The sequence below is a fragment of the Mycobacterium sp. genome (genome assembly GCF_019247635.1).
Classification (GTDB): Bacteria; Actinomycetota; Actinomycetes; order Mycobacteriales; family Mycobacteriaceae; genus Mycobacterium.
Genome location: NZ_JAFBAR010000104.1, coordinates 114,193 through 171,863, shown reverse-complemented (window position 1 = coordinate 171,863; position 57,671 = coordinate 114,193). Strand labels below are relative to the sequence as shown.

General features: G+C 66.5%; 49 protein-coding genes (1 of these 49 running past the window's edge). 13 read left to right on the top strand and 36 right to left on the bottom strand.

Features of this window, described 5'->3' with window-relative positions; genetic code table 11:
* Window positions 1-2,574: the 3' portion of an ATP-binding protein gene (locus JO236_RS17650; RefSeq protein WP_293333162.1), read on the top strand. It extends 27 nt beyond the left edge of the window; the window shows 2,574 of its 2,601 coding nt (coding positions 28-2,601); its start codon lies off the left edge, out of view; its stop codon occupies window positions 2,572-2,574.
* 70 nt (window positions 2,575-2,644) lie between these two features.
* Here the strand turns inward: JO236_RS17650 and JO236_RS17645 are convergent, their stop codons facing one another.
* Window positions 2,645-5,149, bottom strand: coding sequence for a DNA translocase FtsK (locus tag JO236_RS17645; protein WP_293333159.1), 2,505 nt, complete (start codon window positions 5,147-5,149; stop codon window positions 2,645-2,647).
* A gap of 176 nt (window positions 5,150-5,325) precedes the next feature.
* Between JO236_RS17645 and JO236_RS17640 the strand changes: the two genes are divergently transcribed.
* The 3 genes from JO236_RS17640 to JO236_RS17630 are packed head-to-tail and all read left to right on the top strand — an operon-like array spanning window position 5,326 to window position 7,336.
* Window positions 5,326-5,640 (top strand): putative quinol monooxygenase, encoded by a 315-nt coding sequence (locus JO236_RS17640; RefSeq protein ID WP_293333227.1) that lies wholly within the window; start codon window positions 5,326-5,328, stop codon window positions 5,638-5,640.
* Window positions 5,637-6,458 carry a mycofactocin-coupled SDR family oxidoreductase gene (locus tag JO236_RS17635; protein WP_293333224.1) on the top strand — a complete coding sequence of 274 codons (822 nt, stop codon included), beginning with the start codon at window positions 5,637-5,639 and terminating at the stop codon, window positions 6,456-6,458. The genes JO236_RS17640 and JO236_RS17635 overlap by 4 nt, the downstream gene beginning before the upstream one ends.
* A 5-nt stretch (window positions 6,459-6,463) precedes the next feature.
* Window positions 6,464-7,336 carry an SAM-dependent methyltransferase gene (locus JO236_RS17630; RefSeq protein ID WP_293333156.1) on the top strand — a complete coding sequence of 291 codons (873 nt, stop codon included), beginning with the start codon at window positions 6,464-6,466 and terminating at the stop codon, window positions 7,334-7,336.
* A 35-nt stretch (window positions 7,337-7,371) separates the two neighbouring features.
* Here JO236_RS17630 and JO236_RS17625 read toward each other — a convergent pair whose 3' ends face one another.
* From JO236_RS17625 to JO236_RS17590, 8 genes are all read right to left on the bottom strand, one after another.
* Window positions 7,372-9,048, bottom strand: coding sequence for a ribonuclease J (locus JO236_RS17625; RefSeq protein WP_293333153.1), 1,677 nt, complete (start codon window positions 9,046-9,048; stop codon window positions 7,372-7,374).
* Between the two features lie 7 nt (window positions 9,049-9,055).
* Window positions 9,056-9,958, bottom strand: a complete 903-nt coding sequence (dapA, locus tag JO236_RS17620; protein WP_293333149.1) for a 4-hydroxy-tetrahydrodipicolinate synthase — start codon at window positions 9,956-9,958, stop codon at window positions 9,056-9,058.
* A gap of 107 nt (window positions 9,959-10,065) precedes the next feature.
* Window positions 10,066-10,818, bottom strand: a complete 753-nt coding sequence (gene thyX / locus JO236_RS17615; protein WP_293333146.1) for an FAD-dependent thymidylate synthase — start codon at window positions 10,816-10,818, stop codon at window positions 10,066-10,068.
* A gap of 10 nt (window positions 10,819-10,828) precedes the next feature.
* Window positions 10,829-11,974, bottom strand: a complete 1,146-nt coding sequence (locus JO236_RS17610) for a restriction endonuclease subunit S (RefSeq protein ID WP_293333143.1) — start codon at window positions 11,972-11,974, stop codon at window positions 10,829-10,831.
* On the bottom strand, window positions 11,971-13,380 hold the full coding sequence (locus JO236_RS17605) for a type I restriction-modification system subunit M (protein ID WP_293333140.1): 1,410 nt from the start codon (window positions 13,378-13,380) through the stop codon (window positions 11,971-11,973). Before JO236_RS17605 ends, JO236_RS17610 begins: the two co-directional genes overlap by 4 nt.
* A gap of 167 nt (window positions 13,381-13,547) precedes the next feature.
* Entirely contained in the window at window positions 13,548-14,762 is a 1,215-nt protein-coding gene (locus JO236_RS17600; protein WP_293333137.1) for a winged helix-turn-helix domain-containing protein, read from the bottom strand.
* Window positions 14,763-14,766: 4 nt separating this feature from the next.
* Window positions 14,767-15,261, bottom strand: a complete 495-nt coding sequence (locus JO236_RS17595; RefSeq protein WP_293333134.1) for a dihydrofolate reductase — start codon at window positions 15,259-15,261, stop codon at window positions 14,767-14,769.
* Entirely contained in the window at window positions 15,258-16,058 is an 801-nt protein-coding gene (locus JO236_RS17590) for a thymidylate synthase (protein WP_293333221.1), read from the bottom strand. The genes JO236_RS17595 and JO236_RS17590 overlap by 4 nt, the downstream gene beginning before the upstream one ends.
* Window positions 16,059-16,327: 269 nt before the next feature.
* Here JO236_RS17590 and JO236_RS17585 point away from each other — a divergent pair, with 269 nt between their 5' ends.
* On the top strand, window positions 16,328-17,068 hold the full coding sequence (locus tag JO236_RS17585) for an alpha/beta fold hydrolase (protein WP_293333131.1): 741 nt from the start codon (window positions 16,328-16,330) through the stop codon (window positions 17,066-17,068).
* On the opposite strand, the gene JO236_RS17580 is transcribed toward JO236_RS17585, so the two are convergent.
* Window positions 17,057-18,310 (bottom strand): glycosyltransferase, encoded by a 1,254-nt coding sequence (locus JO236_RS17580; protein WP_293333128.1) that lies wholly within the window; start codon window positions 18,308-18,310, stop codon window positions 17,057-17,059. The two genes, JO236_RS17585 and JO236_RS17580, sit on opposite strands and share 12 nt — an antisense overlap.
* A gap of 750 nt (window positions 18,311-19,060) precedes the next feature.
* Here JO236_RS17580 and JO236_RS17575 point away from each other — a divergent pair.
* A complete protein-coding gene (locus JO236_RS17575; RefSeq protein WP_293333125.1) occupies window positions 19,061-19,426 on the top strand; it encodes a PAS domain-containing protein in 366 nt (121 codons plus the stop codon).
* Window positions 19,427-19,441: 15 nt separating this feature from the next.
* Here JO236_RS17575 and JO236_RS17570 read toward each other — a convergent pair whose 3' ends face one another.
* The 5 genes from JO236_RS17570 to JO236_RS17550 all read right to left on the bottom strand — a co-directional run bounded on the left by JO236_RS17570 (window position 19,442) and on the right by JO236_RS17550 (window position 27,376).
* A complete protein-coding gene (locus JO236_RS17570) occupies window positions 19,442-20,539 on the bottom strand; it encodes an acyl-CoA dehydrogenase family protein (protein ID WP_293333122.1) in 1,098 nt (365 codons plus the stop codon).
* Window positions 20,536-21,723, bottom strand: a complete 1,188-nt coding sequence (locus tag JO236_RS17565; RefSeq protein ID WP_293333119.1) for an acyl-CoA dehydrogenase family protein — start codon at window positions 21,721-21,723, stop codon at window positions 20,536-20,538. Before JO236_RS17565 ends, JO236_RS17570 begins: the two co-directional genes overlap by 4 nt.
* Complete coding sequence (locus tag JO236_RS17560) at window positions 21,713-22,483, bottom strand: SDR family oxidoreductase (protein ID WP_293333116.1); 771 nt, start codon at window positions 22,481-22,483, stop codon at window positions 21,713-21,715. The genes JO236_RS17565 and JO236_RS17560 overlap by 11 nt, the downstream gene beginning before the upstream one ends.
* 160 nt (window positions 22,484-22,643) lie before the next feature.
* Window positions 22,644-25,850 (bottom strand): acetyl-CoA carboxylase family protein, encoded by a 3,207-nt coding sequence (locus JO236_RS17555; protein WP_293333113.1) that lies wholly within the window; start codon window positions 25,848-25,850, stop codon window positions 22,644-22,646.
* On the bottom strand, window positions 25,847-27,376 hold the full coding sequence (locus tag JO236_RS17550; RefSeq protein WP_293333110.1) for a class I adenylate-forming enzyme family protein: 1,530 nt from the start codon (window positions 27,374-27,376) through the stop codon (window positions 25,847-25,849). Before JO236_RS17550 ends, JO236_RS17555 begins: the two co-directional genes overlap by 4 nt.
* 39 nt (window positions 27,377-27,415) lie before the next feature.
* Here JO236_RS17550 and JO236_RS17545 point away from each other — a divergent pair, with 39 nt between their 5' ends.
* Complete coding sequence (locus JO236_RS17545) at window positions 27,416-28,267, top strand: thioesterase family protein (RefSeq protein WP_293333107.1); 852 nt, start codon at window positions 27,416-27,418, stop codon at window positions 28,265-28,267.
* Here the strand turns inward: JO236_RS17545 and JO236_RS17540 are convergent.
* From JO236_RS17540 to dapB, 3 genes are read right to left on the bottom strand one after another with little or no spacing between them, the layout of a single operon-like run.
* Window positions 28,252-28,707: a flavodoxin family protein gene (locus tag JO236_RS17540; protein WP_293333104.1), complete on the bottom strand. Its 456-nt coding sequence runs from the start codon at window positions 28,705-28,707 to the stop codon at window positions 28,252-28,254. The genes JO236_RS17545 and JO236_RS17540 overlap by 16 nt on opposite strands.
* The gene (locus tag JO236_RS17535; protein ID WP_293333101.1) at window positions 28,700-29,170 is read right to left on the bottom strand and encodes a hypothetical protein; all 471 of its coding nucleotides are present in this window, start codon (window positions 29,168-29,170) and stop codon (window positions 28,700-28,702) included. The genes JO236_RS17540 and JO236_RS17535 overlap by 8 nt, the downstream gene beginning before the upstream one ends.
* On the bottom strand, window positions 29,167-29,901 hold the full coding sequence (gene dapB, locus JO236_RS17530; protein ID WP_293333098.1) for a 4-hydroxy-tetrahydrodipicolinate reductase: 735 nt from the start codon (window positions 29,899-29,901) through the stop codon (window positions 29,167-29,169). Before dapB ends, JO236_RS17535 begins: the two co-directional genes overlap by 4 nt.
* 321 nt (window positions 29,902-30,222) lie before the next feature.
* Between dapB and JO236_RS17525 the strand changes: the two genes are divergently transcribed.
* Both JO236_RS17525 and JO236_RS17520 read left to right on the top strand, forming a co-directional pair.
* Window positions 30,223-31,512 (top strand): magnesium transporter MgtE N-terminal domain-containing protein, encoded by a 1,290-nt coding sequence (locus JO236_RS17525; RefSeq protein WP_416362276.1) that lies wholly within the window; start codon window positions 30,223-30,225, stop codon window positions 31,510-31,512.
* A complete protein-coding gene (locus tag JO236_RS17520) occupies window positions 31,509-33,179 on the top strand; it encodes an Nramp family divalent metal transporter (RefSeq protein ID WP_416362275.1) in 1,671 nt (556 codons plus the stop codon). Before JO236_RS17525 ends, JO236_RS17520 begins: the two co-directional genes overlap by 4 nt.
* Before the next feature lie 234 nt (window positions 33,180-33,413).
* Here the strand turns inward: JO236_RS17520 and JO236_RS17515 are convergent, their stop codons facing one another.
* Together JO236_RS17515 and JO236_RS17510 are read right to left on the bottom strand one after the other, a co-directional pair.
* Window positions 33,414-34,493: a dihydrodipicolinate reductase gene (locus tag JO236_RS17515; RefSeq protein ID WP_293333092.1), complete on the bottom strand. Its 1,080-nt coding sequence runs from the start codon at window positions 34,491-34,493 to the stop codon at window positions 33,414-33,416.
* A 6-nt stretch (window positions 34,494-34,499) separates the two neighbouring features.
* A complete protein-coding gene (locus tag JO236_RS17510; protein ID WP_293333089.1) occupies window positions 34,500-35,525 on the bottom strand; it encodes a Rieske 2Fe-2S domain-containing protein in 1,026 nt (341 codons plus the stop codon).
* An 84-nt stretch (window positions 35,526-35,609) separates the two neighbouring features.
* Here JO236_RS17510 and JO236_RS17505 point away from each other — a divergent pair, with 84 nt between their 5' ends.
* Together JO236_RS17505 and JO236_RS17500 are read left to right on the top strand one after the other, a co-directional pair.
* A complete protein-coding gene (locus JO236_RS17505; protein WP_293333086.1) occupies window positions 35,610-36,278 on the top strand; it encodes a TetR/AcrR family transcriptional regulator in 669 nt (222 codons plus the stop codon).
* Window positions 36,275-37,417: an epoxide hydrolase family protein gene (locus JO236_RS17500; RefSeq protein WP_293333083.1), complete on the top strand. Its 1,143-nt coding sequence runs from the start codon at window positions 36,275-36,277 to the stop codon at window positions 37,415-37,417. Before JO236_RS17505 ends, JO236_RS17500 begins: the two co-directional genes overlap by 4 nt.
* Here JO236_RS17500 and JO236_RS17495 read toward each other — a convergent pair whose 3' ends face one another.
* From JO236_RS17495 to JO236_RS17470, 6 genes are read right to left on the bottom strand one after another with little or no spacing between them, the layout of a single operon-like run.
* Window positions 37,418-38,494, bottom strand: a complete 1,077-nt coding sequence (locus tag JO236_RS17495) for a PDR/VanB family oxidoreductase (RefSeq protein WP_293333080.1) — start codon at window positions 38,492-38,494, stop codon at window positions 37,418-37,420. It lies immediately after the preceding gene.
* A 10-nt stretch (window positions 38,495-38,504) separates the two neighbouring features.
* Complete coding sequence (locus JO236_RS17490) at window positions 38,505-40,259, bottom strand: SDR family oxidoreductase (protein WP_293333077.1); 1,755 nt, start codon at window positions 40,257-40,259, stop codon at window positions 38,505-38,507.
* Window positions 40,260-40,262: 3 nt separating this feature from the next.
* Window positions 40,263-41,180, bottom strand: a complete 918-nt coding sequence (locus tag JO236_RS17485) for a metal-dependent hydrolase (RefSeq protein ID WP_416362274.1) — start codon at window positions 41,178-41,180, stop codon at window positions 40,263-40,265.
* 46 nt (window positions 41,181-41,226) lie between these two features.
* Complete coding sequence (locus tag JO236_RS17480; protein WP_293333074.1) at window positions 41,227-42,687, bottom strand: flavin-containing monooxygenase; 1,461 nt, start codon at window positions 42,685-42,687, stop codon at window positions 41,227-41,229.
* Window positions 42,688-42,691: 4 nt separating this feature from the next.
* Window positions 42,692-43,165 carry an SRPBCC family protein gene (locus JO236_RS17475; protein ID WP_293333071.1) on the bottom strand — a complete coding sequence of 158 codons (474 nt, stop codon included), beginning with the start codon at window positions 43,163-43,165 and terminating at the stop codon, window positions 42,692-42,694.
* Between the two features lie 15 nt (window positions 43,166-43,180).
* Window positions 43,181-43,696: an Lrp/AsnC family transcriptional regulator gene (locus tag JO236_RS17470; protein ID WP_293333068.1), complete on the bottom strand. Its 516-nt coding sequence runs from the start codon at window positions 43,694-43,696 to the stop codon at window positions 43,181-43,183.
* A 68-nt stretch (window positions 43,697-43,764) separates the two neighbouring features.
* Between JO236_RS17470 and ald the strand changes: the two genes are divergently transcribed.
* The gene (gene ald, locus JO236_RS17465) at window positions 43,765-44,880 is read left to right on the top strand and encodes an alanine dehydrogenase (RefSeq protein WP_293333065.1); all 1,116 of its coding nucleotides are present in this window, start codon (window positions 43,765-43,767) and stop codon (window positions 44,878-44,880) included.
* 3 nt (window positions 44,881-44,883) lie between these two features.
* Here the strand turns inward: ald and JO236_RS17460 are convergent, their stop codons facing one another.
* The 5 genes from JO236_RS17460 to JO236_RS17440 form a co-directional block, all read right to left on the bottom strand.
* Window positions 44,884-45,918, bottom strand: a complete 1,035-nt coding sequence (locus JO236_RS17460; protein WP_293333062.1) for a nitronate monooxygenase — start codon at window positions 45,916-45,918, stop codon at window positions 44,884-44,886.
* A 61-nt stretch (window positions 45,919-45,979) separates the two neighbouring features.
* Window positions 45,980-47,305 (bottom strand): M16 family metallopeptidase, encoded by a 1,326-nt coding sequence (locus tag JO236_RS17455; RefSeq protein WP_293333059.1) that lies wholly within the window; start codon window positions 47,303-47,305, stop codon window positions 45,980-45,982.
* Window positions 47,292-49,553, bottom strand: coding sequence for a polyribonucleotide nucleotidyltransferase (locus tag JO236_RS17450; RefSeq protein ID WP_293333056.1), 2,262 nt, complete (start codon window positions 49,551-49,553; stop codon window positions 47,292-47,294). Before JO236_RS17450 ends, JO236_RS17455 begins: the two co-directional genes overlap by 14 nt.
* Before the next feature lie 347 nt (window positions 49,554-49,900).
* Entirely contained in the window at window positions 49,901-50,170 is a 270-nt protein-coding gene (gene rpsO / locus JO236_RS17445) for a 30S ribosomal protein S15 (protein ID WP_293333054.1), read from the bottom strand.
* A gap of 234 nt (window positions 50,171-50,404) precedes the next feature.
* Window positions 50,405-51,373 (bottom strand): bifunctional riboflavin kinase/FAD synthetase, encoded by a 969-nt coding sequence (locus JO236_RS17440; RefSeq protein ID WP_293333051.1) that lies wholly within the window; start codon window positions 51,371-51,373, stop codon window positions 50,405-50,407.
* A 106-nt stretch (window positions 51,374-51,479) separates the two neighbouring features.
* Here JO236_RS17440 and mntR point away from each other — a divergent pair, with 106 nt between their 5' ends.
* Window positions 51,480-52,172 carry a manganese-binding transcriptional regulator MntR gene (gene mntR / locus JO236_RS17435; RefSeq protein ID WP_293333048.1) on the top strand — a complete coding sequence of 231 codons (693 nt, stop codon included), beginning with the start codon at window positions 51,480-51,482 and terminating at the stop codon, window positions 52,170-52,172.
* A 70-nt stretch (window positions 52,173-52,242) separates the two neighbouring features.
* Here mntR and JO236_RS17430 read toward each other — a convergent pair whose 3' ends face one another.
* From JO236_RS17430 to JO236_RS17410, 5 genes are all read right to left on the bottom strand, one after another.
* The gene (locus tag JO236_RS17430; protein ID WP_293333045.1) at window positions 52,243-53,520 is read right to left on the bottom strand and encodes an acyl-CoA dehydrogenase family protein; all 1,278 of its coding nucleotides are present in this window, start codon (window positions 53,518-53,520) and stop codon (window positions 52,243-52,245) included.
* A 28-nt stretch (window positions 53,521-53,548) separates the two neighbouring features.
* Window positions 53,549-54,751, bottom strand: a complete 1,203-nt coding sequence (locus JO236_RS17425) for a lipid-transfer protein (protein WP_293333042.1) — start codon at window positions 54,749-54,751, stop codon at window positions 53,549-53,551.
* 249 nt (window positions 54,752-55,000) lie between these two features.
* Window positions 55,001-55,912, bottom strand: a complete 912-nt coding sequence (gene truB, locus JO236_RS17420) for a tRNA pseudouridine(55) synthase TruB (protein ID WP_293333039.1) — start codon at window positions 55,910-55,912, stop codon at window positions 55,001-55,003.
* Window positions 55,909-56,592, bottom strand: a complete 684-nt coding sequence (locus JO236_RS17415) for a 4'-phosphopantetheinyl transferase family protein (protein ID WP_293333036.1) — start codon at window positions 56,590-56,592, stop codon at window positions 55,909-55,911. The genes truB and JO236_RS17415 overlap by 4 nt, the downstream gene beginning before the upstream one ends.
* Window positions 56,589-57,548, bottom strand: coding sequence for a metallophosphoesterase family protein (locus tag JO236_RS17410; RefSeq protein WP_293333033.1), 960 nt, complete (start codon window positions 57,546-57,548; stop codon window positions 56,589-56,591). Before JO236_RS17410 ends, JO236_RS17415 begins: the two co-directional genes overlap by 4 nt.
* Window positions 57,549-57,671: the final 123 nt, after the last annotated feature.

Sequence of the window (57,671 nt, the reverse complement as noted above, 5' to 3'; positions counted from 1 at the left end):
CCGCTGTCCGAGCTGACCCGACTGGCGCAGGCGTTGCGCCGGGGGTCGGGCCAGGTGATGTTGCTGCGCGGGGAGGCCGGTGTCGGCAAGACCGCACTGATCAACCGCTTCACGGCCACATTGGACGGCTCGATCCGGGTGTTGGTGGGCTGGTGTGATCCACTGGCCGCACCGCGGCCGTTAGGCCCGGTGATCGATGCGCTCGGCGGGTTGAGCTCCGCGGTCGCCGCGGGTCTCGCTGCGGCGATCGAATCCGGTGACGCCGGTGCATTGTATCGGCAGCTCCTGGAGATGTTGCGCAACGGGCGGTGCTGGGTGTGGGTGATCGAGGATGCGCATTGGGCCGATGGGGCCACCCTGGATTTAATCCGCTTTCTGGCCCGCCGCATCAATGCACTGCCCCTGCTGTTGGTGGTGTCTTACCGCGATGACGAGCTCGATCAGCAGCACCCGCTTGCAGTGGCGCTGGGCGATGTGGCGGGCTGCGCCGGGGTTGGCCGGATCAAGTTGGAGCCGCTGAGCCGCGAGGCGGTGGCGGTGCTGGCTTCCGGCAGCGGGGTCAACGCCGAGCAGGTGCATCAACTGACTGGCGGCAACCCGTTTTATGTGACTGAGGTGCTGGCCGCCGGCGCGGATGCGCTGCGCGAAAAGGCGTTGCCGCGCAGCGCGGCGGAGGCGGTGTGGGGCCGGTTGGCTCGGTTGTCGGCCGACGGGCGCGCAATCACCGAGGCCGTGGCCACCTGTGGCCCGCGCGCGGCCCTGAGCCTGCTGAACAAGGTGTGCCCGGAGGCTGGTGGGGCGCTGGCCGAATGCGCATCCGCCGGGGTGCTGGTGGTCGATGAGGAGGTGGTCGGTTTCCGCCATGAGTTGGCCCGGCAAGCCGCCTTGGAGCAAATCCCCGATTTGCGCCGGCGCATGCTGCACAAAAAGGCGCTGACCGCGCTGGCCGAACCACCCATAGACCCCAACGCATTGGCGGCGTTGACGTTTCACGCCGATCAAGCCCGCGACGCGGACGCGGTGATCCGCCACGGCGTGGCCGCGGCCGAGCGGGCCGTCGCCCTGGGCGCCAACCGGGAAGCTACCCAGCTGTACGCGCTGGTGCTGCGCCACGCCGACACTATCCCCACCGAACAAAAGGTCCGCTGGATTGAGCAGCACGCGCTCACCAGCTACCTGTACGGGCAGGCTGAAGAGGCGGTGGCGTCTTGGCGTGAGGCGAGCAAGTGTCGTCGCGCGCTGGGTGATTCGCTCGGGGAAAGCGAGAACCTGCGCTGGCTTTCGCACGAGCTGTGGGGCATGGGCCGAGTCCGCGAGGCCTTCGATGCCGCGCGAGCCGCGCTGGAGCTGGCACAAGGCTTCGAAGCATCCCCGCAGCTAGGGTGGTCGCTGGTCAACTTGGCCGAGTTCGGCAGCTGGGGTTTTGACCCAGCAGCGGTTGACTACGCCGCCCAGGCCATCACTTTGGGAACGCACCTCGGTGACGACGCCTTGGTCATTCGTGCCCGCGCCGCCGCGGCGGCAACCCAGGTCCTGACCACCAACGCCGGGTGGCAGCAGCTGGAAGCGGCATGGCGTGACGCGATGGCTACCCAGACCCGCAGCGAACATGCCGGACTGCTGGCAACGATCGTCTGTTGGCTGGCGGCGTCGCACTACGACGTCGAACGCGCGGATCGCTACATCACCGACTCGCTCGCGTACTGCCGCGAACATAATGTGTTCACCTTCGAGGCGTTGATCGTCGGAGTGGATGCGTTGTTGCGGCTTCGTCGCGGCGACTGGGACTGGGCCGGCGCTGCGGCCGAGGATCTTCTGACCCGGCCCGGGCTGGCCGCGGTGAATCGGATTTTGCCGCGACTCATCCTTGCCCTGGTTCATGCCCGGCGCGGCCAGCAGCCCGTTGCCGCGCTGCTTGACGACGCCGTGGCCAGCGCCGAACCCGACCACCTCCGGTTTTTTTCGGTGTGGGCCGCGCGTGCCGAGGCAGCCTGGTTGGCCGGAGACGACGACAGCTGCCGCAGCGAGGCCCAGGCTGGGCTGGCAGCGACGCCTGCGCACGCCGACCCCTGGCTGATTGGGGCGCTGCAACGCTGGCTGTGTTTGGCCGGCGGTGAACCCACGGTTGGCATCGATGACCCGCGCACACCGTTCGAGCTGGAGGTCCGCGGCGACTGGCAGGCCGCCGCCGAGGAATGGATGCGCCGCGGTTGCCCCTACGACGCCGCGGTCGCCCAACTCGGCGGCGACATCACCGCGGTGGAATCTGCGCTGTCCACGTTTCGCCGCCTGGGCGCGCGGGCCGCAGCCCGCCGCGCCCAGCAGCGCCTGATGGCGTTGCGCGGCCCCACCCGCCGCGGCCGCAGCGCCGAAACCCGTGCCGACTCCCACGGATTGACCCGCCGCGAACGCGAAGTCCTCGAGCTGCTCGCCGCCGGGCACAGCGACACCCAGATCGCCACCGCGCTGCACATCAGCCGGAAAACCGCCAGCTGGCACGTCAGTTCGATCCTGCTCAAACTCGGCGTGGCCAACCGCACCCAAGCCGCCGCACACGCCCACCGCGGCTCTTAGCGCTACGTGGCCCCCGATCCGAGGGTGGCACGCCACATGCGCGCGCAGTGCGGTGCTGCGTCTGCTCGCGCTAGTCGGCCTCGTCATCGGACACGCCGCCGAGGCCGCGGATCGCCGCCAACGTCGCGGCCAGCTCGTCGGGTTTGACCAGCACCTCGCGCGCCTTCGAGCCCTCGCTGGGCCCCACGATGCCGCGGGTCTCCATCAGGTCCATCAGCCGGCCGGCTTTGGCGAAGCCGACGCGCAGCTTGCGCTGCAGCATCGAGGTCGAGCCGAACTGGCTGGACACCACCAACTCCACGGCCTGTAGGAACACGTCCATATCGTCGCCGATGTCCGGGTCGACGTCCGCGCGCTCACCGGTGGGTTTGGCGGTCGTGACGCCCTCGGTGTACTCGGGTTCAGCCTGGTCCTTGCAGGCAGTGACGACAGCCTGGATTTCCTCGTCGGTGATGTAGGCGCCCTGCAGCCGGACCGGCTTGCTCGCGCCCATCGGCAGGAACAGGCCGTCGCCCATGCCGACCAGCTTCTCCGCCCCCGGCTGGTCCAGGATCACCCGGCTGTCGATCAGCGATGAGGTCGCGAACGCCAGCCGAGACGGCACGTTGGTCTTGATCAGCCCGGTGACGACGTCCACCGACGGGCGCTGGGTGGCCAGCACGAGGTGGATGCCCGCGGCGCGCGCCTTCTGTGTGATCCGCACAATGGCGTCCTCGACGTCGCGTGGCGCGGTCATCATCAGGTCGGCCAGCTCGTCGACGATCGCCACGACGTACGGGTACGGCCGGTACTCACGCTGGCTGCCCAGCGGCGCCGTGATCGCACCGGATCGCACCTTGTCATTGAAGTCGTCGATGTGGCGCACGCGCGAGGCCTGCATGTCCTGGTAGCGCTGTTCCATCTCGTCGACCAGCCACGCCAGCGCGGCCGCCGCCTTCTTCGGCTGGGTGATGATCGGCGTGATCAGATGCGGAATGCCTTCATACGGCGTTAGTTCCACCATCTTGGGATCGATCAGGATCATCCTGACCTCTTCGGGGGTGGCCCGTGTCAGCAGCGAGATCAGCATGGAGTTGACGAAGCTGGACTTGCCGGATCCGGTCGAGCCGGCCACCAACAGGTGCGGCATCTTGGCCAGATTGGCCGAGATGAAGTCGCCCTCGATGTCCTTGCCCAGCCCGATCACCAGCGGATGGTGGTCACGGCGCGTCGACGGCGCGGTCAGCACGTCGGCCAACCGCACCATTTCGCGGTCGGTGTTGGGTACCTCGATGCCGACGGCGGACTTGCCGGGGATCGGGGCCAGCATGCGCACGCTCTCGGTGGCCACCGCGTAGGCGATGTTGCGCTGCAGAGCGGTGATTTTCTCCACCTTGACGCCGGGCCCGAGCTCGACCTCATACCTGGTTACGGTCGGTCCCCGGGTGCATCCGGTGACCGCCGCGTCGACCTTGAACTGCGTGAGCACCTCGCCGATCGCAGTGGCCATATGGCTGTTGGCGACACTGCGTTTCTTGGGCGGATCGCCGGCCACCAGCAGGTCGAGCGACGGCAACGTGTAGGGACCTTCGACAACCCGGTCCATGACCTCGGGGCGCTTGCGGGAGCTGCGACGGCGCGTCGCTTCAACGGCAGGTTCCGGAATGGTGGGAGTGTCGTCTCCCTCGAGGCTCGCGGACGGCCACGCCTGCGGTTCATCGTCGGCGACCGGCGCGTCGTAGTAGCCGTCGGAGAAGTCCTCACGCATGAGGTCTTGCGTGTCGGCCTCGTCGTCGTATTCGTCATAGTCAGCTTCGTCATCGAGGTACTCGCGCTGGAACAACCGGGTGCCGAACATCGCACGCATGGCATCGGGCACCTCGCGGATCGTCGTCCCGGTCAACAGCAGGAGGCCGAACAACGCGCCGATGAACAGCAGCGGCGCGGCGATCCAGGCGGTCAAACCGTCGGAGAGCGGCCCGCCGATGGCGAAACCGACGAACCCGGCCACGTGCTGGCGCGCGACCGGAGCCTCCGGCGAACCCGCCCACAGGTGGCACAGTCCCAGCAGGGATAGCGCGACCAGGGTTGAGCCGAGAATCAGCCGCGGCCGGGCATCGGCATTGGGCTGGGTGCGCATCAAGACCACCGCCACGACCGCGGTGACCGCCGGAAGCAATACCACCGCCGAGCCAATGAAGGTCCGCAGTATGGTGTCCACCCACGCGCCGACCGGGCGGGCGGCGTCAAACCACGAGCTCGCGGCGACGACGACGGCGAGGCCGAGCAGGACCAGCGCGATCCCGTCGCGGCGGTGTCCAGGCTCGATGTCCCGGGCTCGCCCGATCGACCGGGCCGCGCTGCCGGTTCCTTTGGCAGCCATCATCCAGGCCGCGCGCATGGCGCGGCCGCAGGTCACGCCACCGGACACCAGCAACGACGAATTGCGCCGTCGCGCGGGCCTGTTGCGTCCCCTGACGGGCTTGCTCACTCTTTTGCGGGGCACTGCCGATCGCGCACTTCGGGACCCACCCCGCGAAGCGGCCTTTGACCTGCTCGTTCGGGCACCGGAGCGGGCGACGGTCTTACTAGCCATGAGCCCAAGCCTAGTCGCAATCGCCCCATATTCACCATCTGCCACACAGGTCACAAATATGTGTCGGCTCGGTACGCGGGCGCTGCGCTCAGTTTTGACACACGCGCCATGACCGACACCGCGGCCGCGTGAGTAGGGTGACTGCCATCCCGCCTTACGTCTCCGAGGAGCCCAGCATGCCCGTTGTCGTCGTCGCCACCTTGACCGTGAAACCCGAATCGGTCGATGCCGTCCGCGACATCCTCACCTCTGCGGTCGGGGAAGTGCACGACGAACCTGGCTGCCAGCTCTATTCGCTGCACCAATCCGGCGAGACTTTTGTCTTCGTCGAGCAGTGGGCCGATGAGGAGGCGCTGAAGACCCACAGTACCGCGCCCGCGATCGGCAAGATGTTCTCCGCCGCCGGCGAGCACCTGGCCGGTGCTCCCGACATCAAAATGCTGCAGCCTGTCGTGGCCGGCGACCCGGACAAAGGACAGCTTCGCTCCTGATGGACCGGCCGCTGGAGGGGAAGGTCGCCTTTATCACCGGGGCCGCGCGGGGGCAGGGGCGCGCGCACGCGGTGCGGTTGGCGGTTGACGGCGCGAACGTGATCGCTGTCGACCTGTGCGGACAAATCGACAGCGTGCCATATCCATTGGCCTCGCCGGAAGATCTGGCGGCCACGGTCAAGCTTGTTGAAGACACCGGCGCCCGCATCGTAGCCAAACAGGCCGACGTGCGCGATCGCGCGTCGCTGTCTTCGGCCCTGCAGGCGGGTCTCGATGAGTTAGGCCGCGTCGACATCGTGGTGGCCAACGCCGGAATCGCCCCTATGCAATCGGGTGACGACGGCTGGCGCGATGTCATCGACGTCAACCTCACCGGCGTTTACCACACCATCAAGGTCGCGATACCGGCCATGGTCAAGCAGGGCACCGGTGGGTCGATCGTGTTGATCAGTTCGAGCGCGGGGTTGGCCGGTGTCGGCAGCGCGGATGCTGGCTCCATCGGCTATGCCGCTGCCAAACACGGGGTGGTTGGGTTGATGCGGATATACGCGAATCTGCTTGCCAGACAGAATATTCGGGTCAACTCGATCCACCCTTCGGGTGTCGAAACGCCCATGATCAACAACGAGTTCACCCAGGAGTGGCTGGCCAAGCTGGCCGCGGTGGCCGATTCGCCCTTAGCCATAGGCAACGCTCTGCCCGTGGAGGTCCTGCAAGCCGAAGACATCGCCAACGCTGTAGCATGGTTGGTGTCTGACCAGGCCCGCTACATCACCGGCGTGACGTTGCCGGTCGATGCGGGCTTTTTGAATAAGTAGACCAGATGGCACGAAACCCAGTTGCGCAGACTGCATTAGGCCCGATGGTGCTGGCGGCCGTCGAGCGAAACGAGGCACCCGAGCGCCGGCTCGTCGACGACGACCTGGCGGAACTGTTCTTACCGAGGTCAATTCGATGGCTCGTCACTGCGACCAGGCCCGCGCCGGTCCGTCGCCTCTTCATCCAAGCCTCGGAGTGGTCCGGCCCCGGCCTGTGGACCAATCTCGCCTGCCGCAAACGTTTTATCGGTGACAAGCTCGACGAGGCCCGTAACGACATCGATGCCATCGTCATCCTCGGCTCCGGTCTGGACACCCGCCCCTACCAACTGACCCGGCGCATTCGCATCCCGATCTTCGAGGTGGACCTCCCGGTCAATATCGCGCGCAAAGCAGCCACGGTCCGACGGGTGCTGGGTGGTCTGCCTTTGTCGGTTCGGTTGGTGCCGTTGAACTTCGAGCATGACGACCTGCTCACCGCCCTGGCTGAGCACGGTTATCGCATCGACTACCGGGTCTTTTTCATCTGCGAGGGCGTCACCCAGTACCTGACCGAGGACGCTGTCCGGCGAACCTTCGAGGGACTGCGAGCCGCCGCGCCCGGCAGCCGAATGGTATTCACCTACGTCCGCCGCGACTTCATCGACGGAAGCAATCGATACGGCACCCGCACGCTCTACCGGACCGTGCGCCAGCGAAATCAACTGTGGCACTTTGGCCTTGAGCCCGACGAGGTCGCGGGGTTTGTCGCCGAATACGGCTGGCGGCTGGTGGAGCAGTTTGGCCCCGACGAGCTTGTCGCACGGTACGTCGAACCGACCGGTCGAAAACTCAAAGCGTCGCAACTGGAGTGGTCCGCCTGCGCGGAGAAAACCTAAACGCGATGCCGCTAGACCGATGGCTGCGATCGCCGCTAGACCTCGATCACGGTGGGCACAATCATCGGCTGACGGCGGTAGGTTTCGCCCACCCACTTCCCGACAGTTCGACGCACGCCCTGGGCGATCCGGATCGGATCGGTGACGTCGGCGGCGACCAGCGATTCGAGTTCCGCCTCGACCTTGCGCACCGCGGGTTCCAGCGCTTTGGGATCCTCTGAGAAGCCGCGCGAATGCAGCTGCGGCGCGGCCGCCGGCTTGCCGGTGCCGCGCTTGATCACCAGGGTCACGGCGACAAAGCCCGACGACAGGATGAGCCGTTCACCCAACGTGATGTCGCCGACGTCGCCGGTGATCGGCCCGTCGACGAACATCTTGCCCACCGGCACCGCGCCGGCGATGGACGCCCTTCCCGCCACCAGGTCGACGCTGATGCCGTTCTCGGCCAACAGAATTGACTCCTGCGGCACCCCGGTGCTGGCAGCCAGCTTGGCGTTGGCCCGCAGATGCCGCCAGGTTCCGTGCACCGGCATAACGTGGCGTGGCCGGACCCCGTTGTACAGGAACAGCAGCTCCCCGGCGTATGCATGACCCGAAACATGTACCCGCGCTTGGGCATTGGTGACGACACGAGCTCCGATCTTGGCCAGCGCGTCGATGACGCCGTAGACCGCCTCCTCGTTACCGGGTATCAACGAGGACGACAGGACGATGAGATCACCAGAGGTCAGCGTGATGCTGCGGTGCTCGCCGCGCGACATCCGCGACAGCGCCGACATCGGCTCGCCCTGGGTGCCGGTGGTGATCAGCACGACCTGCTCCGGCACCATCATTTCGGCGGCGGAGATGTCGATCAGGTCAGAGTCCTCGACCCGCAGGAAGCCTAGGTCGCGCGCAATTCCCATGTTGCGCACCATCGATCGCCCGACGAACGACACCCGTCGGCCCAACGCCACTGCGGCGTCGATGATCTGCTGCACCCGGTCGACGTTGGAAGCGAAGCATGCGACGATGACGCGCCCCTCGGCGCCACGGATCAGCCGATGCAGCGTCGGGCCCACTTCGCTTTCCGAGGGCCCCACCCCGGGATGTTCGGCATTCGTCGAATCGCACAAGAACAGGTCGACACCGGCGTCGCCGAGCCGAGACATGCCGGGCAGGTCGGTGGGACGGCCGTCGAGCGGCAGTTGGTCGAGCTTGATGTCGCCGGTGTGCAGGACGGTGCCCGCGCCTGTGTAGACGGCGATGGCGAGCGCGTCCGGAATCGAGTGGTTGACGGCGAAGTACTCGCACTCGAACACCCCGTGCCGACTGCTCTGACCCTCCTTGACCTCGACGAACACTGGTTTGAGGCGGTGCTCGCGGCACTTCGCCGCGACCAGAGCCAAGGTGAACCTGGACCCAACGACCGGGATGTCGGGACGCAGCTTGAGCAGGAACGGAATCGCGCCGATGTGGTCCTCGTGCGCATGGGTCAGCACCAGCGCCTCGATGTCGTCGAGCCGGTCTTCGATATGGCGCAGATCCGGCAGGATCAGGTCGACTCCAGGCTCGTCGTGGGTGGGGAACATTACCCCGCAGTCAATGATCAACAGCCGGCCCAAGTGCTCGAAAACCGTCATGTTGCGACCGATTTCGCTGATCCCGCCCAGGGCGGTGACCCGCAACCCGCCGGCGGCCAAAGGGCCAGGTGGGGCGAGGTCTTCGTTCACGGGAGCCTCATCTTAGAACTGAGGCCGCGCGCATGTCGGCGGCCAACGCGTCGAGCTGCTCGGGCGTCGCCGCCACTTGCGGCAGCCGGGGGTTGCCGACGTCGATGCCCTGCAGCCGCAGACCCGCCTTGGACAGCGTCACACCGCCCAGACGACCCATCGCGTTGCACAACGGCGCGACGGCGACGTTGATCTTTCGGGCAGTGGCAATGTCACCGGACCCGAAGGCGGACAACAACTCTCGCAGCTGGCCAGCCGCCACATGCGAGATCACGCTGATGAAGCCGATGGCGCCCACCGCCAGCCACGGCAGGTTCAGCGCGTCGTCGCCCGAGTAGTAGGCCAGGCCGGTCTCGGCGATGATCTGCCCGCCGCTGTGCAGGTCAGCCTTGGCGTCCTTGACGCCCACGATGTTCGGATGCGACGCCAGCGCGCGGATCGTGCCGGGTTCGATCGGCACGACGGAGCGCGGGGGGATGTCGTAGAGCAGGATGGGCAGCTCGGTGGCATCGGCGACCGCGGTGAAATGTGCGTAGAGACCGCTTTGCGGCGGCTTTGAGTAATACGGCGTCACGACCAGGAGCCCGTGCGCGCCTTCGGCCGCGGCGGCTTTGGCCAGCTTGATGCTGTGCGCGGTGTCGTAGGTGCCCGCCCCGGCGATGATTCGAGCCCTATCCCCCACGGCCTCCAGCACGACGCGCAGTAGCTCGCGCTTCTCGTCGTCGGCGGTGGTCGGCGACTCGCCCGTGGTGCCCGAGAGCACCAGACCGTCGCACCCCGCGTCGACCAGGTGGTTCGCCAGTCGCGCCGCGCCGGCGGTATCGAGGCAGCCATCTGGGCCGAACGGCGTCACCATCGCGGTCAGCAGGGTTCCCAGGCGTGCGGGAGCGTCGAATCCGACGGTGGTCACGGTGTTCAGGTTACCTGGCGATGCCAACGGCTCTTATAGCCACGCGAGCGTGCATGTTTGTCCAGCAACACGCCGGTGAAGCGGTACATTTGCGCACCCTCAGCGGCTCACGCCTCGGTGGCTAAAGGACTGGTCGCGACCTCGGTGCCGTCGGCCAGGGTGGCGACCTCGAAGTCGGCAAACACCGCCGGTGCGACGCCGACGAGTTGGCGCAGGCATTCGATGGCCAGGCGCCGGATTTCCACGTCGGCGTGCTCGCTGGCCCGCATCGCGATGAAGTGCCGCCAGGCGCGGTAGTTCCCGGTCACGACGACGCGCGTCTCGGTGGCGTTGGGCAACACCGCGCGGGCGGCCTGGCGGGCCTGCTTGCGCCGCAGGATGGCATTGGGCTGGTCAGCGAACTTCGCCTCCAGCCTGGCCAGCAGTTCGGTGTAGGTCGCGCGGCTCGCGTCAGCAGCATCGGTCAGGATCCGCCGCAGTTCGGCGTCGTCTTCCAGGGCCGGCGGGACGACGACCTGCGAGTCGCTTTCCGGCACATAGCGCTGCGAGAGCTGCGAATAGGAGAAGTGCCGGTGCCGGATTAGCTCATGGGTGCAGGACCGCGAGATACCGGTGATATAGAACGACACGCCGGCGTGCTCGAGCACCGAGAAATGTCCCACATCGATGATGTGCTTGATGTAACCGGCGTTGGTCGCGGTCCTAGGATTCGGCTTGGACCAGCTCTGATAACAGGCCCGGCCGGCGAATTCGACCAGCGCCGGACCGCCGTCGGCATCGGTGGTCCAGGGCACCTCCGGGGGCGCCAGGAACTCGGTCTTGGCGATCAGCTGCACACGCAGCGACGCGGTCTGGGCCACGGCGCTCAGACTAGCGATGCGACTCTGCGCTGGTGGCGCCGAGGCTGCGCTGAGACACTGCCCAAGCCTCGATCGCGCGCCCTGATTGCGGTCTCGGCGCGACATCCTTCACCTTCAGCTCCCCCGACATCAACGGCGGGAGCAGGGCGTCGCGGTACTCCGACAACCGCAGGGATTCGGTGCGCCGAGCATGACATAGTTCGCCCAGGCTGGTGAGCTTCCTCAACTCCTCACCGGACAGGCGGCGCACGTCACGCACCCGAGCTTGCAACAGGTCACTCGGACGGATTCGCTGCCGACTCCCCGACGTCCCGGCCGCTTGCCGCCGCAGCTTTTCCGAGAGCTCGGGTTCTCGCAACGCCGCCCACAACGCGGAGGTGTCAATACCAATAGGCCGCAGCACGACGAATTCCGTACTCGCCAAAGCCGTCTCGGATGGCAGCCGGAGCACATTCCATATCCGCGGGATTCGCGGGTTCAGCTTGGCGAACAATACACACGCCGCCGACAAGCCGAACTTGCCGCTCTTAAGAGATCCGGATTCGACTAGCTCCGGGCGCGCCCCGCGGTCAAATGCTGAAAAGCTGAAATGAGCAACCACGCCATCGAATTGGGTCGGGTTCAGCAAAGCGCCCGCCTGGCTTGCCAAGCTGGACAGAAGCACCCGGGCATGCACCGAACCGGCGATGGCAGTCATCAATGCCTCGGCCGCCTCGATCACGCGGCCGTTCGCGGCAATTTTGTCGTCGAGGCCGCCCAGCAACGCGGCGATCCTTCGGCGCTCACCCGCGTCCACCGCCCAAACCGCGACGTCGCCAAGAATGCTCTGGTTGAGCAACGGCTGGCCCGATCCCGCTCGGTGTCCGTTGAGCCGACAAATTTGCAACGCGTAATACCAATAGCGGGTTTCTTCGGGAACCTTGGCCCGACAGACCAGGGCGTTCTCCGTGACCCAAACCTCGGAATCGGAATAACGCACACTGCCGCAATACGATCCGACACGGCCGATGACGATCAGCGGGCCCGCGGCGTTGGGTTCCGCGGCGTACCCGATTGCGCCGTTGGCGCCGTAGACAGGGAAACGGCCCGCCGAGGTCCGCGCCGGTGAACCGCGGCCGTTGGTGAAGTCGAGATGATCACCGAGCCTCACCCTCACCAGGCGCGCTCCAGCTGATCGCGTACCACCTTGTCCAACCGCGCCGATTCATCAAGCGCTGCAAGAAGATTTGTGGTCAACCGCGCGACCTTCACATCAGCCGGCTCCCCATCATGCTCGGCCTCCGGGGCTCCTACATAACGCCCGGGCGTTAGCACGCAGCCCGCTGCCCGTATCTCTTCGAGGGTCGCCGACTTACAGAAGCCCGGAACATCCTGGTAGCAAGAATTCCTCGACCAGGAGCGATAGGTGTCGCCGACGCAGGCGATCTCAGCATCCGTCAGCGCGCGCTCCGCGCGCTCCACCAGGTACCCAAGTCCGCGGGCGTCGATGAACAGCACCTGCCCCGAGCGATCACCTTTGTCAGCGGCAAAAAACCAGACGCACACCGGGATTCCGGTGCTGCGAAATAGCTGTGCGGGTAGCGCGACCATGCAGGACACCAGGTCCGCCTCCACGATGCGAGCTCGAATATCGCTTTCCCCATTGGATTTTGACGACATCGAACCGTTCGCCATCACCACCCCGGCCTTGCCCCCAGGTGCCAGTTTGGCCAGGATGTGTTGGATCCACGCGAAGTTCGCGTTGGTAACGGGGGGAACGCCGAAGCCCCAGCGGGGATCCTTGTCGTCGCGGGCCCAATCCTTGATGTTGAACGGCGGATTGGCCATCACGTAGTCCATCTGTAGGCCGGCGTGTAAGTCGGCAAGGAGCGTGTCCCCCCGGACCACGTCCGTGTCGTCGATCCCGTGCACGGCCAGGTTCAACTTCGCCATCCGCCAGGTTTGCTCGACGTTCTCCTGGCCATAGATCGAGATAGCCCGGGGGTCACCATTCCGCTTGAGGATGAAATTCTCGGTCTGCACGAACATCCCGCCCGAACCACAGCACGGGTCGTAGACGCGTCCACTCGACGGTTCGAGGATCTCCACGAGCAGTCGGACGACGCTGGGCGGGGTGAAGAATTCGCCACCCCGCCGCCCCTCGCTGCGGGCGAAGTTGCCGAGGAAGTACTCGTATACCTCCCCCATTAAGTCGCGGGCACGGTGGCTGCCCTGCCGGCTGAATCGCACACCGTCGAGCAACGCCACCAGTTCGCCCAGCCGGCGTGGATCCACGCCGTCGTAAAGTGGCGGCAGCGTTCCCGCCAGTCCAGGGCTTGCAGACGTGACGGCGGTCACCGCCCCGTCCACCAACTGGCCGATTTTCGAAGATCTAGCGTTGTTCGCCAACAACTTCCAGTGAGCATCGGAGAAGTACCTGAGGAATACCAGCCCGAGGACGACGTCCTTGTACTGGCTGGCCGACAACGACCCGCGCAGCTTATTCGCGGCCATCCACAGCGTGTCTTTGAGCTCCTTGGGCGTCTGGAGCGCTGGAGTCGCCGCCGTCTTGCTGAGGGACATCAGCGAAAACTGTAGCTACAGCGACAGGCCGTTGTCGTCGTTCAGCTCGGATTGGTTAGGACAAATCGTCGAGTTCGCGTGACACCATGCGGACGCCTTGGCCGCGCCGCCGGACGTGGCAAGGGCAACAGCGCCTCGTTGAGCGCTTGCGCCACACGAGCCGATCCTCAGCACGCCCGCTTTGCGGCCGTGCGCAACTCCCCGGCTAGATCGCCGCCGCCGGACACGTCGACCCCGCCCAAACCCAGCCACCCCACCATCGACTCCAGCTCACCGACCAACGCCGCGGCCACCCGCGGGCGGGGCACGTCAGGCTCACCGAAGGCGCCCACCACCCGCAGCGCGTCCGCCGCCCGGTCAGCCTTGAGATCCACCCGGGCGACCAGCCGCCCGTCCAGCAACAGCGGCCACACATAATAGCCGTACTGGCGTTTGGCGGCCGGGGTGTAAATCTCTATGCGGTAATGGAATCCGAACAGCCGCTCCACGCGGGCCCGGAAGAAGATCAGCGGGTCGAACGGACACAGGAGCGCGGTACCGCGGTCCAGGCGCGGCACAGGACGGCCGGCACGCAGGTACGCCGGTGCCGACCAGCCGTCCACGCCCACCCGCTCGATCTCGCCGGCGGCCAGCAACTCGGCGACCGCCGGCTTCACCTGCTGGGCCGATAGCCGGAAATAGTCGCGGATGTCGGCCTCGGTGGCGACGCCCAGCGCAGTGGCCGCCCGTAGCGTGAGTTCGCGGACCGCCTCGTCGTCGTCGACGTGCCGGGCCAGCACGGCCGGCGGCAGCACCCGCTCCGTAAGGTCGTAGTGGCGAGCGAAACCGATGCGGGTGGCCGTCGTGAAAACGCCGGAAGCAAACAGCGCCTCTGCCACCCACTTGGTATCACTGCGCCCCCACCAGGGACCTTTTCGTCCTCGCGGCTCGGCCTGGAGATACGCCTCGATCTGCCCGGCGGTGCTGGGCCCGAGTTCCGTTACGGCGGCGACGATTTCGTCGACAAGGCGCAAATTAGCCTGCACGATGTGGGAACCCCAGCGGCCGTGCCGGTACTGACGCATGCGCCAGCGCAGCAGCGGCCAGTCGTCCACAGCCATCAGCGCGGCTTCGTGCGCCCAGTACTCTACCAAGAGGCGCGATTTCACGGGACCCCACGCGGCACGGTCCAGCACGTCGCGGTCGTAAGGTCCGAGTCGGCTGAACACCGGAGCGTAGTGTGCCCGCACCGCCACCGACACCGAATCGAGTTGCAGCACCTGGATTCTCGAAATGAGCCGCCGCAGATGCGCACGCGTGATCGGCCCGACCGGTTTGGGCTCGGCGAAGCCTTGCGCCGCCACCGCGACCCGACGGGCCTGCACGGCGGTCAGGATGCCCATGCGCTCATGAGCGGTGGTAGCTGTGAAAGCGGTACCGCAGACCCGAGCGGCTGACCAGCCACTCGCCCGCGACTCCCCGCCACGTCTGGTCGAGCGGAGGAGCCAGTGCGTCGTCGTCGTCGCGGGGTAGCTCGATGTCCACCTCGGTGACCTCGCACCTGACCGCGCGTGGCAGCGCGAGCACATAGATCTGCCCCCCGCCGATCACCCACACCCGGGGATCGGTCAGCGCGTCCTCGAGCGAACCGACCACCTCTGCACCGTCAGCCACGAAGCCAGTTTGGCGGGAGAGTACGACATTTCGCCGACCCGGCAGCGGCCGTACGCCGTTGGGCAACGAGTCCCATGTCCGCCGACCCATCACCACCGTGTGTCCCATGGTGACGCGCTTGAAGTGGGCCAGATCCTCGGGCACTCGCCATGGGATGTCGCCCCCGCGGCCGATGACACCGGACGTGGACTGAGCCCAGACCAGGCCCAGGTCCGTCACACGCGTCATACAGCGACGGGGGCTTTGATCGCCGGGTGCGGATGGTAGTCCTTGACGATGACGTCGTCGTAGGTGTAGTCGAAGATTGAATCCCTATGCGCCAGAGCGAGTTCCGGATACGGTCGTGGTTCACGGGTGAGCTGGAGCCGCACCTGCTCGACGTGGTTGTCGTAAATGTGGCAGTCGCCGCCGGTCCAGACGAACTCGCCGACCACGAGGCCGGCCTGGGCGGCCATCATGTGCGTGAGCAGCGCGTAGCTCGCGATGTTGAAGGGCACCCCCAGGAACAGGTCGGCGCTGCGCTGATACAGCTGGCAGCTCAGCCGCCCCTCGGCGACGTAGAACTGGAAGAACGCGTGACACGGCGGCAACGCCATCTGCGGGATTTCGCCGACGTTCCAGGCCGACACGATGATGCGCCGAGAGTCCGGGTCGGTGCGTAGCAAATCCAGTGCCGCACTGATCTGGTCGATGTGCTCACCCGACGGGGTCGGCCAGGACCGCCACTGCGCACCGTAGACCGGCCCGAGATCACCTGTGTCGCTTGCCCATTCGTCCCAGATGGTGACACCGTGCTGCTGCAGCCAGCCGACGTTGGAGTCCCCGCGCAGGAACCACAGCAATTCGTAGACCACCGACTTGAAGTGCACCTTTTTGGTGGTCAGCAGCGGGAAGCCGGCGGACAGGTCGTAGCGGATCTGGTGGCCGAACAGGCTGCGGGTGCCGGTGCCGGTGCGGTCGGATTTGGCGGTACCCGTGTCGAGCACCAGGCGCAGCAGGTCCTCGTAGGGAGTCGGGATCGGCAACACGCGGTCAGCTTAGCGGCGATCGCAAGCGCGGCGAAGCCGGGCGCGGCGGGTCGACGCCAGAAAAATCCGCGGCGATCGCAAGCGCGGCGAAGCCGGGCGCGGCGGGTCGACGCCAGAAAAATCCGCGCCGATCGCAAGCGCGGCGAAGCCGGGCGCGGCGGGTCGACGCCAGAAAAATCCGCGGCGATCGCAAGCGCGGCGAAGCCGGGCGCGGCGGGTCGACGCCGATGAATTTGCGCCGAAAGCCGCGGAGTAGAACAGAGGGCATGCCGACCCTCACCGACACCGTCTCCACTCCCGACGGCGCGTGCCCCGTCCACCTGTTCACCCCCGAAGGCTCGGGCCCCTGGCCCGGCGTGATCATGTTTCCCGACGCTGGCGGCGCCCGGGACACCTTCGACGAAATGGGCGCCAAGCTGGCCGGCCACGGCTACGCGGTGCTGGTGCCTGACGTGTACTACCGAGAGGGTGACTGGGCCCCGTTCTCCATGTCCACCGTGTTCGCCGACGCAGGGGAACGCAACCGGCTGATGAAGATGATCGGCAGCCTGACGCAGGACAAGGTCGTCGCGGATGCCGGCGCGTTGTTCGACTACCTGGCCGCTCGGTCTGAGGTGAGCGGGGACCGGTTCGGCGTCTGCGGCTACTGCATGGGCGGGCGGATCTCGTTGACGCTCGCCGGCCGCCTCCCGGACCAGGTCGCCGCCGTGGCGTCATTCCACGGCGGCGGGCTGGTCACCGATGCCGCCGACAGCCCACACCTGCTGGCCGACCAAATGACCGCCACGGTGTACGTCGGCGGTGCCGAGAACGACGCGTCGTTTACCGCCGACCACGCCGAGCAACTCGAGAAGGCCTTGACGTCGGCCGGTGTAGAGCACCGCATCGAGTGGTACCAGGCCGCCCACGGATTCGCGGTCCCCGACAACGCGTCCTATGACGCCGCCGCTGCCGAGCGACACTGGGCGGCGATGACGGAAGTCTTCGGCTCGGCGTTACGGCGTTGAGGAATCGCTGTTTGCGCGCTGATTCCCTTGGTTGATCGCGTCTACCAACAGCGTCGCGGCCACCATCGCACCGTCGGTGCTGACGGTGCCCGCCACGGCGCCCGCTCGTGCGTGGGTCTCGGGACTCAGGGCCGTCTGCAGCGCGACCGACAGGGACTCGACGGTGGCGGTCCGACCGTCGTATGCGGTACCGATGCCCAGATTGACCACCCGGGCGGCCCAGTACAGCTGGTCTGCACCCTGGGGTATCACCACCTGAGGCGCGCCGGCCAACGCGGCCGTGGTCGTCGTGCCCGCGCCGCCGTGGTGCATCACTGCCGCCACCCGGCCGAACAGCGCCTGGTGGTTGACCTCGCCGACAGCAAAGCAGTCATCAAGGTCGTCGATCGGCACCAGGTCTGCCCAGCCGTGGGAGATGAGCGCGCGGCGGCCCTGCGCGCGGGTTGCCTCGATGGCCACCCGGGCAAGATCCTGGGAGCCCCGCAGCGCCATGCTGCCGAACCCGACGTACACCGGCGGCGTACCGGCATCCAGGAATGCCACCAATTCGGACGGGAGTGGACGTTCGTCCGGTAGCAACCATGCACCGGTTTGGACGACGTCGAGGTCGGTCTGCCCCAGCCACGGACCCAGAGTCGGGTCCGCCGCGAGCCACGGGTGCTCGGTAAAGGCGTAACCACGGACGTCGTCGACCGGAGGCAGGCCGATCGACGCCCGGTGGCTATTGAGCGTCGGGCCCAGCAACACGTTCGCATCCTGGGCGTCGCGTTCCCACAACACCCGGTTGTCCACGATCAATGACATTGGCGAGCCCACATACGACGGCGGCGGGTAATGCGGCGACGGCAGGTGCGGCGGGTGGTAGCTCGCATACACGTACCGGATACCTAGCTTTTCGGTCACCGACCGCGCGCCGGCCGCGGTCCACACCAGGCCGGTCGCCACGAGCGCATCACATCCCTCGGCCGCAGCCGCGACCGTACCGAACTGCGCGGCGATCATCTCGTCGACGTGACGGCGCAGGTCCGCCTCCGAGGGCGGTGTCGCCGCGGTGGTCATCGCGCGCACCGATCCGCCGAACGGCACCACCTGCGCACCGGCACGGGCCAGCAGCTTCGCGAACTCCTCGTCCGGCGGCACGCACACCCGCACCTGGGCACCGAGTGCCCGTAATTGCACAGCCAGTCCGGCCAGCGGTTCGACGCCGCCGCGCGAATCGTATGTCGATAACAACACACGCATTTCGCTGCTCCGAGTTCACGCGGGGTCCTGGTCTCGGCGGAACTTATCATCCGCGCGACACCGGCAACGTCCTAAGTCGGGTCGGTCGCACACCGCACGCCACCCGTGCCGGCCGCCGGGAGGGGCTCTGATACCCCACCGAGCGGGCTCGGAATAGACATCTTCGGACCTTTTCGGCGGGCCGCGGCCTAAAACTCGCCGAGAGCGCAGCCAGTCCCGGTTCTGGACATGGACTGCGAGAAGCAGCTACGAACGAACGCCGGAAGCCGTGGCCTGCGCGCTAGCGCGTTAACGTGCGGACGCCCGCACGCGCATATGCCGTTTGCCCCCATCTGATTCGTTGCCTGCTTCCCGGGTTGCCGAGCCGGCACGCTGAGTTGCTGACAGGGTCAGATTATCGTGGCGAGAGTTTGCTACGCTCGATCAGCCACCCATGCGAAGTCGCGCACATGAATTGATAGCAAATATATCGCTGCCGATAATATTTGGTCATAGCGTGCGAAACCACCCCAAGAATTCGACACATGGGCAATATGGCTAACAAACTATGGACACGATTAAGAGTTTACAATAGCATTTGCTGGTAATCATAGAGAGGACGAGCGAGCTCTACCGCAGCGGTTGCATAGGGCGAGCGGAATGGGGGTTCGATCCGTGGTTACCTACAGTCCTGCTGTCATGCGAGAACTAAGCCTTGAGCGTCGACGTCCGACGCCGGCGGACCAATCACCGATAGACGCGCTGCGGCAAATGCCCGCGCTGGTCATTTTGGAGCGGCTCCCAGCGCCGGCGTTGGCGGTCGACCGCGTCGGGATCATCCTGTTCGCCAACGACGCGTTTTGCGACATGGTGGGTTACTCGGACGACGAGCTCATATCGATGAGATTCGACGACATTTTCCGCTGCCTGCCCGCGAATGATCGCTGGGTCGCGCTCATCGGAACCGGCACCGAGCGGCTTGTCGAGCTGAGGCACAAAAACGGCCACTCCGTGTGGGCCAGCATGAGCAAGTCGGCCATGCGACGCCGCGAAGACACCGTGGCGTTGGCCACCTTCCGCGACCGCACCGAGGAGCTGTGGCTCAACAGCGACGGGTGGTCCGCCGAGCAAGGCTGATCAACCCGCGAGTGGTCACGACGCCGGGAGGTCTACCAACTCGGCCAACCGGGCCCGGTGCCGGTAGGCGGTGCCGAAAGCCAACTGGTCGCTCTTGGCCCGCTTCAAGTACAGGTGGGCGGGATACTCCCAAGTCATCCCGATGCCGCCATGCAGCTGCACGCACTCCTCGGCGGCGTGCACCGCCACACCGCTGCAGTAGGCCTGCGCAATGGCCGCCGCGATAACGGCATCCTCGTCCCCGCGCGAGCAGGCGTCGGCGGCATAGCGGGCCGCACTCGTGGCCGAACCCACGTCCAGCCACAGGTCCACCAGTCGGTGCTTGATGGCTTGATACGAACCGATCAAGCGGCCAAATTGCTTGCGCTGCTTGACATAGGCGAGCGTGGTGGTGAAACACCACTGTGCGACACCGAGTTGTTCGGAGGCGAGCAACGCCGCACCCGTCTCCAGCGCCGCCGTCACCGCGTCTTGCGCCGGACCGATGGTGTTCGACGCCGCCCCCGAAAACCGAACGTCCGCAAGGGGTCTGGTCATATCCAGCGCCAGCACCGGCGACACATCCACCCCCGCCGCGTCCCGGGAGACGGTATGCAACTCGAGCCCGCCCGGGGCGGCCACCGGGACCACTAGTACGTCGGCTTCGCTTGCGCCCGCGACGCTTCGGATCTGTCCGCTCAGGCCGTCGGACCCAATACTCACACCCGCGATCGCATCACCAGGAGCGGTCGACAGCGGCACCGTCAGCGCCGCGGTGAGCTCTCCCTGCGCCAGCGCGGCAAGTGTGTCGGTCTCCCCGGCCCGCAACAGCGCTACCGTGCCCAACACGGCGCTGGATAAAAATGGCACCGGCGCCACGGCGCGGCCGATCTCCTCCATTACGACCGCGGCCTCGCGCGTGCCCGCGCCCGCCCCGCCGAGCGCCTCGGGTACCAGCAACCCGGCCACGCCGAGCTCAGCCGCAAGGGTACGCCACACTCCCGAAAAGTCTTGTGGTGGCTGGTCATAAGCCTTTGCAACCAATTGCGGTGGACACCGGTCGGCGAATAGGTGCGCCACGCCGTCCCGCAACGCCTCCTCAGTGTCGGAGTACAACAGGTCGGCGGCGCTCATCGATCCAGCTCCCTCAGGTCTTTCCAGGCGATGTCCTTGTCGACGCGGTGTTCGCCCGGCAGGCCAAGCACTCGCTCGGCGATGGTGTTGCGCAGGATCTCCGATGTGCCGCCCTCGATCGAGTTGCCGCGTGCCCGTAGATAGCGGTAGCCGGGCCCGCGTCCGGTCAGGTCGACCACTTCGGGTCTGCGGAGTGTCCAATCGTCGTAGCGCAACCCGGCCTCGCCGTGTAACTCGATCTCGAAACCCGAAATCGCTTGGGCCAACGTGGCGAACGTTACCTTCATACCGGCGCCTTCGGGCCCGGGCTGACCCGCGACGATTTGCTGTCGCAGCCGTTCTCCGCTCAGGCGCAACACCTCCGCGTCGACCCACAACCGCATCAGTTCGTCGTGCATCGCCGGATCACGCAGCCCGGGATCGTCGCGCCAAGCCTGAGCGACCTTGCCGATGTGACCGCCCTCCCGCGGAGCACCGGAGCGCAAGCCGATGGCGACCCGCTCGTTGTTGAGCGTGGTAGTGGCAACGCGCCAACCGCCGCCCTCGGGGCCAAGCCGGTTGGCGTCGGGCACCCGGACATCGGTGAGAAACACCTCGTTGAACTCGGCCTCGCCGGTGATCTGCCGAAGCGGCCGTATTTCGACGCCGGGCTGCGTCATGTCGCACAGGAAGTACGTCAGGCCAAGGTGTTTGGGCACGGTGGGATCGGTGCGCGCGACCAGGAGGGCCATCTGCGCGTGCTGTGCCTGCGACGTCCAGACCTTTTGGCCGTTGACAATCCATTCGTCACCATCGCGGACCGCGCGGGTGGCCACCGCGGCCAGGTCCGATCCGGCGCCGGGCTCGCTGAACAACTGGCAGTAGATCTGATCACCAATGAATAACGGGCGCAGTAACTTTCGTTTCTGTTCATCGGTGCCGAAGGCCACGATGGTCGGTGCCGCCATCCCCATGCCGATATAGTTCTTCGGCGTGCCACCCACCGGCGCGCCCGCGGCGGCGAGCTGGACATTGACGCGTTCCTGAGCGGTCCGCGGCAGGTCCAACCCGCCGAAACCGACCGGCAGATGCACCCAGGCCAGGCCGGCGTCGAACTGAGCGCCGAGAAAATCCCGCGGCTCGGTAGCGCCGGGATCGTGTTCGTCGAGAAGCGCGCGGATCCGCGCGTCGAGGTCAGTGCTCATCCCGGAACCCCTTGGCGTCGCCGAGCAGCAGGCCACCGTCGATTACCATCGTCTCGCCGGTGATCCAACGGGCCGCGTCCGAAACCAGGAAGGCGACCGCGCCGGCCACATCGACGGGCTCGCCAATTCTGCCCAGCGCGATGTTCTTCGACAACGGATCCTCGTGGTCTTTCCACAACGCCTCGGCCAGCTTGGTACGCACCACCCCGGGACAGATCGCGTTGACCCGGATGCCCGGGGAAAGCTCCAGCGCCAGTTGCTTGGTGACGTGGATCAACCCGGCCTTGGTGGCGTTGTACATGCCCATCGCGGGCGATTGGTGCATACCGCCGATTGAAGCCGTATTGACCACGGAGCCGCCGTGCGCGCCCATCCATGCCTTGACTACGAGCGAAGTCCACATCAGCGGCGCCCACAGGTTGACGTCGAAGATCTTGGTGAAGCGGGCGTGGTCCTGATCGATCAGCGGGCCGTAGGCCGGGTTGGTTCCCGCGTTGTTGATCAGGATGTCCACGCTGCCGAAGCGGTCGAGTGTGAGGTCGACGCACACCCGTGCGGCATCCTCGTCGACGGCGTGGGCGCCCACGCCGAGGGCACGATCGCCGACCTGTGCCGCGGCGGCGTCCGCGGCGTCCTGCTTGCGAGCGGTGAGCACGACGTTGGCGCCTGCCTCGGCGAGCTTCTGCCCGATCGCCAGCCCGATTCCCCTTGAGGCGCCGGTGACTATTGCGGTGTTGCCGGTCAGGTCGAGTGATGTCATTAGCGCTCGGTCCTTCGTTGGGTATTTCGGCCACGCGTGCACGTGGTACGCGACTGGAATGTTAGCGCTGCGGCCCTGGTGGCACCCCGGCGGCGGATGCCTGGCGGGCGTTGGCTGCGGCACCTGTCACGGATAGCGGCTGGCGCTCGATTGGGTTCCGTCATTGACCCGACAGCCGGGTCAACCATGACCGAGTCTCGGCCGGGTCGATGACGTCGTCAAGCTCGAAGGAGGTGGCCGACCGCAGCGCCCTGCCGTGTTGGTAGGCGGCCTCCACTAGACGGTCAAACAGCTGCTGACGTTCGATTTCGTCGGACGCGGCCGCTAGTTCCTTGCTGAACCCAAGGCGCACAGCGCCTTCCAGCCCCATGCCGCCGATCTCGCCGGTCGGCCACGCGACGGTGAACTGCGGGGCGCGAAACGAACCGCCGGCCATGGCCATGGCGCCAAGTCCGTATGCCTTGCGCAAGATGATCATTCCGAGCGGCACCGTCAGCTGGGCGCCCAGCACGAACAGCCGACCGAACCGACGGACCGCCGCCTCCTTCTCCGCGTCTGGGCCGACCATGAATCCTGGTGTGTCACAGAGCGAAACGATCGGCAGCCGGAAAGACTCGCACACCGCAAGAAAGTCCCCCGTCTTGTCGGCCGCCTCCGCGTCGATCGCGCCGCCCAGATGATGGCTGCTGTTGGCGATCAGGCCGTAGGCCGCGCCCTCGACCCGGACCAGCGCGGTGATGATTCCGACGCCATAGTCGGGACGCAGCTCCAGCACCGAACCGACGTCAACGATCGACGCGATCGCTCGACGCACATCGTAGGCGCGCAACCGGTTCTGCGGCACCACATGTCGGGCGAGTCGCGGATCGGGGGGCGCCCAGTCGTCTGAGTTGCCCTGGAAGTACGACAGGTATTGCTTGGCGAGCGCCACCGCATGCGCCTCGTCGCGGGCAACCATACTCACCACGCCGTTGTGGCGCTGCACGTCGATCGGCCCGATGGCTTTCGGCGAATAGACCCCGAGGCCGCCGCCCTCGATCATGGCCGGTCCGCCCATGCCGATGTTGGCGTCGGGGGTCGCGATGATCACGTCGCACACCCCGGCCAGCGCGGCGTTGCCGGCGAAGCAGTAGCCCGACACGATCGACACCAACGGCACCCGCCCACTCAGGCCGGCCAGCATCCGAAACGTCGGCACGTCCAGCCCTGCCGCGCCGCCGACGTCGGTATCGCCGGGCCGTCCGCCGCCACCCTCGGCGAATAGCACCACCGGCAGGCGCTTCCGGGTCGCCAACTCGAAGACACGATCGGTCTTGGCGTGGTTGCGCATGCCCTGCGTTCCGGCCAGCACGGTGTAGTCGTAGGACACCACGACCGTCTCGACCCCACCGACGCTGGCCAAGCCGGCCACCAGGCCGTCGGCCGGGGTGTTGGCGATCAGATCCTCTTCCGAGCGCCGGCTGCGCTGCGCGGCAATCGCCAGTGCGCCGTACTCGACGAAGCTGCCGGGATCGACCAGGTCGGCGATGTTCTCCCGGGCGGTGCGACGACCTGCCTTGTGCCGCTTGGCAACAGCGGATTCCCTAGCCACGTCGAGGGTGAGCAGATGACGGCGCCGCACCTCGTCCAGGTCGGCGCGCGAGTGGTCAAGATCTGCTGTGGCGGAGGATGATTCGCCCTCGGTGCGGGCGCCTGTGCGGGTGTAGACCAGCAACGGGTCGCCGGTTCCGACAACTTGGCCGGGTTGCACCAGATTCCGGACCGTGCGCAACGCATCCGGGGCCACCAGCACGTGCTGCATCTTCATCGCCTCGAGGACCACCAGTTGGTGCTCGGCACCGACATCAGTTCCCTCGGGTGTCATCTCGACCACGGTGCCGGCCAGCTGTGCGCGCAACGCTTCCTCGCCCGGATAGAGCTCGACCGGGGCGACCCGGACCTGGTGTCGATCCGACAACGCTGCGGCCGCCAACTCCGGAAGCTTGTCGTCCAGAAAGGCCGTAGTTACCCAGCCTGATTGGAATTGCCCGTTGGACAGCAGCTCTCGTAGAAATGCGATGTTCGTGCCGATGCCCTCGATGGTGAACTCGGCCAGCGCCGTGCGCGACTTGCGCACCGCGGCCGCAAACTGCGTTCCTCGGGTGTGCGTAATGACCTTGGCTAACAACGAATCGTAACGTGGGCTGGGCGTCGCGCCGGGCCGACCGTAGGTGTCCACCCGCACTCCCGGACCGCTCGGCGGCGAGAACGCCGTCAGGCTCCCCGCGCTGGGTAGGACGGACCCGTCGGGGCCGAAGGTTTCCATGTTGACCCGGGTCTGGATGGCGATTCCTCGGGGTGCGACCGGTTCACCGATGACTTCGCTTCCGTCAGACGCAATTCCGGCCGGTAGTCGCAGCTCGTAGTAGGACTTGCCGGCGGCGATAGCCAGCTGTACGGCCACCAGATCCACTCCCGTGACTTCCTCGGTGACGGTGTGTTCCACCTGAATTCGTGGGTTGACCTCCAGGAAGGCGAACGTGTCAGCGGTAACCAGGAATTCGACGGTGGCCACCCCGTGCAGGCCGACGCGGGCACAAAGCCGGGCCGCGGCCTGGTGCAGCTGCCTGCGGAGGTTGTCCGAAAGCCCTTGGGCCGGCGCGATTTCAACCAGCTTCTGATAGCGGCGCTGAACGCTGCAGTCACGGTCGCCGAGAGCCAGCGCGCGCGTTTGGTGGCCTGCCGGCGCCGCGACGATCTGCACTTCGATGTGCCTGGCGTCGTGGAGCAGCGCCTCGGCGAACACCGCAGGATCGCCGAAGCCGAGCTGCGCCTCCGCGGCGCACTGACGGTAGGCGTCGTCGATCTGGTCGGCGCTGTCGACCCTGCGCAGTCCGCGACCGCCGCCACCGGCGAGCGCCTTGATCATGATCGAGTCGTCCTGGGCGGCGAACAACGCGCGGACGTCCTCGATGCTGCTCGGACCCTGTGTTGCCGGCAGCACCGGGATCCCGGCCGCTGTCGCGGCATCGCGGGCAACGGACTTGTCACCGAGCAGCACCAGCACGTCGGCCGTCGGTCCCACGAAGGTGTAGCCGGCTGCCGCACAGGCACGCGCGAATTCGGCGTTCTCACTGAGGAATCCATATCCCGGATGGATCTGGTCTGCCCGGGACTTCTCGGCTGCCGCCAGGATCGCGGCCTGATCCAGGTAGGCGGCGGGGCCGGTACCCGGCAGACCGATCGCCTCGTCGGCCGCGTGTACGTGTGGGCTGTCGGCGTCGTCCGCGGCATACACCGCGACTGTCTTCAAGCCCAGTTCGGTTGCCGTGCGGATGATTCGGAGCGCGATCTCGCCGCGGTTGGCGATGAGCAGGGCCGCACTCATCGCAGGGCGGGACCCCACTCGACGTCCGCGCGGAGCTTTCCTTTAAGTAATTTGCCCCCCGCGTTGCGCGGCAGCGCATTGGTTGTCACGGTGATGTATTGCGGAACTTTGAAATCCGCGAGCTGGGTGCGGCAGTGGTCGAGCACGAAGTCGACGTCGATCCGCTCACCGAACAGCACTGCGCCCACCTTCTCCCCCAGCACGTCGTCGGGAACCGCCAGCACGCAGGCGTCCGCGACATTGGGCGCCGATAGCAACGCGGCCTCCACCTCGACGCTGGAGACGTTCTCGCCACCGCGAATGATGATGTCCTTGAGCCGGTCGACGATGTGCACCCGGCCCGCGTCGTCGACCCGCACCACGTCGCCCGTATGCAACCAGCCGTCCACGATCGTGGCCGAGGTCGCGTCTGGCCGGTTCCAGTAGCTGGTAGTCACATTGGCCCCGCGGGTGACCAGTTCGCCAACGCCGGGCTCGTCACCGGCAAAGCCAACGATGCCGAGATCGACAGACGGGACGGCATAGCCCACCGAGTCGGCGTGCTCGAGGGCATCACGGTCCGGCAGAACCGTCATCAACGAGGCGGTCTCGGTCATGCCGTACCCGTTGAACACCGTCGCTTGCGGGAACGCCTCTTTGACCGAGCGCACCAACGCCGGCGCGATCGGTGCGCCCCCGTAACCCACCCAGCGCACGCCGGAAACATCGGTACCGCCAAAGGCCTTGTGCCGCAGCATCAGCGAGTACACCGCAGGCACCGTCACCATGAGTGAGATGCGCTCGTCGGGCAGTTTGGCGATCAACTCGTCGAGGTTGAGCACCGGCATGATGACCGATGCACCGCCAAGCCGGGCAGCCGCCAAAAGCTGTGAGTTGCAACCGGTCACATGAAACAACGGGACCGAGATGAGGGTGCGCAGGTCTTCGCCGATGTCCCTTGGCTGTTCGAGACAGCGGACCGCGTTCTCGGTGTTGGTCACGAATGCTTCGTGGCTGGTCGGCACGCCCTTGGGATGACCCGTAGTACCCGAGGTGTAGAACAGCGCGGCGATGTCGGTGCGGTCAAGCTGTTCGGTCACGTACGGCTGCCCGTCCGGCAGCGGTGTGTCTGCGGCCAGGTCCACCCTGCAACCGGAGTCGGACAGAACGAATTCGACCTCCGGTTGCGCGGATCGCGTATTGACGGCGACCGCAATGCCGCCGGCCATTATGGTGCCCCAGAACGCCAGCGCCCATTTGATTCCCGCCGCATAGCGCACCGCGACGGGGTCACCGGGCTGCAGACCGCCGGCGCGCAGCCCACCGGCGACTCGCGAGGCGCGGTCCCACAGCTGCCGGTAGGTCAACCGATCCGCGCCCAGTTCGACCAGTGCCTCGGCCCCTGGGCGACGGTCCACCTGCTCGGCGAGCATGTCCAACAGCGTGGCCGGCACGTCGTCGTAGTGCGGGACGCCGTTGCTGTCTCTCGACACCCCGGTTGCCGGAAAAGGGTTGCGCGTGCGGGGAATCTCGATTACCTCGGTCATGGCCGGTTCCTTATTATCCGGTGTCCTATCGTGATAGCGGTGACGATCGACGATTCCGCCATCATGCCCGAGGCATTCTTCACTGTCGACGGCGACTCTTATGTGCCGGGCGCGCTGACGCGGGGTCCCTGGGGTGCTGCGATGGGCGGGCAGACCGTCGGAGGCCTGCTGGGTTGGGGGATCGAGCAATCCGGCATCGATCCCGCGTTTCAGCCGGCGCGCTTCACGGTTGACCTGATGCGCCCAGTCCTGCTGGAGCCGGTGCGGATTGAGACCTCGATACAGCGGGAAGGTCGTCGGATCAAGCTTGTCGACGCAGCGCTGGTGCAGAACGGCACGACGGTCGCTCGGGCCAGTGCGCTGTTCCTGCGACGAGGCGAGCACCCCGACGGCCGCGTGTGGTCCGCCCCGGTGGAGATGCCGCCACTGCCGACCGACTCCGACCGTTTCCCGCCCGACATGCAGTTTTTCATCTGGGGTTACGGCACCAACCCCACGCCGGGAGGCGGCGACATGGCCGAGTGGGAGCAGGCCCACTCTCAGAAGTTCGCGTGGACGCGCTTGTTCCGTCCGATCGTGCATGGCCACCCGCTCACCCCGTTTTGCCGCCTGGCCTTCGTCGGCGATATCACGAGTTCGCTAACCCATTGGGGCACAGGCGGATTACGCTACATCAACGCTGACTACACCGTAACCGCGAGCCGGCTGCCGGACGGGGAATACCTCGGGCTGGCCGCCCAGTCCCACTACGGCACGGCCGGGGTGGCCACCGGCGCGGCGACACTGTTCGACCGGCACGGACCGATCGGCACCAGCTCGGCACTGGCGCTGGCCCAGCCCGCTGATGCGTTCAAGCCGCCATTGCAATCGCCGGCTCAGCCCATCAACTGAGCGGCGACCGTCGCTCCCAGTTCCCAGCACGCCTCCAGGTCGTCCTTGCTCGGTTTGCCCGATACCAGCACGTACTCAGCGGCTTTCACCCATCCCAGACCCGTCGTGATGGCGGTGACGCCACGCTCGGCGCCCTCGGTGCCCTGGTTGCCGTGCAGATACAGGCCGAACGGTCGTCCCCGGGTCGCGTCCAGACACGGGTAGTAACACACGTCAAATGCGTGTTTGAGGGCGCCGCTCATGTAGCCCAGGTTGGCCGGGGAGCCGAGCAGATAACCATCGGCCTCCAGCATGTCTGTCGGCGATACGGTGAGCGCGGGTCTCCGTGTAACGTCGACGCCCTCGATCTCCGGATCGGTCGCCCCGGCCAGCACCGCCTCGAACATCTCCTGCGTATGCGGCGACGGCGTGTGATGGACGATCAGCAGCGTTTTACTCATCGGCGCCCCGGTGGCCCACGTGCAGTTCCAGGGCGGTCTTCATGGCTTCCCGGGCGCGGCGGCGATCCCCCGCGTAGTCGTAGGCCCGCGCCAGCCGGTACCAGCGCCGCCAATCGCCGGGGTCGCCTTCCACCTCACTGCGTACGGTGGCGAAAAGCGCGTCGGCGGCCCCTCGTTGGATGCGGCCCGACGGCCGCCGCGGCAGTGCGCTGGCGTCGAGTTCCATTCCGTCTTCGGCGATCAGACGGGCCAGCCTCTGGTGCGCGAATCCCGCACGCAGCGTGGCGATCATCACCCACACGCCGATGACGGGCATGATCAGCACGGCCAGCCCCAGGCCCACCGCCGCGACCCGGCCCGAACCGATCATCGCGATGGCGATGCGGCCCAGCAGGACGAAGTACGCCAGCATCGCCGCGCACATGAATGCGATGAGCGCCTGGATGCGGGCGGTTTTGGTCATTGCAGATTGAGCAGCGGCTCAATGCCGACGGTGAGTCCCGGATGCTCACGGATGCGGCGCACCGCCAACAGCACACCCGGCACGAATGACGTGCGGTCCAGGCTGTCGTGGCGGATGGTCAGCGTCTCCCCCTCGGTGCCGAACAGCACCTCCTGGTGAGCAACCAGACCCGTCAGTCGCACCGCGTGCACCGGGATGCCGTCGACGTCGGCACCACGGGCGCCGGGCAGACTCGTGCTGGTGGCATCGGGGTTGGGCGGCAAGTCTTTTCGGGCTTCCGCAATCAGCTTCGCGGTGCGCGTGGCCGTGCCCGACGGGGCGTCAGCCTTGTGCGGGTGATGCAGCTCGATGACCTCGGCCGAGTCGAAGAACGGGGCGGCCTGCTTCGCGAAATGCATCGAAAGCACCGCCCCGATCGCGAAATTCGGCGCGATCAAGACTGAGGTATCGGAGCCGGCCAGCCAGTGCTGCACCTGCTGCAGGCGCTCGGCGGTGAAGCCCGTGGTACCGACCACCGCGTGAATGCCGTTGTCAATCAGGAACTTCAGATTCTCCAGCACCACGTCGGGGTGGGTGAAGTCGATGACCACCTCGGTGTTGCCTTCGGTCAGCAGGCTGAGCGGGTCGCCGGCGTCGACCTGTGCGGACAGGGCCAGATCCGCGGCGGCCTCCACGGCCCGCACCATGGTCGCACCCACTTTGCCTTTGGCTCCCAGCACGCCTACCCGCATGGCCTTCACCCTACTGCGGCGCCGTTTTACCGCGACCGTGCGTGTTTGTACGGAGACACGCCGCGGCGGCCGGCATTCTGCGCACGCTCGACGGGCGGCGGCGGGGGCGCCGACCGCGGGGGCGCCGACCGCTGAATGTTTACCTGGTGGTCGTCGGGCCGTGGTGGCTGCGGCGTAGGATCTGGCGGCCGAGCCGGCGGCGCCCATACCCGCGCGCGCATCGAACCTGGTCTGGTGCAGACTGCTCGCGGATCTATCGCACGGTGAGGAGGACAAGTGAGTCCATCAGAGACGGCCGAGCCCAACTCAGGACGGCCAGTTATCCATCTGTCTAAGTTGCTGCGCTCGCCGGTGCTATCGCGCTCCGGCGAGGCGGTGGGCCGGGTGCAGGACGTGATCGTGCGGTTGCGCGGGGCTCAGGAGTATCCGTCGGTGACGGGGATCGTGGCCGAGGTCGGCGGCAGGCGGGTGTTCATCGGCAGCAAGATCATCAGCGATTACGCCCCGGACCGGGTGGTCTTGGCGAAGAACAAGGTTGACCTTCGGGGCTTCGAGCGCCGCGACGGTGAAGTGCTGTTGCGCGCGGACGTGCTGGGGCACCGGTTGATCGACGTGGCCGCCGTGGAGCTGGTACGCGCCTATGACGTCGAGCTGGAGGACACCGGCGCGGGATGGGTGCTCGCACGGCTGGACACCCGCCGCCCGGCGCGGTTGTTCGGGCTGATCAAGAGCTCGGGCGGCCATGCGTCCCGCGATTGGAAGGCCTTTGAACCGCTGATCGGGCACGCGCGCTCGGACGCAGTGCGACGCGTCTCTGGCCGGTTCGGCGGCTTCAAGCCCGCCGAGATCGCCGATCTGCTGGAAGAAGCCGACAAGGCCGAGGGCGGCGAGATACTCGACCGGGTCCACAGCGATCCGGAACTGGAAGCCGACGTCTTCGAAGAGCTTGATCCCGAAAAGGCCAGCCGGCTGCTCGACCGCATGCCCGACGACAAGGTCGCCGGGGTGCTCGGCCGGATGCGTGCCGACGATGCCGCCGACGCGATCGCGGATCTGCGGCAGTCGCGGCGGCGCCGCGTACTGGACTTGATGCCCGCCCCGCAACGGACCAAGGTGATCACGCTGATGGGGTTCAACCCCGACAGTGCCGGCGGCCTGATGAATGTCGACTTCGTGTCCTGCCCCACGGAGGTAACGGCGGGCGCAGCGCTGAGACTGATCGCGGCTGCCCACAGCATCCAGCCGGAGGCGCTGGTCAAGATGCATGTTCTCGACGAGGACAAACGCCTGGCCGGGGTGGTGTCCGTGATCGATCTTCTGCAGGCCGACCCCGCTGCGAGCGTGGCGACGCTCATGGATTCCGACCCGGTGCGGGTCACGCCGGAAGCCGATGTGGTGGACGTCGCGTTGTTGATGGCGGACTTCAACCTTTACGCGATTCCCGTCGTCGACGAGCAGGATCGCGTGCTCGGGGTGGTCACCGTCGACGACATGCTGGAGGCCACCATTCCTGAGGACTGGCGCCGTCGCGAACCCGCCCCGCGACCGGTCCGCGATGTCACCCCGGCCGACGAGGACCGCGCCCACGCGCCGGAAGACCAGACGCCGTGACCTCAAGCGAGCAAGACGCCGGCAATCCCGGGCCACCCCCTCCCCGCGCCGAGCCCGCGCGCACCGCGGTGCTCGACTCTGCACACGTCGGTGACATCGAGGGCGCATTCGGGCGCATCAGCATCGGCGAGACCGATCACCCGCGCACCTTCAAGACGCGGCTGATGACGCTGCTGGCCATCGTCGGTCCCGGCATCATCGTCATGGTCGGCGACAACGACGCCGGCGGTGTCGCCACCTACGCCCAGGCCGGCCAGAATTACGGCTACTCGCTGCTATGGGTGCTGCTGCTACTGATCCCGGTGCTCATCGTCAACCAGGAAATGGTGGTGCGACTCGGCGCGGTGACCGGGGTCGGCCACGCCCGCCTGATCAACGAGCGTTTCGGCCGCGGCTGGGGTTGGTTTTCGGTCGGCGACCTGTTCCTGCTGAACTTTTTGACGATCGTCACCGAATTTATCGGCATCAGCCTGGCCGCCGAATACCTCGGCGTCTCCAAGTACATCGTGGTGCCGGTCTCGGCGGTCGCGCTGGTCGCGATCATGGCAAGCGGCAGCTTCCGGCGCTGGGAGCGCGCCATGTTCGTATTCATTGCTATCAGCCTCGTGCAGATCCCGATGCTCCTGATGTCACACCCACAATGGGGACATGCCGCGAAATCATTTGTGGTTCCTAGCATTTCAGGCGGCATGAGCTCGGACGCCGTGTTGTTGATCATCGCCATCGTCGGGACGACGGTGGCGCCGTGGCAGCTGTTCTTCCAGCAGTCCAACGTCGTCGACAAACGCATCACGCCCCGGTTCATGGCCTACGAGCGGGCTGACACGGTGTTGGGCGCGTTCGTGGTGGTGATCGGCGCCGCGGCGCTGGTGATGACGGGCGATTGGGCGGCGCGTTCCACCAACACGGTGGGCAATTTCAGCGACGCGGGCGCCATCGCGCACCTGCTCGGCCAACACGGTTCGGCGCTCGGTTGGGTGTTCGCGATCGTGTTGATGGACGCCTCGATTCTCGGCGCGGCCCCGGTCACCCTGGCAACCAGCTACGCGTTCGGCGACGTGTTCGGTCTGAAGCACTCGTTGCACCGCGGGTTCTCCGACGCCAAGCAGTTCTACCTGTCCTACACCGCGATGGTGGTGCTGGCCGCCGTCATCGTGCTGATCCCCGGTGCCCCGCTCGGTTTGATCACCACCGCGGTGCAAGCCCTTGCCGGCCTGCTGCTGCCTAGCGCCAGCGTGTTTCTGCTGCTGCTGTGCAACGACCGGGAAGTGTTGGGGCCGTGGGTCAACCGGCGCTGGCTCAACTGGGTCGCCGGGCTGATCGTTGGCACCCTGCTGCTGCTGTCGGGAATCCTGATGGCCACCACCCTGTTTCCCGGCCTCAACATCGTCGCGGTCGCCGGCTGGCTGGCGCTGGCCCTGGTTCTGCTCGCCGTGGCCGCCGTGCCCACGCTGCGCTGGATGGCGCGCCGCCAGCCACCGCCGGCTACGCCGCAATTGCCGGCGCGAGGCGTCGACCGCAACACCTGGCGGATGCCACCGCTGACGCTGCTGGAGCCGGTCACCTGGTCACCGGGCACCCGGCTCGGCATGATCGCCCTGCGCGGCTATCTCGTCGTCGGTGCGGTCCTGCTCATCGTCAAGGCTGTCCAGCTCAGCGGCCACTAGCCGGTTTCGCGCAGTTGGGCGTTGCGGACTGGTGTGGCTCTGTGCTGGTATGCGGCGGCCGGCCATAGTGAACGCTCGGAGCCCCGTCCTTCGCCGAGCGTGTTCTGAGGGCGAAAAACGACGAAAAACCTCGCCCTCACGTCACGCTCGGCGCAGGCGGCGGCCGAGTACCAACGACTATCACCACCCCAGAACGGTTGCTCAACAACGACGACGGCCCGGGGCGACCCGCGCCTACTTCTTGAACCGCCCGGCGAAGCCGCGCAGCGGGAGGTCAGCGCTGGTGATCAGGCCGGCGGGTGCGGCGACGACGGACTTGATCGCGTTGAGGGCCGGCATGCCGGTAACGGTCATGCCGATGGATGCGAAGTTGTCCGGGTTGGACAGATCCACACCGGGTTTCGGGAAGATCATGTGCTTGTTGTAGATGCACGGATCGCCCTTGATCTGAGTGATGTAGCAGCCCTTGATATCCCAGTTCGGGTCGGTGTGTGGGGTCATCTGCCATTCCAGGTGCGTTTCGACCCGCGGCACCCCGTCGACCATGCCCTGGTACTTGATGTAATTGCCGCCCAGCGAGCCCTTGGGCAGCGTGTACCAACCCAGGTCGACGTCCTTGGTGCACGCGCCCAGCTCGTAGCTGAACTTCACCTCGTCGAGCGGCAAGTCGAAGCAGTCCGCCATCATCAGCACGCTGTCGGCGAACACCCGCGTGTACTTTTCCAGCTTCGACGGAATCTCCGGATCATCCACGGGCAGGCCATAGCCGACCTCGATCCAGGTGTCCTTGGAGTGATGACATGACACGTCCACCGACTCGATGGTGGTGACGTTCTCGATCTCGGCGACGTCGGCCGAACACACCACGCCGAGAATCTGATTCACCCCCGGGTTCATCCCGGTGCCATAAAACGTGGCGCCACCCTTCTCGCACGCCTCACCCAACAGCTGAGTCACCGGCTTGCCCGACGGGTGGGGGTGGTTCTTGTCCCGGTGCCACCCCGTGATCCAGTCCGCGGTCGTCACGATATTGATGCCGGCCTCGAGCACTTTGACGTAGAGGTCCTCGTCCGGAAACACTCCGTGGAACGTCAACACATCCGGTTTGGCCGCGATGATTTCGGCAACGCTGCCCGTGGCTTTGACACCGACCGGCTCGATCCCGGCCAGCTCGCCGACGTCGGTGCCCACCTTCTCCGGCGAATAGCAGTGCACCCCAACGAGTTCAAGGTCCGGCTGCGTCTGCAGCCGCTTGATCATCTCCGAACCGACGTTGCCGGTGGCGACCTGGAAGACTCGGATCGGTGCATTCATTCGGGTTCAGCCTTTCTGAGCTGCTGCGTAGACCTCGGCGGCGCTGCCGCCAATGCCGTCGGGATAAAACTGCTTGGCCCACTTGCGAATTGCGGTGAACCCCTGGTATTCGTCGGTGGCCAGTGCGGGGGGATCCGAGTAGCGCTGGTGTTGCCAGATGTAGATGTCCTGCTCGAACTGCCGGATCACTTCCTGTCCGAATTCGTGCGCCTTGGTCTCCGCCCGGACGGGATCCCTGGACGGCTTGCGGCCGATGTAGACCATGAACCGGACGTCGGAGGTGGCGTCGTCGACCGGGGTGACCGCGGAAACGGTGCGGTTGTCTACCATGCCCCAGCTTCGGGTCACCGCGATTCCCAGACCACCATTGATCGCCTCCACGCCGCTGTTGACGTCCTCGATCCTCTGCCCGTCGTCACCCTCGAAGGTGATGGTGAAGTCGACGTAGGACACCGGCTTGGCGAAGTCGTGGCGGGTGAAGACCGGCACGATCGGGGTGTTGTGCACGAACTTGAAATGCGCGAAATCCACGCCGTTTTCGAGCACGTACTGTGGGTGCATTTCCAGGCTCGGCTCGTACAGCCGCTGCTGTGGGTAGTAGTCTGCGGCGGTGCGGCCGTCTTCGAAGCTGGCGAACACGTCCGGCGCGTCGAAGTACGGCTCGCGTCCCTCGGCGTCATGCCAGATGTAGACCGACTCGTTGCGCTCGACGACGGGGTGTGTCTGGATGCGCCGGCCACGGTTGGGGCGGGCTTGGTAGGGGATGCAGACGTTGCGGCCCTCTTGGCTCCACTGCCACCCGTGGAACGGGCACTGCAACACCTCGCCGACGACTTTGCCGCCGTAACCCAGGTGCGCCCCGAGGTGTTCGCAGTAGGCGTTCATGACGGTGAGCTGCCCGGACTCGGCGCGCCAGGCGACCATCTCCTGATCGAAGTACTTCATCGAGTGCACGTCACCGACGCCGATCTCGTCGGACCAGGCCACCTGGAACCACCCGGTGGGCTTCATCGACAATGGCGGCTTGACCATCTGCGCTGTCCTCCTCGGCGGGTTCGTACGGATAATCACAGTACCCTCTATGAAAAAGCTAGTCGAGACCATAGGATCCACAAGATGACAGCGCGGGCCAGTGCAGCCGGCATCGTGGGACCCCGTACCGACCGGCGTCCCAACCGGCGCGGCAACGCGACTCGCGAGAGCATGCTCGAGGCGGCCCTCAAGTCGCTGGCGTCGGGCGCGCCGGGCTCGGTGTCGGCCAACCGGATTGCCAAAGACAGCGGCGCGACCTGGGGCGCGGTGCAATACCAGTTCGGCGACACCGACGGATTCTGGGCCGCGGTGCTGCACCGTACGGCGCAACGCCGCGAAGCGACGTTCTCGACGCTGTCGACTCCTGTTCGACCGGACGCGCCCCTGCAGGAGCGTGTCGGCGTCATCATCGAAACCCTCTATCGTGGCTTGGCGTCGGCCGATTCACGCGCGGTCGAAAACCTGCGGGCCGCGCTGCCGCGCGACCCCCAGGAACTCGAACGGCTCTATCCACGCACCGCCGCCGAACTGTTCTCGTGGGGCAAGAGCTGGCTGCAGACCTGCGAGAGCGCCTTCGCCGGCCTCGACGTCGACCCGAAGCGGGTACGTGAGGTGGCCGCGCTGATTCCGGGCGCAATGCGCGGGCTGGTCTCGGAGCGCCAACTGGGCTCTTACAGCGACCTCGACATGGCCCGCCGCGCCCTGACCAACGCCCTGGTGGCATATCTCGAAAGTTCACGGCGGCGAAAGTGACCGGAACAATCGAACCTTTCGTTCTCGAAGTGGCCGAAGTTCAAATCAGCAACCTTCGTCAACGGCTCGGCAACGCCCGGTGGCCGAGCGAAATCGCTGATGCGGCGTGGGACTACGGCACGGACCAGTTGTTCCTGCGCAGCGTGGTCGATCATTGGGTGAATCGCTACGACTGGCGTGCCCTCGAGGCCGAGGTCAATGCGATCGGATCTTTCCTCACCGAGGCTGCGGGGCAGCGCGTGCACTTCCTGCACGCAAAGTCCGACGACCCGCGGGCGATCCCCCTGGTCGTCACGCACGGCTGGCCGGGCTCCATCGTCGAGTTCTTGGACGCGCTGCCGTTGCTGCGCAAGCGATTCCACGTCGTCCTGGTGTCCATGCCCGGCTATGGCTTCTCGGGCCCGACGCGTGAGCGCGGTGTCGACGTCGCCCGTGTCGCCGCGGCGGTGGCCGACGTGATGGCACAGCTCGGCTACCAGCGTTACGTCGCCCAAGGCGGTGACTGGGGTGCCCTCGTCACCCGTTACCTGGGACAGCACCACGCGGATACCGTGGCCGCTATCCACACCAACATGCTGTTCGCGTCGCCCGACCAGAACGACCCCGAACTATTGGCCAACATCACCGAGTCGGAACTCGCCGGCATCGCCGCCAGCGCCGAGCGAATTGCAGACGGCACGGCGTACATGGAAGTGCAAGCAACGCGGCCACATTCGCTGGGCTACGGGCTGGACGACTCGCCGCTGGGCCTGGCCGGATGGATACTCGAGAAGTTTCACGCCTGGTGCGATATCAGAGACGGCATGCCCATCAGCACCGACCGGCTCATCGACAACCTGATGTTCTACTGGCTGACCGGCACGGCGACCTCGGCGGCGCGACTCTACTGCGAATCCGCGCGGGCGGGCACGGGGCCACTCAGCGGATGGACCGGTCGTGTCGATGTCCCCACCGGCTACGCGGTCTATCCCTACGAGCTTCTGCAGACACCGCGCGCGTGGGCGGCCGCCCAGTACAACCTGGTTCACTACGCGATTCAGCAACGCGGCGGCCACTTCGCCGCATTCGAACAACCCACCGCTTTCGCCGCCGATTTGGCGGCCTTCGCCGACGTCCTGCTCGAGGAAAAGGTGTTCTAGTCAGGCGTCGATGACCAACCGGCCGGATTTCGCCCGCGACACGCACACCAGCATCTCGTCACCGCCCTCGGCCGCGCGGCCGCGCCGATCAACCTGTCCAGCAAGCACTTTGACCTTGCAAGTGCCGCAGAAACCCTGCTGGCAGGAGTGGGCCGTGGTCGGATCCCCGTCGAGCATGACGTCCAGCGCCGACCGGTTCGCCGGCACATTGAGCACCCGCTTCGATCGCGCGAGCTCCAGTTCGAACTGCGCTCCGTCGACCACCGGCGGCGGGCTGAATCGCTCGTAATGCAGTGGCGCATCGGCGTATTCGTTCCGGGCCATGCGGACGGCGTCCAGCATCGCACTCGGTCCGCACACATAGACCGCCGTCGTCGGACCCGTCCCGGCCAGCAGCTCGTCCACAGCGGCGCACCGGCCGTGCTCGTCGTCGGCCCATACCGTCACCCGGTCCGGTGCCAGCGACACCAACTCGTCCAGGAATGGCATGTATTCGCGGCTGCGGCCCGCATAGATTGCACGCCAATCCATTCCGCGCTGCTGGGCCACCCGCATCATCGGCAGAATGGGCGTCACACCGATACCGCCGATCACGAACAGCACGTCCCGCTCGGCGGTGCCCAGATAGAACGCGTTGCGCGGACCCTCGAACAGCAAGGTGTCACCGACGTCGAAAGCCTCATGCATCTCGATCGAACCGCCGCCACCGTCGGCGATCCTGCGGATGGCGATGCGGTAGTCCGTGCGCCGTCCAGGCGGACCGGACAGCGAGTACTGCCGGCGCCGGCCGGAGGGCAGTTGCACGTCGATGTGCCCGCCGGGCGTCCAGGACGGGAGCAGGCCACCGTCGGGGTCGGCCAGTGTCAGCGCGACCACGTCGGGCGCGACGAGTTCGCGCTTGGTGATGGTCGCGCGGTGCGTTCGTCGCACCGCACTCACCCGCGCCGGCGTCCAGCGCGAGACCGAGCCGAATCCCTCGAACAGCGCGCGAACGCCCCATAACGCGGTCAGGAACCGGTCGCGGTCACGGCGCCCGTACAGGTCAGGGGGCCTGCTGGTCCAGATACTTTGTGACACAGCGCAATACCTACTTCGGCCGGATGTCGAATCGCGCTAGCAGCCGGATCGCCGAGGGGCTGATCCGGCGCATCGCGTAGCCGAGTCTGGACTCCGCGGCGATGGGCAACACCGGTGGGCCGGTCCTGACGGCCTTGACGATCGCCTTGGCGGTGGCCTCCGGTGTGTAGTTGCGCCGTCGGTACGACGCGTCGGCCTGCTGCCGGGCCCGCTCCTGCTGCTCGGCCGACAGGCCTGCGTAGACAGTACTTTTGGCGATGTTGGTGTTGACGAAACCGGGGCAAACGGCCGTCACGGTGATGCCTTCGTCGGCTAGGTCGGCGCGCAGCGATTCGCTGAATGCCAGTACAGCGGCCTTCGTAGTGGAATAGGCGACCATCGACTTCGACGGCAGGAACGCCGACGCCGACGAAACGTTGATGATGGTTCCCCCCTCGCCGCGCTCGACCATCTGCGCTCCGAATGCCCTGCTGCCGCTGATCACACCCCGGACGTTGACGCCCATGATGTCGTCCCAGTGCGCCGACGTGGTCTCCAGGAACCGACCCGCCATCCCAATGCCGGCGTTGTTCACCAGGATGTCAACCACGCCATGGTCGTTGAATACGTGTGCGGCAAGGTCGTTCATCGTTTGCTCGTCGCTGACATCCGCCTTGTACGCCGCCGCCTCGACACCCGTCGCGCGCACCGCATCCACAGTTTCCTCCGCCGCGGCCAAGTCACGATCGACGATCACCACCTTGCGGGCGCCCTGCCGCGCCAGTTCCAGGGCGGTGGCCCGGCCGATACCGGCCCCCGCCCCCGTCACCAGCGCGAGTTTTCCCGCCACCTGGCGTGGTCCGCCGCGCACAACCGACGGTCCGGGAGCGACGTCGCCGGCGGTGACCTGGTCGACCCATTCGGCGGTCAACCGGGCGACAACATCGGGACGCGAGGTCACCATCCAGTGCCCACCCTCGACCGTAATCACCCTGCCGCCCTGTGGAATTGCGCCGGTAAAGCGCTGCAGCGCGGGCGTGACGAACCTGTCTTTGCGTGGGACCAGCACCTGGGTCGGCACATTGATCTGGGGCAGCGGCGAGCCGGGTGACAGAATCGGCGCGGGCATGTTCGCCCGGTACAGGTTGAGGCCGTTGACGTAGTCCCCGATCGAGCGGGGCACCGCGCCGCGTTGACTGCGGGTGCTGGTTCGGCCGATACGCTCAGCGGCGCGGAGGACTTTGACGCCCAGTCCGGAGCGAAATGCCAGTTCCGGAAGCCCCGGGCACAGAAAGAAACCGATATACCCCGACCCCACAAGCTGTTTGACAACGTCGGCCACGGCGCGCGGAGTGCGGGCCGAGCGCAGGAACGTGCCCGCGTACCGCAGGTCCGGGCCGGAGATCGACGTGAACGACGCGATCTTGCCCGCCATCGAGTCGTCGGCGACCGCGGGCCAGGCCTGAATCGAGCCCCAGTCGTGGGCCAGCAAGTGGACCGGACCGACCCCGAGGCTGTCGATCACCGCGCCGATGTCGGAGAGCAGCTGGTCGAATCGGTACCCGGATTGGCTTGCCGGACAAGATGATTCGCCGGCACCGCGGACGTCATAGGCCACGAAGTTGTATCGGTTGGACCGCCGGTCCAGCAGCTCTCGGGCTACGCCGTCCCACACATGGTGGTTGTCGGGCCAGCCGTGAATAGCCAGCACGGTGGGACGCTGCGGCTCGACCTCGGTGTAGTGGTGGACGGCCAGTGTGACGCCGTCCGACGCGGTGACCGGCATTGGTCAGTGCGCCGCACGCGCCGCGGGTGAGCGGGCCAGGTAGTCGACCGCCTCCCCAAGCCCGCCCAGCTGTGACGGGTGAAAGCCCGGTTTGTAGTAGCCGGCGACCACCCGTGCCATGCGCAGCGGCCCGGGCACCAAACCCTGACGGGCCGCCTTGATGTAGTCCCGCCACCGCGGCTTGGTTCCCGGCCGCAGGTACGGGTCCACGGAATACATGAATCGCACCCCCCGAATCCACAACAACAGCAGCACCGGCGTAACAGCCAACTGAGCGCGCACCTGCCGGAAGTACCCGGCCCGCAGATGTTTCATGGTGTCAAAGGCCACGGACTTGTGCTCAACTTCTTCGGCGCCGTGCCACCGCAGCATGTCCAGCATCACCGGATCGGTGCCGACGACGTCAAGCTGCGGGGAGTCCAGGATCCACTCCCCCAAAACCGCCGTGTAGTGCTCGATCGCGGCGATGAACGAAACCTGCTCCAGCAGCCAACTGCGCCGTCGGCGTGTACTCATCCGAGGCCGGTCGCCCAGCAGCTTCTGGAACAACCACCCGACCTGGCCCGTGAATGGCGTCACGTCGATGCCCTCGGCGGCGAAGTGCTCGAGCACTCCGGAATGCGCCTGGGAATGCATCGCCTCCTGGCCGATGAACCCCTGCACGTCCAACCGCAGTTGGTCGTCCTTGATCAGCGGCAGGGCATTTTTGAACACCTCGACAAAGAACTCCTCGCCGGCCGGCAGCAACAGGTGCAAGACGTTGAGGGTGTGGGTGGCCATCGGCTCTTCGGGCACGTAGTGAAACGGCAGCTTTGTCCAGTCGAACTTGACGTCACGCGCCTCGAGCACCAGACGTTCGTGGTCGGCCGCGCCGGATTCTTTCGAGCGTGGACCTGCCGCACGGTCCTCGACGGTGAACATCGCAGCCACCTTTACAAAACCACCTCATATGTCACAGCGCTAGACATCATGTGCTGGCGAGTATAGCCAGGTCGTACTGCGCGGGGTCCGGGTGTTCCAGCATCGCGCGATGCGCCGCGGGGGTGAACGGCCACACCTCGGGCAGCCCGTCCTTGCCCAGGTACCAGCTGTTGCAGCCAGTGGTCCACACCGTGTTCGGCATCGCGGCGCGCAGCTCGGAGTTGAATGACTCCGTCGCCGAGGATGTCGGCTCGACGGTGTCGAATTCCTGGCGGCGCCAGCGCCGTATCCATCCGACAATGTGGTCGGCCTGCGATTCGGCGACAGCGGTGAGCGCGAGGTTGCCAACCGGGCTGTGCGGTCCCAGCATCATGAAGAAGTTGGGAAAGCCGGGCATCGCGACGGTCTGGTAGGCCCGCGGACCGTCGCGCCATACCTCGTCGGCGGCGATCCCGTCCCGCCCGGTGAGTTGCATCGGCCGAAAGAAGGCATGCGTGTCGAAGCCGGTGGCCAGCACGATGACGTCCGCCTCGTGTAGGACGCCGTCTACGGTGACGATGCCCAGGGCTTCCACGTGGTCGATTCCGGCGGTGACCAGTTCGACGTCGTCGCGCTGCATCGCCCGGTAGAAGCCGCCCGACATCACCAGTCGCTTGCACATTGGCGTGTAATCGGGAGTCAGCGCTTCTCGCAGCTCCGGGTCACGCACCTCCCAGAGGCTCGCGCGGCACAGCGCTGCCATGATCTTTCGCCGCAAGCCGGGCTTGGTGAGCCCCACCGCGAAAAGGTCGTAGGCGGCGCTGTATGCCCGGTAGGCCAGCAGATCAAGCCACGGAGCGCGTCGGCGGGTCGCGCTGGTGAACCTGCTGTAGCGGGGATTCGGCAGCTTCAGCACCCATTGCGCGGTGCGTTGGAACAGCAGCACCTTGCTCGCCACGTCGACCAGACCGCAGACCAGCTGCGCACCCGTCGACCCGGTGCCGATGATCGCGATGCGGCGCCCCGGGAGGGCGACGCTGTGATCCCAACGAGCGGAATGAAATACGGTCCCGCCGAAGTCGTCCAGACCGGCGATCGACGGCATGCGTGGATGGTGCAGCACGCCGGTGGCCGAGATCAAGAAGTCGACCGTGGATTCGGTACCGGCGTCCGTGCGCACCACCCAACGCCCGTTCTCGTAACGCGCACTGGCGATTTCGGTGCCGAACCGGATCCGTTCCCGCAGCCCGAATCGGTCCGCGATGCCCCGGAAGTAGGCCTGGATCTCACTGCCCGGCGAAAACATGCGCGTCCAGTCGGGGTTGGTCGCGAACGTGTACTGGTAGACGCGCGAGGGTATGTCGCAGAACAGGCCGGGATAAGTATTCTCACGCCACGTTCCGCCGACCTCGTCGGCCTTCTCGTAAATGGTGACGTCGGTGATGCCGTTGCGCAGCAATGCAATTGCGACGCACAACCCCGACATGCCGGCTCCGACGACGGCGACCGAGGGATCGCGCCCGGCCATCGGTCTATCCGCCTTCCGCGCGGTGCTTGAGGCGCTCCAGGGTGAGCTGAATGTGCTTGGCGTTGGCCGCAGCCCGATCCGGGACTCCGGTGCTCCAGCCGGCGAGCTTACGGAACCAGCCTGGCCGGCGGTCCCAGGTGCTCTCGGTGACGTGGCAACCACCGTCGGCGGCGACAATGTCGTACTGCCAACGCGAGACCGGCAGCAAGGCATACCGAACATTGAAGGCGAAGCGCCGGCCGGGTTCGGCGTCGGTCACCCGGCACTGGGTGGTCCAGCCCTGGTCACCGTTTTTGTTATGACCGACGAACACCGCCCCTTTGCAGACGGACTTACCTTTGCGGAGCTCCATCGCGAAGGCCTCCTCGGCCAGCGAGGCCAGCGTCGGCAGGTCGGTGATCAGCTGGTACACCACCTCGGGAGGGGCGCCGATGCGCACGCTCGCCGAAGCCGAAGGGCCGGCGGACAACGTTGTCATGCGCCGATCATAGAACTAGATAGGTGCGTTGCCGCGCAGATGTTCGAAGATCAGTGAGGTCTGGGTGCCCGCGACATCGGCGTCGGCATTGAGGTTCTCGACCACGAACGACCGCAGATCCTCGGTGTCGCGCGCGGCGACGTGCAGGATGAAATCGTCGGCGCCGGCAAGAAAATAGACGTCCATCACCTGGCGCCTGCGGCGGATCTGCTGGATGAAGCTGCGAATCTTGCCGCGCGCGTTGGATTGCAAGGTGACCGAGATCATCGCCTGTAGCGGCAGTCCCACCGCCACCGGGTCGATGTCGGTGTAAAAGCCGCGGATCACTCCCACGTCCACCAACCGCCTGACACGCCCGTGGCAGGTCGACGCAGCGATGCCCACCGCGTCGGCGAGCGCATTGTTGGTGATCCGCGCGTCGGCGTGCAGCAGGCTCAGGATTTTGCGGTCGACGACATCCAGGTCGCTAGCCCGAACATCCTTCGGCACATCCCGGACCGCAGCCGTGTGTCCCGTTGACTTTTCAGTCATGTTACGAATGTACAGAATTATCGTCAGCCTCTTTGCTCCCTGTTCGAGCTTTCTTCACACTTGAGGGCATGCGAGTCGGCATTCCCACCGAGACCAAAAACAACGAATTTCGGGTCGCCCTCACCCCGGCCGGCGTTGCCGAACTGACCCGGCGGGGCCACGAGGTGCTCGTCCAGGCCGGCGCCGGAGTGGGCTCGGCGATCACCGACAGCGACTTCAAGGCCGCGGGCGCCCAGCTGATCGACACCGCAGACCAGGTATGGACCGCAGCGGACCTGCTGCTGAAGGTCAAAGAACCGCTGGTGGGCGAATATTCGCTGCTGCGCCACGGCCAAATCCTGTTCACCTATCTCCATCTGGCCGCCTCGCGTGCCTGCGCCGACGCGCTATTGGCTTCCGGTGCAACGGCAATCGCCTACGAGACCGTCCAACACGCCGACGGCACGCTACCCTTGCTGGCCCCCATGAGCGAAGTCGCCGGGCGGCTCTCCGCCCAGGTGGGCGCCTATCACCTGATGCGGACGCACGGCGGACGCGGGGTGCTGATGGGTGGGGTCCCCGGAGTGAAGGCGGCCGACGTGGTGGTGATCGGCGGCGGCACCGCCGGGTACAACGCAGCCCGCGTCGCCTCCGGCATGGGTGCCGACGTCATGGTTTTCGACGTCAACGTCAACAAGCTTCGCGAACTCGACTCCGAATTCAGGGGCACGGTCGGCACCCGCTATTCGTCGGCCTACGAGCTCGAGGGTGCGGTCAAGCGGGCCGACCTGGTGATCGGAGCCGTCCTGGTGCCGGGTGCCAGGGCACCTCGGTTGATATCGAATTCACTTGTCGCACACATGAAGCCGGGCGCGGTGCTGGTCGACATCGCCATCGACCAGGGTGGGTGCTTCGAAGACTCCCGGCCTACCACCCACGACGACCCCACCTTTCCCGTGCACGACGCGTTGTTCTACTGCGTAGCCAACATGCCCAGCGCGGTTCCCAGGACGTCGACCTATGCACTGACCAACGCGACGATGCCGTACGTACTCAAGCTCGCCGACCAGGGTTGGCGGGCGGCCTGCCGATCGGATCCTGCACTGGCCAAGGGCCTTTCGACACACGACGGCACGCTGCTATGCGAACAGGTGGCCAGCGACCTGGGTTTGCCGTTTACCGCGCCGGCGAGCGTGCTGACCTGACGTTCAGGGGTGCACACCCGGGTTGAGGCTGGCAACGATCTCGGCCACCGGCCCGGGCATGGCCTTGCGATACGCCGTTCCCGCCCACAAATTGGTGCCGTGTGGATCGTCGGCGTCGACCGCCGCCGCTCGAATCGGTTCGGTCATCTGATTGACCTCGGGATAGCCCAGCGGCGCGACGTGATCGAGGAGTCGCGTGAAGTTGTTGGCCAGACCGCGCGCATACCGACCCGAGAAGGCCCGGCTGACCAGGCAGTCGGAGAACTCCGGGAGCTTCAGCGCGGCACGGTGCACGGGATTGGTGCCGGCTTCGTCGGCCAGCAGCAGCGCGGTGCCGACCTGCGCGGCCACCGCTCCCCTGTCCAGCGCGGCGGCGACGTCTTCGGCGGTGCCCAGCCCACCCGCTGCGATGAGCGGGATGTCGCGGTGCGCGTGCGCGATCCGACCCAGGAGGTCGTGCAGCGTTTCGCTGCCGGGTTCCATGTCCGGGGCGAAGGTGCCCCGGTGACCGCCGGCATCCGGCCCCTGGACCACCAGGTTGTCCGCGCCCGCGGCGATGGCCACCCCGGCCTCGTAGGCCGACGTCACCGTGACCGACACCAAAAGGCCCAGCGCGCTGAAGCGGCGGACGATGTCCGGTGCCGGCGTCCCAAAGGTGAATGACACCATCTCGGGCCGCACATCGGAAACCACCTCGAGCTTGCGCTCCCACTCGTCGTTGTAGTCGTAGTCGAGCCGGCCGATCTCGACGTGGTAGTGGTCGGCGATCTCTTCGAGCTCTTCGGCGTAGTAGTCCAACTGCGTCCAGTCGGCGACACTGGGTTGGGGCACAAGCAGATTGACACCGATCGGGCCGGTGGTGGCGGCACGCGCCGCGGCGATGTCGGTGGCGAACTGCTCGGCGCCGATGTAGCCGCCGGCAACGAAACCCAGCCCGCCCGCGTTCGACACCCCCGCCGCCAGCGCCGGGGTGCTCGGGCCACCGGCCATGGGCGCGCCGACGATCGGCACCATGAGGTCCCAGAAGCCCAATACCATCGGGCTAGTTCGCCGACGGCGAGCGCCGGCACGGCGCGAGTGAGGAGGCGGACATTTGAGGCTACCCTACCATCGCCCGAAGTTGTTGTGGCAGCGACCGTTTCGAGGTAAAGGGACCCAGAACCGCGGCACCGAACGGTTTGCTCAGCAGCCGGCGGGCCACCGCGTTGACCTGGTCGACCGTGACCCGCTCGATCTGCTCCAAGGTGTGCTCGATGCTGCGGTGTTCACCGTAATTTAGTTCACTTCGACCCAGGCGGCTCATCCGTGAGCTCGAGTCCTCCAAGCCGAGCACCAGCCCACCCCGCATCGAGCCCTTCGCGATGCGGCATTCCGACTCGGTGATGCCGTCGCGCGCCACGGCACCGAGCACGTCGCAGGTCACTCGCATGACCTCGGCAAAGCGTTCGGGCAGGCACGCCGCATACACCGAGAGCGCACCGCTGTCGGCGAAGATATCCAGTGCGGAGTAGACCGAATAGGCCAACCCGCGGGCCTCGCGCACCTCTTGGAACAGCCGCGAACTCAGTCCGCCGCCCAGCGCGGTGTGCAACACCGACAGCGCCCAGCGATGCTCCCAGCCGCGCCCGGGCGTGCGCACGCCCAACGACACGTGGATCTGCTCGGCGTCGCGGTTGCCGAGCAGCAGCCCGGGGTGGCCGGTCACCCTGCCCGCGCCCTTGCGGGGCGCAACCGGCCGCCGCCCGCGGACCAACCGCGACCGGAAGTGTTCGCGCACCAACGCGATCACCTCGTCGTGGTCGACATTGCCGGCCACCGCGACGACCATCCGCTCCGGCGTGTAGCGCCGGACGTGAAACGAATGCAGCTGGGCTCGCGTCATCGCGGACACCGACTGCGTACTGCCGATCACCGGACGTCCCACCGGATGGTCACCGAACAGCGCCGTCAGGAACATGTCGGCCAGCGCGTCCTCGGGGTCGTCGTCGCGCATCGCGATCTCCTCGAGGACCACGTCGCGCTCCAGTTCGACGTCGTCGGCGGCGCAGCGACCGTTGAGCACCACGTCGGCGACCAGGTCGACGGCCAGTGCCAGGTCGCTGTCGAGTACGTGCGCGTAGTAGCAGGTGTGCTCCTTGGCGGTGAACGCGTTCAGCTCCCCGCCGACGGCGTCCATCGCCTGCGCGATATCCACCGCGGTGCGGGTCGGGGTCGACTTGAACAGCAGATGCTCGAGGAAGTGCGCGGCGCCGGCCACCGTGGCGCCTTCGTCGCGCGATCCGACGCCGACCCAGACCCCGACCGAGGCGGAGCGCACCGCCGGCAGGTATTCGGTGACCACACGCAGGCCACCCGGCAAAGTGGTGCGGCGCAGTGCTGCAGCCGCACCAGGATCAGCTGCTGGGCCTGGATCAGCTGGTGGCATCGGCAGGTGCGGCGGGAGCGGCGACCGCTGAGTTCGCGCCGTCCTCTTCGTCCACCAAAACCAGGGAGATCTTGCCCCGCTTGTCGATATCGGCGATTTCCACGCGCAGCTTGTCGCCGACGTGGACGACGTCTTCGACCTTCGCGATGCGCTTGCCCCGGCCGAGTTTGGAGATGTGCACCAGACCGTCGCGACCGGGCAGCAGCGACACGAACGCACCGAAATCGGTTGTCTTGACCACAGTTCCGAGGAACCGTTCGCCCGCCGTCGGCAGCTGCGGGTTGGCGATCGCGTTGATCTTGTCGATCGCGGCCTGCGCGGACGGCCCGTCGGTGGCGCCGACGAACACGGTGCCGTCGTCCTCGATCGAGATCTGCGCGCCGGTCTCCTCGGTGATGGCGTTGATGACCTTCCCCTTGGGACCGATGACCTCGCCGATCTTGTCCACCGGCACCTTGATGGTGGTCACCCGCGGGGCGTAGGGGCTCATCTCGTCGGGGGCGTCGATGGCCTCGGCCATGACTTCGAGGATGGTCAGGCGGGCGTCCTTGGCCTGCGCGAGAGCACCTGCCAGGACCTTCGACGGGATCCCGTCGAGCTTGGTGTCCAGCTGCAGCGCGGTGACGAAGTCCTTGGTGCCGGCGACCTTGAAGTCCATGTCGCCGAACGCGTCTTCGGCGCCCAAGATGTCGGTCAGGGTGACAAAACGGCGCTCGGTACCCCCGCCGTCAACCTCTACATCGTCGGAGACCAGGCCCATCGCGATGCCGGCCACCGGCGCCTTGAGCGGCACCCCGGCGTTGAGCAGCGCCAGCGTGGACGCGCACACCGAGCCCATCGACGTCGAGCCGTTGGAGCCCAGCGCCTCGGACACCTGGCGGATGGCGTACGGGAATTCCTCGACGCCGGGTAACACGGGCACCAGGGCCCGCTCGGCCAGCGCGCCGTGCCCGATCTCACGCCGCTTGGGTGAGCCGACCCGTCCGGTCTCGCCGGTGGAGAACGGCGGGAAGTTGTAGTGGTGCATGTACCGCTTCGACGTCTCGGGCCCCAACGAGTCGATCTGCTGGGCCATCTTGACCATGTCGAGGGTGGTGACCCCGAGGATCTGGGTTTCGCCGCGTTCGAACAGCGCGCTGCCGTGAGCCCGGGGAACCACCGCGACCTCGGCGGACAACGCGCGGATGTCGGTGATGCCACGGCCGTCGATGCGGAAATGGTCGGTCAGGATGCGCTGCCGGACCAGCTTCTTGGTCAGCGAACGGAACGCGGCGCTGACCTCCTTCTCCCGGCCCGCATAGGTGTCGGCGAGCCGCTCTAGGACCTGGCTCTTGATTTCGTCGGTGCGCTGGTCGCGCTCGGCCTTGCCGCCGATGGTCAGCGCGGCAGCCAGCTCGTCGGTGGCCACCGAGGACACCGAGTAGTACACGTCCTCGCCGTAGTCGGGGAACGTCGGGAAGTCAGCTGCCGGCTTACCGGATTTTCCAGCAGCGTCGACGAGCTCCTGCTGGGCGGTGCACAGCGCGGAGATGAAGGGCTTGGCCGCCTCCAGTCCCTCGGCCACCACGCTTTCCGTGGGCGCCTGGGCGCCGCCGTCGATGAGCGCGATCACGTGATCGGTGGCCTCGGCCTCGACCATCATGATGGCCACATCATCGTCGACTATCCGGCCGGCCACCACCATGTCGAACACGGCGCGCTCAAGCTGCTCCACCGTGGGGAAAGCGATCCAGGTGCCGTCGATGAGCGCGACCCGCACGCCCCCGATGGGGCCGGAGAACGGCAGGCCGCCCAGCTGGGTGGAGGCCGACGCGGCGTTGATGGCCAGCACGTCGTAGAGGTCGTTGGGGTCCAGGCTCAGGATCGTCACCACGACCTGGATCTCGTTGCGCAGACCGTCGACGAACGACGGGCGCAGCGGGCGGTCGATGAGCCGGCAGGTCAGGATCGCGTCGGTGGACGGCCGTCCCTCCCGGCGGAAGAACGAGCCGGGGATGCGGCCGGCGGCGTACATCCGCTCCTCGACGTCGACCGTCAGCGGGAAGAAGTCGAAGTGCTCTTTGGGGCTCTTGCTGGCGGTTGTCGCCGACAGCAGCATGTTCTCGTCGTCGAGGTAGGCGACGACGGCGCCGGCGGCCTGCTGGGCCAGCCTGCCGGTTTCGAAACGAACGGTGCGGGTGCCAAAGCTCCCGTTGTCGATGGTGGCGGTCGCCTCGAAGACGCCCTCTTCAATCTCAGCTACAGACATAGGAGTCCGTGCGGCCTCTCTGGGTATTCAGCTGTTTCGCGCGCTCATGCGCAAGGGCGGTGCTCCAATGGGAGCACCGAGAAGCAGAGTCTGAATACGGCTACGGCCATCGATCGAAGCAGCCGACCTGCCCCAGATCCGGGGAGCCCGGCGGCCACTACCGAGGACCGCCCGATGCAGACCGGGTGCTCCTTGGACACGCATTGTGACGCGCTGGAACGGTACACGCGGATCTGCGCGAACCGCACCACTTGTTTGGGCCGATTCGGGCCCAGAACGCCCCCACTCTACACGGGCAAACCCGCGCGACTAAGAGGCCCGCCAGCGAGGCCCGCCAGCGCCGTCGGTCAGCGACGCAGCCCCAGCCGTTCGATCAGCGACCGGTACCGCTCGACGTCGATGTGGGAGATGTACTTGATGAGCCGGCGCCGCCGCCCGACCAGCAGCAGCAAACCCCGCCGCGAGTGGTGGTCGTGCTTGTGCACCTTGAGGTGCTCGGTCAGATCCGCGATCCGCTTGGTCAGCAGCGCGATCTGCGCCTCAGGGGACCCGGTATCGGTGTCATGCAGGCCGTACTGGTTCAGGATTTCTTTTTTCTGCTCGGCTGTCAGCGCCACGAAAATATCTCCATCAATTGGTCCGCGATCATGAATTTCACTTCTTTGAAGGCGCGGCCACCGCGAACCGCAGCACGCGCCGATGTCGTCGGGAAGTCTAGCAGGGGTGTACGGACCGGATCGCCTGTCCCGCCGCCGCCCAGGTTCGCGAGCGTAACCGGGCTGCGAAAACTCGCGCCGGATTTCGCAGTGCGGATACGCTCGCGGACCCGCCCGCGACCAAGCCACTCTCGGCTAACTCAGGACGGCCCGCGTCCGGTCGGTGTCCTTGCCGATTGCCTTGACCAGCTCGCCCGCCGAGTCGAACTTCTTCTGGCCGCGGATGCGCGCGACGAAGTCCAGCGCGACGTGCTGGCCGTACAAGTCGGCGGCGGTGTCGAGCACGAACGCCTCGACGGTGCGGGTGCGCCCGGAGAAGGTCGGGTTGGTGCCGACGGACACGGCGGCCTGGTAGCGCTCGCCCGGGGTGACGGTGCCGGTCGTCGGGCCGTGCCCGAGCACGGTGAACCAGGCGGCGTACACGCCGTCGGCCGGGATCGCCGAATACATCGGCGGCGCCACGTTGGCGGTCGGGAAGCCGAGCTCGGCGCCGCGTCCGTGACCTCGGACCACGACGCCCTCGACGCGGTGCGGCCGGCCAAGTGCCTCGGTGGCCGCCACCATGTCACCGGCGTCCACGCAGGATCGGATGTAGGTGGACGAGAAGGTCACCGTCTCGTTGCTGTGGTGCTCGGACAGCAGCGACATCGATTCGACCGCGAACCCGAACCGCTCGCCGGCCTGGCGCAGGGTGTCGACATTGCCGCCGGCTTTCTTGCCGAAGGTGAAGTTCTCACCCACTACCACCTCGACCACGTGCAGGTTCTCGACCAATAGTTCGCGGACGTAGCGGTCCGGGGTGAGCTTCATGAACTCGGTGGTGAAGGGCATGACCAGAAAGACGTCAATACCCAGCTCCTCGACGAGCTCGGCCCGCCGGGTCAGTGTGGTCAACTGCGCGGGGTGACTGCCGGGATAGACCACCTCCATCGGATGGGGGTCGAACGTCATGAGCACGGTCGGCACGTCGCGTGCGCGTCCGGCCTTGACAGCGTGCGCAATCAGTTCGGCATGCCCGCGGTGCACACCGTCGAAAACGCCGATGGTGAGCACGCATCTGCCCCAGTCCGTGGGGATCCCGTCCTGTCCCCGCCACCGCTGCACGACCGCAAGCCTACGGTGCGCCGTGGCCTCCGGGATTCGGGATACGCAGGTTTCACCTAACCGCCACGTCCGCAGAACAGCCGCAATTTGCCTAGACTTTTCGGTTGTGAGGGCTGACGAAGAGCCTGGCGGTCTCACCGCGGTTGCCCAGGACTATCTCAAGGTGATCTGGACCGCCCAGGAGTGGTCGCGGGAAAAGGTCAGCACCAAGATGCTGGCCGAGAAGCTCGGGGTGTCTGCCAGCACCGCCTCGGAATCCATCCGCAAGCTCGCCGAGCAGGGCCTGGTCGACCATGCGAAGTACGGCGCGGTGACGCTGACCGACGCCGGGCGGCGGGCGGCGCTGGGGATGGTGCGCCGGCACCGGCTGCTGGAGACCTTTCTGGTCAACGAACTCGGCTACAGCTGGGACGAGGTACACGACGAGGCCGAGGTGCTCGAACATGCGGTGTCGGATCGCCTGGTCGCGCGCATCGACGCCAAGCTGGGATTCCCCCGGCGCGACCCGCACGGCGACCCCATCCCCGCGTCCGACGGTCAGGTGCCAACGCCGCCGGCGCGTCAGCTGTGGGCCTGCACCGACGGAGACACCGGAACTGTCGCCCGCATCTCCGATTCCGACCCAGAGATGCTGAGGTATTTCGACACCGTCGGAATCAACCTTGACTCGCGGCTGCGGGTTGTGACGCGGCGCGAATTCGCGGGCATGGTCTCGGTGGCGATCGAATCCGGCGACGGCGCCCCGACCACCGTCGAGCTGGGCAGCCCTGCCGCCCTGGCGATCTGGGTGGTCGCCTGACCAGATGGTTGCTCTGTAGTCCGCGAGCGTAACCTGGCCGCGATTTCCGGCGCGGTTTTTCGCAGCCCGGTTACGCTCGCGAACCTGGGTCGCTCAACAACCCCTTGGCGATGTGGGTCACCTGCACCTCGTTGCTGCCCGCGTAAATCATCAGCGACTTCGCATCGCGGGCCAACTGCTCGACTCGGTACTCGGCCATGTAACCGTTACCGCCGAACAACTGCACAGCCTCCATCGCGACCTCGGTGGCGACCTCCGAGGAGTACAGCTTGATCGCCGAAGCTTCCGCCAGGGTCAACGGTTTTCCGGCCTGCTGCCGCTCGATGGTCTGAAACACCATGTTCTGCACATTCATTCGCGCGATTTCCATCCTGGCCAGCTTGAGCTGGATCAGCTGGAATTGCCCGATGTTCTTGCCCCACAACGTCCGGGTCTTCGCGTAGTCCACGCACAGCCGGTGGCATTCGTTGATGATCCCCAGCGCCATCGTCGCGATCCCGATCCGCTCGGCGGCGAAATTGGCGCGCGCGCTGTCACGGCCGTCGCCGTCGGTGTGCTGTTCGCTCCCACCCAGCAACCGGTCCGGGCCCAAGCGCACGTCGTCGAAGAACAACTCGCCCGTCGGCGAGGACATCATGCCCATCTTCTTGAAGGGCTTGCCCTGTGTCAGCCCCGGCATGCCGGAGTCCAACACGAAAACCAGCACCGGCCGGTTACGCCGGTCCACGGAGGAATCACGTTCGTCCAGTTTGGCGTAGACAACCAGTACGTCGGCGTAGGGACCGTTAGTAATGAACGTCTTCTGGCCGTTGAGGATGTAGTCGTCGCCGTCCCGTCTGACGGTGGTCTGCATGCCCCCGAACGCATCCGAGCCGGAGTCGGGTTCGGTGATGGCCCAGGCGGCGATCTTTTCCAGGGTCATCAGCTGGGGCAACCAACGCTCCTTCTGGGCCAACGTGCCGCGGCTCATGATCGTGGCCGCACCCAAACCGAGGCTGACCGACGCCGTGCTCAACAATCCGATGCTGACCCCGGCGAGCTCGGAGATCAACACCGCGGCCATCGAACCCTGGGCGCCGAAGCCAATGTCACCCGAATCGCCTGCGCCGACGTCCTTTTCGGGCCTCGTCGAACCTGATTCCTGCTTCGCACGTTCGCGATCCAGCATCTTTTTGACCGACTCGGCAGCCATCACGTCAAGACCGAACTGGCTGAACAGCTTTCGAGCGATCGGATACGGCGACAGCTCGCCGGTCTCCAGGGCGTCCAGATTCGGCCGGATCTCCTTGTCGATGAATTGGCGGACCGCGTCGCGCACCATCAGATCGGTGTCGGACCACTCGATCAATGTGTTCCCCCTTGGGCCGCTGGTGAATTCAGCGTTCCGCGCGTTGGTAGGCGGTGACCACTGCGGCCCCGCCCAACCCGATGTTGTGCTGCAACGCGGCGCTCACATCGGCGACCTGACGCTTGTCCGCGGCACCGCGCAACTGCCAGGTCAGCTCCGAGCACTGCGCCAACCCGGTCGCGCCCAGCGGGTGCCCCTTGGAGATCAGGCCCCCGGACGGGTTGACCACCCAACGCCCGCCGTAGGTGGTCTGGTTGTCGTCGATCAGCTTCGGCGCTTCGCCCTCCCCGCACAACCCCAGCGCCTCGTACAGCAGCAGCTCGTTGGCCGAGAAGCAGTCGTGCAGCTCGATCACCTGGAAGTCCTCCGGGCCCAGGCCGGACTGATGGTAAACCCGTTGGGCGGCTTGGACATTCATGTCGTATCCAATGATGTTGCGGGCACTGCCGTCGAAGGTCGACGCGAAGTCGGTGGTCATCGCCTGCCCGACGATCTCCACGGCCTGCCCGGCGAGGTCGTGGCCGGCCACGTACTCCTCGCTGGCCAGCACCACCGCGGCCGAACCGTCGGACGTCGGCGAGCACTGCAGTTTGGTGAGCGGGTCGGAGATCATCTTCGCGGCCAGGATGTCCTCCAGGGTGTACTCGTCCTGGAACTGCGCGTACGGGTTGTTGACCGAGTGCTTGTGGTTCTTCAGACCGATCTTCGCGAAATGCTCGGCGGTGCTGCCGTACTTCTTCATGTGCTCACGCCCGGCCGCGCCGAACATCCACGGCGCCACCGGAAAACCGAACTCGTCGATCTCGGCCAGCGCCTTGACGTGCTTACCCATCGGCGACTCGCGGTCGTCGGCGCCACCCTGAAGCGAGCCGGGCTGCATCTTCTCGAAGCCCAGCGCCAGCACGCAATCGGCCACACCACCGCGGATGGCCTGCGCGCCCAGGTAGAGCGCGGTCGATCCGGTGGAGCAGTTGTTGTTGACGTTGACGATGGGGATGCCCGTCATGCCCAGCTCGTAGAGGGCGCGCTGCCCGCTGGTGGAGTCGCCCGCGACGTAACCGACGTAGCCCTGTTCGATCTCGGTGTAGTCCACCCCGGCGTCCTGCAGCGCCTTGGTGCCGGACTCGTTAGCCATCTGCGGATAGTCCCAGCCTTCGCGCCGACCTGGCTTCTCGAACTTCGTCATGCCGACGCCGACGACGTACACCTTGTTCGCGCCCTTGCTGGACATCTTTGGCCCCTTCCGAACGGCAGTGCCTCCCAGTCTGCAACTTTGCCGCGCGCGGCGGTCGGGCGGGACCCCCAGAGCGTCGCCGGGCGGGACCCCCAGATCGTCGCCGGGCGGGACTCGATTGCCCGACTCCTCCTCAGTCCGTACCGGACTGCATCGTCGCCGGGCGGGACTCGATTTGCCCGACTCCTCCTCAGTCCGTACCGGACTGCATCGTCGCCGGGCGGGACTCGATTGCCCGACTCCTCCTCAGTCCGTACCGGACTGCATCGTCGCCGGGCGGATCACCACCACCGACTTGGTCCGCCCGCCCTCGTCGCGCAGCAGCGCGATCACTCGCCCGTCGGCAGCGGTCGCGGCATAAATGCCGTCGATACCGGCCGGCGCAAGCGACCGGCCATGGCTCGTCGCTTCGGACTCCTCGGCGGTCAGCTCGCGGCGCGGGAACATCAGCAGACAGGCCTCGTCGAGGCTGAGGCTCAACCGCGGCCGTTCCGCCAAGTCGTCGAGCGACACCGCCTGGTCCAGCCCGAAACGACCGACCCGGGTGCGTCGCAAGAAAGTGAGATGCCCGCCGACCCCGAGCGCGTCGCCGAGGTCGCGGGCAAGGGCCCGGATGTAGGTGCCCGAGGAACAGTCGACCTCGACATCGAGGTCGATGAGCTCGTCGTGGGATCGGACGGCCAGCAGCTCGAACCGGTCGATACGCACCGGCCGGGCCTGCAGTTCGACCGCCTGACCCGCCCGCGCCAACCGGTAGGCGCGTCGACCGTTGATCTTGATCGCGCTCACCGCCGACGGCACCTGGCTGATGTCACCGCGCAGTCCGGTGATCGCGGCCGCGATCGCCCCGTCGCTCACGTGCTCGACCGAAACGGTTTGCAGCAGTTCACCTTCAGCGTCCTCGGTGGAAGTGGATTGACCCAGGCGGATGGTGGCGGCATACGACTTGGCCGCCCCCGTCAGCAGGCCGAGGATCTTGGTGGCACGATCGATCCCGATCACCAGCACGCCGGTGGCCATCGGATCCAGCGTTCCGGCATGACCCACCCGCCGGGTGGAAAAGATGCGGCGGCAACGGCCCACAACATCGTGACTGGTCATGCCGGCCGGCTTGTCGACCACGACGATCCCCGGGCCGAGCCCGGACGCAAAGCTCATAGCACGATCGCGGTGAGCACCAGCCCGCGCGCGACCGACCAACGACCGCTCAGCGCGGTCAGCGGCGGACCCGACAGCGCCGCCGGGTCGATCAGAATCCGGGAGACGAACCCGCCCGTCAAACCAGTGCTGTCGGCGTCGAAGGTGATGTGCGCGTCCTCGAAACCCAACCACCGTTTGGTCAGCGGAAACCACGCCTTATACGTTGCTTCCTTGGCGCAGAACAGGATTCGGTCCCAGTGCAGACCCTGCGGCATCGTGCGAGGTATCTCGCCGCGCTCCGCCGGCAGGCTGATCGCGTCCAGCACGCCGTCGGGTAGCACGTCATGGGGTTCGGCGTCGATGCCCACTGAACGCACCCCGGCAATGCGCCCCACGGCCGCGCCGCGGTAGCCGGTACAATGGGTCAGACTTCCAACCACGCCGTCGGGCCAGCATGGTTCCCCCCTGTCGCCCTTCAGGATTGGGACCGGTGGCACGCCAAGCTGACCCAGCGCGAGCCGGGCGCAATGTCGCACGGTAATGAATTCGTCGCGCCGCTTGGCCACCGACTTGGCGATCAGCGGCGCCTCTTCGGGCAACGGCGCCAGGCCGGGCGGGTCGGAATACAGCTCCGCGCAAGCCAATTCGTCGGACGGCTTGCCGGGCAGCACCGATGACACCAGCAGGCCGGCCGTCATCGGGACTGCCGCTGGCGCAACCGTTCCCGGAACTGCGCGGCCTGAGCCTTCATCTCGGGGGTGATCACGAAGTGACCCCCGAAATCGTTGAGGTAGCCGGGTGCGTACTGGGGATCCGGCAATACCTGGCGCAGCCAGCTGTAGGGCTTGCGCCGCCGCCACTCCCGCGGGTAACCGACCGACACCTCCTCGAAGCGCACCTCGTCGTACCAAGTGGTGCGCGGGATGTGGAGATGGCCGTACACCGAGCAGACGGCGTTGTACCGGGTGTGCCAGTCGGCGGTCTTGGTCGTCCCACACCACAGCGAGAATTCCGGATAGAACAACGCGTCGCAGGGCTCGCGGACCAGCGGAAAGTGGTTGACCAGCACCGTCGGTGTGATCCAGTCGAGCTGTTCGAGGCGGGCGCGGGTGCTCACCAACCGCTCGCGACACCAGGCCTCGCGGGTGGGATACGGCTCCGACGACAGCAGGAACTCGTCGGTGGCCACGACGTTGCGCTCCCGGGCTATGGCCAAACCCTCGGCCTTGGTCGTCGCCCCGGCCGGCAGGAAGGTGTAGTCGTACAGCAGGAACATCGGGACGATCGTGGCCGGGCCGCCGCGCTCGGTCCACACCGGGAACGGATGCTCGGGTGTGACCACGCCCATCTCGTCGCACACGTTGACCAGGTATTCGTAGCGGGCCCGGCCGAAGATCTGCATCGGATCGCGATTGGTGGTCCACAGCTCGTGGTTGCCCGGTACCCAGATCACCTTGGCGAAGCGCCGCCGCAACAGGTCCAGGGCCCAGCGAATCTCGTCGGTGCGTTCGGCGACGTCGCCGGCGACGATCAGCCAGTCCTCCGGGGACGATGGGTGCAGCGACTCGGTGACCGGCTTGTTCCCGAGGTGACCGGTGTGCAAATCGGAGACAGCCCACAGCGTCGGCTGTCCGTCCGATCCGTGGCTGGTCACGACTACCCACCCTAACGACTCGGCGACGCGCTCGCGGCCGGGCCGAAGCCAGGAACGGCCGTGGGATTAGAGCAAGTTTCTGTTTCCCCTGTGACGGCAGCGACGCGACTTGTACACTCCCGG

Coding starts and splice junctions, on each gene's coding strand:
- JO236_RS17510 (WP_293333089.1), bottom strand. CDS start 35,525: ATGGTCAAGCCGCCATTGTCGATGAAGCCCACCGGGTGGTTCCAGGTG.
- JO236_RS17515 (WP_293333092.1), bottom strand. CDS start 34,493: ATGAATGCACCGATCCGAGTCTTCCAGGTCGCCACCGGCAACGTCGGT.
- JO236_RS17630 (WP_293333156.1), top strand. CDS start 6,464: ATGGCACGAAACCCAGTTGCGCAGACTGCATTAGGCCCGATGGTGCTG.
- JO236_RS17560 (WP_293333116.1), bottom strand. CDS start 22,483: ATGACATCACTCGACCTGACCGGCAACACCGCAATAGTCACCGGCGCC.
- JO236_RS17470 (WP_293333068.1), bottom strand. CDS start 43,696: ATGACTGAAAAGTCAACGGGACACACGGCTGCGGTCCGGGATGTGCCG.
- JO236_RS17580 (WP_293333128.1), bottom strand. CDS start 18,310: ATGCGTGTGTTGTTATCGACATACGATTCGCGCGGCGGCGTCGAACCG.
- JO236_RS17475 (WP_293333071.1), bottom strand. CDS start 43,165: ATGACAACGTTGTCCGCCGGCCCTTCGGCTTCGGCGAGCGTGCGCATC.
- JO236_RS17645 (WP_293333159.1), bottom strand. CDS start 5,149: ATGGCTAGTAAGACCGTCGCCCGCTCCGGTGCCCGAACGAGCAGGTCA.
- JO236_RS17540 (WP_293333104.1), bottom strand. CDS start 28,707: ATGAGTAAAACGCTGCTGATCGTCCATCACACGCCGTCGCCGCATACG.
- truB (WP_293333039.1), bottom strand. CDS start 55,912: ATGAGCTTTGCGTCCGGGCTCGGCCCGGGGATCGTCGTGGTCGACAAG.
- JO236_RS17570 (WP_293333122.1), bottom strand. CDS start 20,539: ATGAGCGCCGCCGACCTGTTGTACTCCGACACTGAGGAGGCGTTGCGG.
- JO236_RS17550 (WP_293333110.1), bottom strand. CDS start 27,376: ATGACCGAGGTAATCGAGATTCCCCGCACGCGCAACCCTTTTCCGGCA.
- JO236_RS17455 (WP_293333059.1), bottom strand. CDS start 47,305: ATGCCACCAGCTGATCCAGGCCCAGCAGCTGATCCTGGTGCGGCTGCA.
- JO236_RS17640 (WP_293333227.1), top strand. CDS start 5,326: ATGCCCGTTGTCGTCGTCGCCACCTTGACCGTGAAACCCGAATCGGTC.
- JO236_RS17585 (WP_293333131.1), top strand. CDS start 16,328: ATGCCGACCCTCACCGACACCGTCTCCACTCCCGACGGCGCGTGCCCC.
- JO236_RS17490 (WP_293333077.1), bottom strand. CDS start 40,259: ATGCCGGTCACCGCGTCGGACGGCGTCACACTGGCCGTCCACCACTAC.
- JO236_RS17575 (WP_293333125.1), top strand. CDS start 19,061: ATGCCCGCGCTGGTCATTTTGGAGCGGCTCCCAGCGCCGGCGTTGGCG.
- JO236_RS17460 (WP_293333062.1), bottom strand. CDS start 45,918: ATGGTATTGGGCTTCTGGGACCTCATGGTGCCGATCGTCGGCGCGCCC.
- dapB (WP_293333098.1), bottom strand. CDS start 29,901: ATGCGGGTAGGCGTGCTGGGAGCCAAAGGCAAAGTGGGTGCGACCATG.
- JO236_RS17425 (WP_293333042.1), bottom strand. CDS start 54,751: ATGTCCAGCAAGGGCGCGAACAAGGTGTACGTCGTCGGCGTCGGCATG.
- JO236_RS17480 (WP_293333074.1), bottom strand. CDS start 42,687: ATGGCCGGGCGCGATCCCTCGGTCGCCGTCGTCGGAGCCGGCATGTCG.
- JO236_RS17600 (WP_293333137.1), bottom strand. CDS start 14,762: ATGGGCATCCTGACCGCCGTGCAGGCCCGTCGGGTCGCGGTGGCGGCG.
- JO236_RS17555 (WP_293333113.1), bottom strand. CDS start 25,850: ATGAGTGCGGCCCTGCTCATCGCCAACCGCGGCGAGATCGCGCTCCGA.
- JO236_RS17565 (WP_293333119.1), bottom strand. CDS start 21,723: ATGAGCACTGACCTCGACGCGCGGATCCGCGCGCTTCTCGACGAACAC.
- JO236_RS17485 (WP_416362274.1), bottom strand. CDS start 41,180: ATGTTCACCGTCGAGGACCGTGCGGCAGGTCCACGCTCGAAAGAATCC.
- JO236_RS17450 (WP_293333056.1), bottom strand. CDS start 49,553: ATGTCTGTAGCTGAGATTGAAGAGGGCGTCTTCGAGGCGACCGCCACC.
- JO236_RS17595 (WP_293333134.1), bottom strand. CDS start 15,261: ATGACGCGTGTGACGGACCTGGGCCTGGTCTGGGCTCAGTCCACGTCC.
- JO236_RS17415 (WP_293333036.1), bottom strand. CDS start 56,592: ATGACGGCCGGCCTGCTGGTGTCATCGGTGCTGCCCGGCAAGCCGTCC.
- ald (WP_293333065.1), top strand. CDS start 43,765: ATGCGAGTCGGCATTCCCACCGAGACCAAAAACAACGAATTTCGGGTC.
- JO236_RS17505 (WP_293333086.1), top strand. CDS start 35,610: ATGACAGCGCGGGCCAGTGCAGCCGGCATCGTGGGACCCCGTACCGAC.
- JO236_RS17605 (WP_293333140.1), bottom strand. CDS start 13,380: ATGTCCCTCAGCAAGACGGCGGCGACTCCAGCGCTCCAGACGCCCAAG.
- JO236_RS17535 (WP_293333101.1), bottom strand. CDS start 29,170: ATGACCAAAACCGCCCGCATCCAGGCGCTCATCGCATTCATGTGCGCG.